39 protein-coding genes, 2 other RNA genes, 8 pseudogenes and 1 riboswitch (1 of these 50 running past the window's edge) are annotated in these 57,671 nt (G+C 63.6%); of the genes and pseudogenes, 28 read left to right on the top strand and 21 right to left on the bottom strand.

The annotated features are described in order from the left end of the window. Both WJW29_RS11055 and WJW29_RS11050 read left to right on the top strand, forming a co-directional pair. On the top strand, window positions 1-397 hold the 3' portion of the coding sequence (locus WJW29_RS11055; protein ID WP_011258573.1) for a YceI family protein. 173 nt of this gene lie to the left of the window's left edge; 397 of the gene's 570 nt are visible here — the last part of the coding sequence; its start codon lies beyond the left edge, outside the window; the stop codon is at window positions 395-397. 441 nt (window positions 398-838) lie between these two features. Then, on the top strand, window positions 839-1,111 hold the full coding sequence (locus WJW29_RS11050; RefSeq protein ID WP_228329744.1) for an excalibur calcium-binding domain-containing protein: 273 nt from the start codon (window positions 839-841) through the stop codon (window positions 1,109-1,111). An 85-nt stretch (window positions 1,112-1,196) separates the two neighbouring features. On the opposite strand, the gene WJW29_RS11045 is transcribed toward WJW29_RS11050, so the two are convergent. Further along, a complete protein-coding gene (locus WJW29_RS11045; protein WP_011408231.1) occupies window positions 1,197-1,430 on the bottom strand; it encodes a glutaredoxin family protein in 234 nt (77 codons plus the stop codon). Between the two features lie 87 nt (window positions 1,431-1,517). On the opposite strand from WJW29_RS11045, the gene WJW29_RS11040 reads away from it, so the two are divergent. Then, a complete protein-coding gene (locus WJW29_RS11040; RefSeq protein ID WP_011258570.1) occupies window positions 1,518-2,900 on the top strand; it encodes an L-serine ammonia-lyase in 1,383 nt (460 codons plus the stop codon). Window positions 2,901-3,573: 673 nt separating this feature from the next. On the opposite strand, the pseudogene WJW29_RS11035 reads toward WJW29_RS11040, so the two are convergent. The 3 genes and pseudogenes from WJW29_RS11035 to WJW29_RS11025 all read right to left on the bottom strand — a co-directional run bounded on the left by WJW29_RS11035 (window position 3,574) and on the right by WJW29_RS11025 (window position 6,911). Beyond that, window positions 3,574-4,669, bottom strand: a pseudogene (locus WJW29_RS11035) (homoserine dehydrogenase). Continuing rightward, window positions 4,666-5,883, bottom strand: coding sequence for an O-succinylhomoserine (thiol)-lyase (locus WJW29_RS11030; protein ID WP_011258568.1), 1,218 nt, complete (start codon window positions 5,881-5,883; stop codon window positions 4,666-4,668). Before WJW29_RS11030 ends, WJW29_RS11035 begins: the two are co-directional and overlap by 4 nt. Then, a complete protein-coding gene (locus tag WJW29_RS11025; protein ID WP_027703328.1) occupies window positions 5,880-6,911 on the bottom strand; it encodes a homoserine O-succinyltransferase in 1,032 nt (343 codons plus the stop codon). The genes WJW29_RS11030 and WJW29_RS11025 overlap by 4 nt, the downstream gene beginning before the upstream one ends. Window positions 6,912-6,981: 70 nt before the next feature. Next, window positions 6,982-7,101, bottom strand: a riboswitch (SAM riboswitch). 128 nt (window positions 7,102-7,229) lie between these two features. Here WJW29_RS11025 and WJW29_RS11020 point away from each other — a divergent pair. From WJW29_RS11020 to WJW29_RS10995, 6 genes and pseudogenes are all read left to right on the top strand, one after another. Next, a complete protein-coding gene (locus WJW29_RS11020; protein WP_049756331.1) occupies window positions 7,230-8,129 on the top strand; it encodes a M23 family metallopeptidase in 900 nt (299 codons plus the stop codon). Window positions 8,130-8,261: 132 nt separating this feature from the next. Further along, entirely contained in the window at window positions 8,262-9,866 is a 1,605-nt protein-coding gene (locus tag WJW29_RS11015; RefSeq protein WP_011258565.1) for a peptide chain release factor 3, read from the top strand. Window positions 9,867-9,941: 75 nt separating this feature from the next. After that, entirely contained in the window at window positions 9,942-10,586 is a 645-nt protein-coding gene (locus WJW29_RS11010) for a hemolysin III family protein (protein ID WP_011258564.1), read from the top strand. 58 nt (window positions 10,587-10,644) lie between these two features. Beyond that, a complete protein-coding gene (locus tag WJW29_RS11005; protein WP_012445281.1) occupies window positions 10,645-10,767 on the top strand; it encodes a hypothetical protein in 123 nt (40 codons plus the stop codon). A 6-nt stretch (window positions 10,768-10,773) separates the two neighbouring features. Then, window positions 10,774-11,597 (top strand): annotated as a pseudogene (locus WJW29_RS11000) (AsmA family protein); the annotation flags it as partial. Then, window positions 11,597-11,938, top strand: a pseudogene (locus WJW29_RS10995) (transposase); the annotation flags it as partial. The pseudogenes WJW29_RS11000 and WJW29_RS10995, both read left to right, overlap by 1 nt. A 131-nt stretch (window positions 11,939-12,069) precedes the next feature. Here WJW29_RS10995 and WJW29_RS10990 read toward each other — a convergent pair. The 3 genes and pseudogenes from WJW29_RS10990 to mtgA all read right to left on the bottom strand — a co-directional run bounded on the left by WJW29_RS10990 (window position 12,070) and on the right by mtgA (window position 14,244). Further along, window positions 12,070-12,498, bottom strand: a pseudogene (locus tag WJW29_RS10990) (CBS domain-containing protein). After that, window positions 12,458-13,504, bottom strand: a complete 1,047-nt coding sequence (locus tag WJW29_RS10985) for a glycosyltransferase family 2 protein (RefSeq protein ID WP_011408225.1) — start codon at window positions 13,502-13,504, stop codon at window positions 12,458-12,460. Before WJW29_RS10985 ends, WJW29_RS10990 begins: the two are co-directional and overlap by 41 nt. Window positions 13,505-13,506: 2 nt before the next feature. Next, window positions 13,507-14,244 (bottom strand): monofunctional biosynthetic peptidoglycan transglycosylase, encoded by a 738-nt coding sequence (mtgA, locus tag WJW29_RS10980; RefSeq protein ID WP_011258559.1) that lies wholly within the window; start codon window positions 14,242-14,244, stop codon window positions 13,507-13,509. Between the two features lie 74 nt (window positions 14,245-14,318). Here mtgA and WJW29_RS10975 point away from each other — a divergent pair, with 74 nt between their 5' ends. The 3 genes from WJW29_RS10975 to WJW29_RS10965 all read left to right on the top strand — a co-directional run bounded on the left by WJW29_RS10975 (window position 14,319) and on the right by WJW29_RS10965 (window position 19,356). After that, the gene (locus WJW29_RS10975; protein WP_012445286.1) at window positions 14,319-15,209 is read left to right on the top strand and encodes an Hsp33 family molecular chaperone HslO; all 891 of its coding nucleotides are present in this window, start codon (window positions 14,319-14,321) and stop codon (window positions 15,207-15,209) included. 153 nt (window positions 15,210-15,362) lie between these two features. Next, the gene (locus WJW29_RS10970; RefSeq protein WP_027703402.1) at window positions 15,363-16,199 is read left to right on the top strand and encodes a hypothetical protein; all 837 of its coding nucleotides are present in this window, start codon (window positions 15,363-15,365) and stop codon (window positions 16,197-16,199) included. 247 nt (window positions 16,200-16,446) lie between these two features. Continuing rightward, a complete protein-coding gene (locus WJW29_RS10965; RefSeq protein WP_011258556.1) occupies window positions 16,447-19,356 on the top strand; it encodes a TonB-dependent receptor in 2,910 nt (969 codons plus the stop codon). A 108-nt stretch (window positions 19,357-19,464) separates the two neighbouring features. Here the strand turns inward: WJW29_RS10965 and WJW29_RS10960 are convergent, their stop codons facing one another. Then, complete coding sequence (locus WJW29_RS10960) at window positions 19,465-20,073, bottom strand: TetR/AcrR family transcriptional regulator (protein WP_011408222.1); 609 nt, start codon at window positions 20,071-20,073, stop codon at window positions 19,465-19,467. A gap of 136 nt (window positions 20,074-20,209) precedes the next feature. On the opposite strand from WJW29_RS10960, the gene WJW29_RS10955 reads away from it, so the two are divergent. Continuing rightward, entirely contained in the window at window positions 20,210-21,103 is an 894-nt protein-coding gene (locus WJW29_RS10955) for an alpha/beta hydrolase (protein WP_011258554.1), read from the top strand. Further along, window positions 21,100-23,574: an acyl-CoA dehydrogenase gene (locus tag WJW29_RS10950; RefSeq protein WP_011408220.1), complete on the top strand. Its 2,475-nt coding sequence runs from the start codon at window positions 21,100-21,102 to the stop codon at window positions 23,572-23,574. Before WJW29_RS10955 ends, WJW29_RS10950 begins: the two co-directional genes overlap by 4 nt. A 394-nt stretch (window positions 23,575-23,968) precedes the next feature. Here WJW29_RS10950 and WJW29_RS10945 read toward each other — a convergent pair whose 3' ends face one another. The 3 genes and pseudogenes from WJW29_RS10945 to WJW29_RS10935 form a co-directional block, all read right to left on the bottom strand. Next, window positions 23,969-24,322 carry a DUF1304 domain-containing protein gene (locus tag WJW29_RS10945; protein WP_011408219.1) on the bottom strand — a complete coding sequence of 118 codons (354 nt, stop codon included), beginning with the start codon at window positions 24,320-24,322 and terminating at the stop codon, window positions 23,969-23,971. A gap of 287 nt (window positions 24,323-24,609) precedes the next feature. Then, a pseudogene (locus tag WJW29_RS10940) lies at window positions 24,610-25,968 on the bottom strand (MFS transporter); the annotation flags it as partial. Window positions 25,969-26,046: 78 nt separating this feature from the next. After that, window positions 26,047-26,220, bottom strand: coding sequence for a hypothetical protein (locus WJW29_RS10935; protein ID WP_153296747.1), 174 nt, complete (start codon window positions 26,218-26,220; stop codon window positions 26,047-26,049). Between the two features lie 112 nt (window positions 26,221-26,332). Between WJW29_RS10935 and WJW29_RS10930 the strand changes: the two genes are divergently transcribed. The 3 genes from WJW29_RS10930 to WJW29_RS10920 all read left to right on the top strand — a co-directional run bounded on the left by WJW29_RS10930 (window position 26,333) and on the right by WJW29_RS10920 (window position 29,663). Then, window positions 26,333-27,676, top strand: coding sequence for a serine hydrolase domain-containing protein (locus tag WJW29_RS10930; protein WP_012445290.1), 1,344 nt, complete (start codon window positions 26,333-26,335; stop codon window positions 27,674-27,676). 938 nt (window positions 27,677-28,614) lie between these two features. After that, window positions 28,615-29,034, top strand: coding sequence for a hypothetical protein (locus WJW29_RS10925; protein WP_027703405.1), 420 nt, complete (start codon window positions 28,615-28,617; stop codon window positions 29,032-29,034). Window positions 29,035-29,387: 353 nt separating this feature from the next. Continuing rightward, complete coding sequence (locus WJW29_RS10920; protein ID WP_082322925.1) at window positions 29,388-29,663, top strand: hypothetical protein; 276 nt, start codon at window positions 29,388-29,390, stop codon at window positions 29,661-29,663. A 381-nt stretch (window positions 29,664-30,044) separates the two neighbouring features. On the opposite strand, the gene gcvH is transcribed toward WJW29_RS10920, so the two are convergent. The 4 genes and pseudogenes from gcvH to WJW29_RS10900 form a co-directional block, all read right to left on the bottom strand. Next, window positions 30,045-30,440, bottom strand: a complete 396-nt coding sequence (gene gcvH, locus WJW29_RS10915; protein ID WP_011258549.1) for a glycine cleavage system protein GcvH — start codon at window positions 30,438-30,440, stop codon at window positions 30,045-30,047. Between the two features lie 136 nt (window positions 30,441-30,576). Then, window positions 30,577-31,686, bottom strand: coding sequence for a glycine cleavage system aminomethyltransferase GcvT (gcvT, locus tag WJW29_RS10910; RefSeq protein ID WP_011258548.1), 1,110 nt, complete (start codon window positions 31,684-31,686; stop codon window positions 30,577-30,579). Window positions 31,687-31,858: 172 nt separating this feature from the next. Continuing rightward, a pseudogene (locus WJW29_RS10905) lies at window positions 31,859-32,292 on the bottom strand (NfeD family protein). Window positions 32,293-32,295: 3 nt separating this feature from the next. Next, window positions 32,296-33,261, bottom strand: coding sequence for an SPFH domain-containing protein (locus WJW29_RS10900; RefSeq protein ID WP_113051309.1), 966 nt, complete (start codon window positions 33,259-33,261; stop codon window positions 32,296-32,298). A gap of 128 nt (window positions 33,262-33,389) precedes the next feature. On the opposite strand from WJW29_RS10900, the gene WJW29_RS10895 reads away from it, so the two are divergent. Then, window positions 33,390-33,466, top strand: a non-coding RNA gene (locus WJW29_RS10895) — sX9 sRNA. 92 nt (window positions 33,467-33,558) lie between these two features. On the opposite strand, the pseudogene WJW29_RS10890 reads toward WJW29_RS10895, so the two are convergent. The 4 genes and pseudogenes from WJW29_RS10890 to nudE all read right to left on the bottom strand — a co-directional run bounded on the left by WJW29_RS10890 (window position 33,559) and on the right by nudE (window position 36,500). Beyond that, window positions 33,559-33,896, bottom strand: a pseudogene (locus WJW29_RS10890) (YnfA family protein). After that, the gene (gene mazG, locus WJW29_RS10885; protein WP_011258543.1) at window positions 33,893-34,912 is read right to left on the bottom strand and encodes a nucleoside triphosphate pyrophosphohydrolase; all 1,020 of its coding nucleotides are present in this window, start codon (window positions 34,910-34,912) and stop codon (window positions 33,893-33,895) included. The pseudogene WJW29_RS10890 and the gene mazG overlap by 4 nt, the downstream one beginning before the upstream one ends. Before the next feature lie 242 nt (window positions 34,913-35,154). Continuing rightward, window positions 35,155-35,955 (bottom strand): 3'(2'),5'-bisphosphate nucleotidase CysQ, encoded by an 801-nt coding sequence (cysQ, locus tag WJW29_RS10880; protein WP_011258542.1) that lies wholly within the window; start codon window positions 35,953-35,955, stop codon window positions 35,155-35,157. Next, window positions 35,952-36,500 carry an ADP compounds hydrolase NudE gene (gene nudE, locus WJW29_RS10875; protein ID WP_012445296.1) on the bottom strand — a complete coding sequence of 183 codons (549 nt, stop codon included), beginning with the start codon at window positions 36,498-36,500 and terminating at the stop codon, window positions 35,952-35,954. Before nudE ends, cysQ begins: the two co-directional genes overlap by 4 nt. Before the next feature lie 41 nt (window positions 36,501-36,541). Here nudE and bioA point away from each other — a divergent pair, with 41 nt between their 5' ends. After that, window positions 36,542-37,960 (top strand): adenosylmethionine--8-amino-7-oxononanoate transaminase, encoded by a 1,419-nt coding sequence (bioA, locus tag WJW29_RS10870; protein ID WP_011258541.1) that lies wholly within the window; start codon window positions 36,542-36,544, stop codon window positions 37,958-37,960. Beyond that, entirely contained in the window at window positions 37,951-38,685 is a 735-nt protein-coding gene (locus WJW29_RS10865) for a 16S rRNA (uracil(1498)-N(3))-methyltransferase (RefSeq protein WP_011258540.1), read from the top strand. Before bioA ends, WJW29_RS10865 begins: the two co-directional genes overlap by 10 nt. A gap of 301 nt (window positions 38,686-38,986) precedes the next feature. Here the strand turns inward: WJW29_RS10865 and WJW29_RS10860 are convergent, their stop codons facing one another. Beyond that, window positions 38,987-40,003, bottom strand: a complete 1,017-nt coding sequence (locus WJW29_RS10860) for a glucokinase family protein (protein WP_033013205.1) — start codon at window positions 40,001-40,003, stop codon at window positions 38,987-38,989. Between the two features lie 701 nt (window positions 40,004-40,704). Between WJW29_RS10860 and WJW29_RS10855 the strand changes: the two genes are divergently transcribed. From WJW29_RS10855 to WJW29_RS10825, 7 genes are all read left to right on the top strand, one after another. Then, window positions 40,705-43,416 carry a TonB-dependent receptor gene (locus tag WJW29_RS10855; protein ID WP_011258538.1) on the top strand — a complete coding sequence of 904 codons (2,712 nt, stop codon included), beginning with the start codon at window positions 40,705-40,707 and terminating at the stop codon, window positions 43,414-43,416. 207 nt (window positions 43,417-43,623) lie between these two features. Next, window positions 43,624-45,309 carry an alpha-L-fucosidase gene (locus tag WJW29_RS10850; RefSeq protein WP_041182072.1) on the top strand — a complete coding sequence of 562 codons (1,686 nt, stop codon included), beginning with the start codon at window positions 43,624-43,626 and terminating at the stop codon, window positions 45,307-45,309. A gap of 3 nt (window positions 45,310-45,312) precedes the next feature. Next, window positions 45,313-46,380, top strand: a complete 1,068-nt coding sequence (locus tag WJW29_RS10845) for a glycosyl hydrolase family 18 protein (protein WP_011258536.1) — start codon at window positions 45,313-45,315, stop codon at window positions 46,378-46,380. A 61-nt stretch (window positions 46,381-46,441) separates the two neighbouring features. Beyond that, a non-coding RNA gene (locus tag WJW29_RS10840) (sX9 sRNA) lies at window positions 46,442-46,515 on the top strand. 262 nt (window positions 46,516-46,777) lie between these two features. Then, window positions 46,778-49,228, top strand: a complete 2,451-nt coding sequence (locus WJW29_RS10835) for a family 20 glycosylhydrolase (protein WP_041182071.1) — start codon at window positions 46,778-46,780, stop codon at window positions 49,226-49,228. 21 nt (window positions 49,229-49,249) lie between these two features. Then, window positions 49,250-51,931 carry a glycoside hydrolase family 2 protein gene (locus tag WJW29_RS10830; RefSeq protein WP_011258534.1) on the top strand — a complete coding sequence of 894 codons (2,682 nt, stop codon included), beginning with the start codon at window positions 49,250-49,252 and terminating at the stop codon, window positions 51,929-51,931. Window positions 51,932-52,137: 206 nt separating this feature from the next. After that, window positions 52,138-54,807 (top strand): glycoside hydrolase family 3 C-terminal domain-containing protein, encoded by a 2,670-nt coding sequence (locus tag WJW29_RS10825; protein ID WP_011258533.1) that lies wholly within the window; start codon window positions 52,138-52,140, stop codon window positions 54,805-54,807. A 144-nt stretch (window positions 54,808-54,951) separates the two neighbouring features. On the opposite strand, the gene WJW29_RS10820 is transcribed toward WJW29_RS10825, so the two are convergent. Next, entirely contained in the window at window positions 54,952-57,066 is a 2,115-nt protein-coding gene (locus tag WJW29_RS10820) for a peptidase domain-containing ABC transporter (protein ID WP_011258532.1), read from the bottom strand. Between the two features lie 108 nt (window positions 57,067-57,174). Here WJW29_RS10820 and WJW29_RS10815 point away from each other — a divergent pair. Continuing rightward, window positions 57,175-57,671 (top strand): annotated as a pseudogene (locus WJW29_RS10815) (ISL3-like element ISXoo13 family transposase); the annotation flags it as partial.

Raw genomic sequence — 57,671 nt, 5'->3', positions numbered from 1 at the left:
CACGCTGAGTTTCGATCCGGCCAACCTGGCCGGCGCCAAGCTCGACGTGCGCATTCCGCTAGCCAGCGCGGTCAGTGGCAACAACGATCGCGATTCCACCTTGCAGGGCCCGGATTTCTTGAACGTCGCCAAGTTCGCCACTGCGCGCTACCGCGCCGCCCAGTTCCGTGCCCTGGGCGGTCACCAATACGCCGCCGATGGCATCCTGGAACTGCGCGGTGTCAGCAAGCCGGTCACGCTGACCTTCACCTGGACACCTGGCGCGCAGCCGGTGCTGGCGGGCAAGGCCGTGGTCAAACGACTGGACTTCGGCGTGGGCGGCGGCGACTGGGCAGACACCAAGACCATTCCCAACGAAACCGCGATCAGCACCAAGGTCGTGTTGAAGGCGAAGTAACGCCATAGGCCGCAACCGGACGCAGCCACTGAGCGGCGGACTACCTCGTCGGGTCCGCCGCTTTTTTGTGCCCGCATGCCGAATGACACCCCGCGACAGCTGGACTCTCGGCTCATTTCAGGGACGCTGCCGATGCGCGCACACGGAACCTTGACCCGCTGGAATACCGATCGCGGGTTCGGCTTCAATTACCCCCGCGCAGCCCGGGGATGATCTGTTCGTGCATCTCTCCGCATTCCCGCGCGGCTTCGAAGCCCCGCGCATCGGCAGGGTGCTCTCTTTTGAGAGCGAGCCCGACACAGACGATACGGCCGCACCTGTGCGGTGCGCATCGTGCGCGCGGGAACACCTGCATCCAGGCATACCAACGCGACGCGAAGCAGTACCGCGCGCGAAGAAGTAGGCAGGGGGCGGATCGGGCTGACCAAGGTCGTGCTCGTGATGGCCGTACTCGGTGCAGGCGCCTTTGCATTTCAACAGCGCGCCACACTGAGCGCAGTACGCAAGCCTGCACCTGCAGCGGAGCCGGTCGTCTCGCCCGCCCGTTCAGCAGCTGCACCTGCCGCCGCCAGCCAGTTCAGTTGTGGTGGGCGCACACGCTGTCCACAACTGAGCTCCTGCGCCAACGCCCAGTACGTGCTGCAGCATCGTCCAGGCACGCAGATGGATGGCGACCACGACGGCGTGCCTTGCAAGGATCAGTGGTGCCGATGAGGTCACCATCCCAGAGTGGCTCGCGGGCATTGCGTGTGTTTCGTTTGCACTGATGCCTGCAGCGCGGATGCAATGAAGCAGGGCTTCAGCTGCCAATGTCATCCAGCCACGCACGCAGGCCGACGCGATCGAACGGCCACTCCAGCTCGCGCCCGCCGGCATCACGCAGCACCGGCACGCGCGCACCGTAAGCGGACTCCAGCGCCGCATCGTCGTCGATAAACACGCTGTCGAAATCGCCCGCGCGCGCCTGCGCCAGCACCTCCATGGCCTGGTCGCACAGATGGCAATCGTCGCGCTGGAACAGGGTCAGGGGCATCCGCTGAGCTCTCATGCTGCGCTGCAGCCGTGCCGCAGTCGCCGTACGACTAGAATAGCCGCCTTGACGCTCACCTCTCCGGCACGCATGGCTGTCAGCACGTTCGACCTGTTCAAGATCGGTATCGGTCCGAGTTCCTCACACACCGTGGGGCCGATGCGCGCCGCCGAGCGCTTCGTGCATCGCTGGCTGCTCGATGCCGGGCGCCTGCAGGACGTGATGCGCCTGCGCGCCGAAGTGTTCGGCTCGCTGGCCCTGACCGGCCGCGGCCATGGCACCGACAAGGCGGTGCTGCTGGGGCTGGAAGGCCACCGCCCGAACCTGATCGACCCGGACATCATCCCGGCCGTGCTGGAGCGCATCCGCACCAGCAAGCGCATCAGCTTGATGGGCCAGCACGAGATCAGCTTCGAGGAAAAGCGCGACTTGCCGATGAACAAGCGGCAGAAGCTGCCTTACCACACCAACGGCATGCGCTTCACCGCTTACGACGCCGATGAAGGCGTGATCGCCACACGCGATTACTACTCGGTGGGCGGCGGTTTCGTGGTCAACCAGGACGATGCTGCCGACGATCGCATCGTGGCCGACGAAACGCCGCTGCCCTACCCGTTCCTCAGCGGCGACGAACTGCTGGCGCAATGCGCGCGCAGCGGATTGAGCATTGCCGTACTGATGTTCGAAAACGAAAAAAGTTGGCGCAGCGAAGACGAGATCCGTGCGGGCCTGCGCGAGGTATGGAAGGCAATGCAGTCCTGCGTGGAGCGCGGCATCCGCCAAGAAGGCACCCTGCCTGGCGGCCTGAATGTCTCGCGGCGCGCACCGGCGCTGTACCGCGAGCTGTCCTCCAAGCCGGAAGCGGCCATGCGCGACCCGTTGACGACGCTGGACTGGGTCAACCTGTACGCACTCGCAGTCAATGAAGAAAACGCCGCCGGCGGCCGTGTCGTCACCGCCCCGACCAATGGTGCGGCCGGCATCATCCCGGCGGTGCTGCATTATTTCGATCGATTCTGTGCGGGCGCCTCCGAGCAACGCATCTTCGACTTCCTGCTGACTGCTGCTGCGATCGGCATCCTGTACAAGGAAAACGCCTCGATTTCCGGCGCCGAGGTCGGCTGCCAGGGTGAGGTGGGCGTGGCCTGTTCGATGGCAGCTGGCGGCCTGGTTGCTGCGCTTGGCGGCAACCCGGGGCAGATCGAAAACGCGGCGGAAATCGGCATGGAACATAATCTGGGTCTGACCTGCGACCCGATTGGCGGCCTGGTGCAAATCCCATGCATCGAACGCAACGCGATGGGCGCAGTGAAAGCCATCAACGCCAGCCGCATGGCCATGCGTGGCGACGGCAAGCACAAGGTCTCGCTGGACAAGGTCATCAAGACCATGCGCGATACCGGCCGCGACATGCAGGACAAGTACAAGGAAACCAGCCGCGGCGGCCTGGCGGTGAATGTCATCGAATGCTGAGCAGCAGCGCCGCGATCTGGTGAGTGCATAGCGCCCCCCCATGCAGCGCACATCCGGTTCCGGCATGCGCGCGACTGGCGACTTCATGAAAGAACGGAGCCGGCAAGGCAGCCTTAGGCAAACGGCGGTCGATCATGGCTTCCAACACCGGCAGTGGTTGATGCAAGCCATCGGTTCCGGAGAGGCCTCAGCATTGCCACGGGTTCATACGCCGCTTGCGTTAAACATGGGCTAAAAAGGCGGCAGCCTGCCTGCAGGCCCTGGAGCGTTAGGCGCGAGTGCGCGCACACAGGTGCATGAGGCCCGCTTGCCGCATGCGCAGGTGTCCAAAGCCCCGCCGGGCCAATCCAGGCAACCGATTGCATAATGCATGGGCCGCAACCTCAAGACAGCAGGGTTGCGGTTCCACGCTGATGTACTCGGCCGCAGTCACGTCAGGCGCCAAGCAACAGCGCACAGATCGAACGAGCATGTCTTCTGCCGCTATCAAACCAGCAGCACGACATCCAGACTGCCGAGCCCAGGGCTTCCAGGACCACCCACTGGCCGTCAGCGTCAGTGGCAATGCGCATTCATCCAGTACCATCGCGCAGCAATACGAGCGTCCATAAGTCGCCTGCCCAAGCGACGAGCGCGGCTGTCTGAAACGCTCAAGCGCTCATCGTTCAGCGCATCACCCGGCCACGATCCGCAACACATCGTCCAGCAGCGCCGCTGCAGTCACTTCGGCACCGGCGCCCGGCCCCTGGATCAATAACGGCTGCGCACGATAGCGGTCGCTGCTGATCGCAACCCGATTGTCGGTACCAGCACCGCCGGCCAAGGGATGATCCGGCGCCAACTCGCGCAAGCCGACGCTCGCCCCATGTGCGTCCACACGTCCAACGAACCGCAGGCAACGCCCTGCCGCGCGCGCCTGTTGCCAACGCGCACCCACCACTGCATCCAGCGCGCGCAAATGCGCATCCAACTCGGCAAGCGGCAGCTTGGCGACAACGGCCGGCACGAGCGATTCCACATGCACCTGCGCAGCTTCCAGCTGCCAACCTGCGGCACGCGCCAGGATCAGCAGCTTGCGCCGTACATCTTCGCCCGACAAATCGATGCGCGGATCCGGCTCGGTATAACCAGCCGCTATTGCTTCGCGCACGCAATCGGAAAACGCACCACTGCCGTCGTAGCGATGAAACAGCCACGCCAACGATCCGGACAACACGCCTTTGATCGAATGAATGTGATCGCCGCCGGCGACCAACGCACGCACGCTGCTCAACACCGGCAACCCAGCGCCCACGGTGGCGCTGTCGCCGTAATGCGCGCCGCTGGCATGACACGCAGCACGCAGCATGCAGCGCCTGCGCACGCGACAACGCGGTGCCCTGGCCCAGTTTGTTGGCGGTGACCACATGCACACCGCGCAGCAACCATTGGACATGCCAATCGGCGACAACATCGCTGGCGGTGGCGTCTACCAACACATCGCCGGCACGTAGCGCAGTGGTTTCAGCCCACGGCTGCAAGACCGTCTGCCCACGCGGCGCGGCATTGGCCTGTTGCAGCGCCTGCTCGGCACTCACGCCGCAATCGTGCGCAATGCGCGAATTGGCCAGCCAATCGAAGCGGGGCAAGCGCAACTGACGCTCCTGCAACGCGGTGTAGCGCGTGACAAAAGCACGGCCCACGGTGCCGGTGCCCAGCAAGGCCAGCCGCGGCGTCGGCGTCACCGCAGCGACTGGCGCGCGGCGCGAAGCAGGCAGCACCGTGCTCACGCGTCGACTTTTTTACGGTTGGTGGTGGTCAAGGTGGCTTCTGCGCGGGACAGGCCGGCACGCAGATCGATCAGCAGATCTTCGGCCGACTCGATCCCGATCGACAGCCGCAGCAGACCATCGGAAATGCCGGCTGCCGCACGCGCTTCGGCAGTCATCGCCGCATGCGTCATCGAAGCCGGATGGGCAATCAGGCTTTCCACCCCGCCCAGCGATTCGGCCAGGGTGAAGTAGCGCAGGCCATCGACGAACGCGCGCACTGCCGCTTCGCCGCCTTCCAGCTCGAAGCTCATCATCGCGCCGAAGCCCTTCTGCTGGCGCGCAGCCAGCGCATGACCCGGGTGCGTCGCCAGACCGGGGAAATACACCTGATTCACCATCGCATGCCCATCCAGCAACTCGGCGATCGCATCGGCATTTTCCTGATGCACGCGCAGGCGTGCGTCCAGCGTGCGCAGCCCACGCAAGGTGAGGAAGGCATCGAACGGCGAGCCGGTCAGGCCCAGCGCATTGGCCCACCACACCAGTTGCTGATGCAGCTCCGCATCGCGCGCTACCACCGCACCGCCCACCACATCGCTATGGCCATTGATGTACTTGGTGGTGGAATGCAGCACCAGATCGGCGCCGAAATCCAACGGCTTCTGCAGCGCGGGCGACAGGAAGGTGTTGTCCACCACCGTCAATGCACCGACCTTCTTCGCAGCTTCGATGACGAAGCGCAGATCGGTGATGCGCAGCAGCGGGTTGGACGGGGTTTCGATCAGCACCAGCTTGGGCGACTGCGCCAAGGCATCGGCCAGCGAACGCGGGTCGGTGAGATCGGCGGTGATCAGCGCAAAGTGGCCTTTCTTGGCCAGCGCATTGAACAGACGCCAGCTGCCGCCGTACGCATCGTGCGGCACCACCAGCGTATCGCCCGGCTGCAGCACCGCGTTGAGCACCAGATTGATCGCGCCCATGCCGGTGGAGGTAATCACACCACCTGCGCCGCCTTCCAGTTCGGCCAGCGCTTCGCCAAGCAGGTCGCGGGTGGGGTTGCCGCTGCGGGTGTAGTCGTACTGGCGCTTGTTGCCGAAACCATCGAACGAAAAATTCGATGACAGCACGATGGGCGGGGTCACCGCGCCGTAGGCGGTATCGCGGTCGATACCGGCACGCACGGCGGCAGTGGCAGCAGTACAGGGGGTGTGGGTGGGGTCACGAAAGCTCATGCGGTTTCTCCGGTGCTGCGAAGGGCGGTAGTGATGATTGCGTCGATACGATCGATTTCTTTGAGGAAGGCGTCGTGGCCATAAGGCGAGCGCAACACGCGCAGGCTGCCGCGCAGGCCCAGGCCTTCGACCAGGCTGACCATGTCGGCCAGCGGCACCAGGCGGTCGCCCTCCACCGCCACCACGACGGTGGGCACGCGCACGCGCGCGGGGTCGATACGGTGCAGGTCGATGGATTCGGACAGACGCAAATAGGCATTCACCGGCGTGCGTGCCACGTACTGCGCGCCGGCGGCGTCCAGATAGTCTTCGGCGGCCACACGCACGCGGCCATTGATCACTTCCGGCGGCGCATCGAAGCGCTCGCTGAATTCTTCCGGCGTGCGGTAGCTGAGCATGGCGAACTGACGGGCCAGCGCCAGACCGTGCTGTTCTGCGCACTGCAGCTGGCCCAGCGCCACCGCGCGGCGCTGCAATGCACGCCAGGCCGCGGCATATGGGTGCGCACGATGCGCACCACTTACCGCAACCAAGGTCCCGACGCGGGCCGCATGACGAATGGCGAACTGCAGGCCAACCAGCGCACCGTAGGAATAGCCGACAAAACCGTGCAAACGTCCGATGCCCAACGCGTCCAGCAACGCAGCGATCGCATCGGCCTGATCGGCGGTATCGATCGGCGCATCCAGGCTGCCATCGGCGCCGAGAAAGTCGAACGCAAGCAGACGCCGCGATGCCGGATCCAGCGCGCGGCCACTGCCCACCAGCCCATCCACCCAGCCCTTCTCAGGGAACAGGTTGCTGGCGGCCAAATGGCGGTGCGCAGAGATGCCGCCGGCCACGAACACCACCGGCGCATTGGCCGCGCCGATCAGTTCATAGCGCAGCCGCAGCTCGCGCATGCCGGCATGGCGCATCGGCAGAGCAATGACGCGTTCGCCGCGCACGGCAGTGATGTCGTCATCGATGACGGTGGGGGTGTCAATGGGATCGTTGATAGACGGCGATGCTGTATTCACGAGGCTCATGGCGGTATCCAGGGTGGATCGGCCATCGAGCTTCGCGGAGCTCGCGTTCGACGCGCACAAGGCACGAGTCGAACCATCTTTCGGCGGACGCGGGGTCCCCGCAGGATTTGGCACCAAACGCGGACGCTTGCGCGCTCCGCTGGCTGCCCCGGCATCAAAGGGCCTGTCCCTCCGCCGGTCTCGATGGTGAGGCTAAGATGCCAGCGGATTTTCGCGATGTCAATCTTTTCATGCGGATGGAAAGATATATTTTCATCCGATACCACTCCCGCCCGTGATGGGCCGCATACTTGCGCCCCTTTTGCTCGAATCGATGGCGTGCCTCACTTCGTGCTCCGCACTCCCCTGTCGGCCTTGATCGTGGCGCTCGTTTTGCTACTAGGCTGCGCACGCCCGGTAGACGCACAGCAGCTTTGGCATTGGCCCGGCGTTGCCGCAACCCAGTCACCTGCCTCGCAATCCGCGCCGACCGCCATCGGCACCGGCGCTGCACTGCAACTGGAATGGCAGGCCCCGGTCTACCTGGCCTGGGTCACCAATCCATTGGCCGGGCCCGCGCAACTGCGCCTGAGCGCACCACCCAGCGAGGATTACCGCGCCGTGCCGCAATTGCCGCTGACGCTTGCGATGGCCCCAAACGAGCGCCGCCTGGTAACCCGGCTGTATCTAGCCAGCAGCCTGCGCCCCCTGGGCGGGCTCGGGCTCACGCTCGACGTGGTGCCGGGCGACCCGCGGGCTACTCCGCAGCCCGTGCCCTATCAGCTGCCGTTCCGCGGCGTACCGGTGCAGGTCGCGCAGGGCTTTGGCGGACACTTCAGCCATGCCGATGCGCCCAACTGGTACGCGGTGGACTTCGCCATGCCGCAGGGCACGCCGGTCCTGGCAGCGCGCGACGGTGTGGTCATGCAGGTACAGCGCGATGTCGTCGACAACAGCCCGAACGACCCCGCAGCCGGCGGCGGCAACCTGGTGCGCGTGCTGCACGCCGACGGCAGCATGGCCCTTTACGCCCACCTGGCGCCCGACGGCGTAGCCGTGCGCCTGGGCCAGGCCGTGCGCACCGGCGAGCGGCTGGGCAGTTCCGGCAATACCGGCTTCAGCCGTGCGCCGCATCTGCATTTCGCGATCCAGCGCAATGCCGACATGCAACTGGTCTCGCTGCCGTTCCGCATGCTCGGCCCACAGGGCGAGCTGCAGTTTCCCTCGCCAGCCCCCTGAGGCAGGCCCAGGCCACGGCCCACCGCCGGAATCGCGGATGCCAGCACTGCCGCAAAGGCGTGCCGCAGCCAAGCGGCTATAATCATCGGCTTCCTTAGTTTCCGCAGGCGTCCGACCGGGCGCGCCCCGCCCATGTCCGATGTCTCCAACGAAGCCGCGCGCCGCCGCACCTTCGCCATCATTTCCCACCCCGACGCCGGCAAGACCACGCTGACCGAAAAGCTGTTGCTGTTCGGCGGCGCGATCCAGATGGCCGGCTCGGTGAAGGGCCGCAAGGCCGCCCGCCATGCCACCTCGGACTGGATGGCGCTGGAAAAGGAGCGCGGCATCTCGGTGACCTCCTCGGTGATGCAGTTCCCGTACGAGGGCAAGATCGTCAACCTGCTCGACACCCCCGGCCACGCCGACTTCGGCGAGGACACCTACCGCGTGCTCACCGCGGTGGACTCGGCGCTGATGGTGATCGACGTGGCCAAGGGCGTGGAAGAACGCACCATCAAGCTGATGGAAGTCTGCCGGCTGCGCGACACCCCCATCATGACCTTCATCAACAAGCTCGATCGCGAGGGCAAGAACCCGATCGATCTGCTGGATGAAGTGGAAACCGTGCTCGGCATCCAATGCGCGCCGGTCACCTGGCCGATCGGCATGGGCCAGCGCCTCAAGGGCGTGGTGCACCTGATTTCCGGCGAAGTGCATCTGTACGAACAGGGGCGCAATTTCACCCGTCAGGATTCCACCATCTTCCCGTCGCTGGATGCGCCCGGCCTGGCCGAAAAGATCGGCGAGCAGATGCTGACCGAGCTGCGCGACGAGCTGGAACTGGTGCAAGGCGCGAGCAACCCGTTCGATCTGGATGCGTATCGCGCCGGTCAACAGACCCCGGTGTTCTTCGGTTCGGGCGTCAACAATTTCGGCGTGCAACCACTGCTGGATTTCTTCATCGAACACGCACCGCCGCCGCAAACGCGCGAGACCACTGGCCGTCGCGTGGCGCCGAGCGAAACCAAACTGAGCGGCTTCGTGTTCAAGATCCAGGCCAACATGGACCCGCAGCATCGCGACCGCGTGGCGTTCATGCGCGTGTGCTCCGGCAAGTTCACAGCCGGCATGAAGACGCTGCATGTGCGCAGCGGCAAGGACGTCAAGCTGGCCAATGCGTTGACCTTCATGGCCTCCGATCGCGAGATCGCCGCCGAAGCCTGGCCGGGCGATGTCATCGGCATCCACAACCATGGCACCATCTCCATCGGCGACACGTTCACCGAAGGCGAATCGCTGTCGTTCACCGGCATTCCCAACTTCGCGCCGGAGCTGTTCCGCCGCGCGCGCCTGCGCGACCCGCTCAAGCTCAAGCAATTGCAGAAGGGCCTGGCGCAGCTGTCCGAAGAAGGTGCCACGCAGTTCTTCCGCCCGTTGATGAGCAACGATCTGATCCTGGGCGCGGTCGGCGTGCTGCAGTTCGACGTCGTCGCGTATCGGCTCAAGGACGAATACGGCGTGGACGCGATCTTCGAGCCGGTGAGCGTCACCACGGCGCGCTGGGTGCACTGCGACAACGTCAAGAAGCTGGACGAATTCCGCGAGAAAAATGCCGGCAATCTGGGCATCGACGCCGCCGGCCAGCTGGTCTACCTGGCACCGACCCGGGTCAACCTGCAGCTGGCCCAGGAACGCGCGCCGGATGTGCGTTTCTCGGCCACCCGCGAACACGTCCATGCCAAGGCGATCGATTGACCTGCGCGTGACCTGCAGCAAGCGTGCGCCACAGCCGGCGATGCGAATTGCTCGCAGTTACGGTACCTTTTTGAAATGAACGCAGACGCCTCCCCCTCGACCGACCTGCGCGACGAAATTGCCAGTGCCGTGACCCACGGCCTGGGCGCCATTGCCGCATTGGCTGGCGGTTCGGTGCTGATCACGCTGGCCGCCATCCATGGCGATGGCTGGCAATTGGCCACCGCCATCGTGTTCAGTGCCACGCTGGTACTGCTTTACGTCGCCTCCACGCTGTTCCATGCCATTGCGCATCCAGGCGCCAAGGCGCGTCTGCAGGTGCTCGATCACTGCGCAATCTATCTATTGATCGCCGGCACCTATACCCCGTTCACGCTGATCAACCTGCGTGGCCCCTGGGGCTGGGGATTGTTTGCGGCCGTCTGGACGATCGCCGCCGCCGGAGTGATCTTCAAGATGTTTTTTACCGGTCGCTTTCGCTTGCTGTCGACGGTGCTGTATTTGGCAATGGGCTGGCTGATCATCGTGGCGATCCAGCCGTTGCTGCGCTCCGTCGATACCTGGTCGCTGTACTGGCTGTTGGCAGGCGGTCTTTTCTACACGCTGGGCACGTATTTCTATCAACGCGACAACCAGCGTTATTTCCACGCGATCTGGCACCTGTTCGTGCTCGCCGGTAGCACTTGCCACTTCGTTGCCGTCATCGCGCAGGTGATGTGATCTGCGATCATCGGCGCGTTCGCGCGTCGTGCACGAACCATCGCCAACCATTGCGCACGTGAACAACGTGACCGCCCCCGCTGCTGCTTCGCCCTCCCGCAGCCCGCATCGTCGACGCTGGTGGATCGGGCTCGGCATCTTCGCGGTGCTGCCAGCGGTCTTCGTGCTGCTGTTCGACTGAAATTGGTTGCGCGGGCCGGTCGAACGTGCGGTCACCGCGAAGACCGGGCGCGAATTTCATCTCGGCCATCTGGATGTCGATCTGGGCCGCATCACCACGGTGCGCGGCGAGCGTTTGAGCCTGGGCAATGCATCGTGGTCCAAGCGCGGCGCGATGGCAGAATTGAATGCGGCCGAGATCGATGTCGAACTCTGGCCATTGCTGCGCGGCAAGCTGCGCTTGCCGGAAATCCGGCTGGAACACCCAACGCTGTTGCTGGAAGCCGGCAACGACAGCCATCCGGGCAACTGGGTCTTCGACCAGTCCCATAGCGACAGCAGCATGCCGCGCCTGGGACGCTTATTGGTGAACAACGGGCGCCTGCAATATATCGACGATGCCAGCCGCTCGGATGTGGATGTCGCGATCAATAGCCTGGCGCCGCCCAGCAGCGACCAGCGCGCCGCACCGATCAGCATCGACGGCAAGGGCCGCTGGAAAGGCTATCCATTCGCGCTCAAGGGCAATACCGCCTCGCCGCTGGAATTGAGTCAAAGCGAACATCCCTTCCGTATCGATCTGCGCGGCAGTGCCGGCGCCACGCGGACGCATGTGCGCGGCACGTTGACCAACCCGTTCCAGCTCCGCGTATTCGACCTGCAGATGGCGCTCAGCGGCCAGGACATGGCAGACCTGTACCTGCTGGCGTCGCAATACCATCCACACCGCCCTACACGCTGGAAGGCCGCTTCCGCCGCGATGGCGATGTCTGTCGCTACGAGAAGTTCAGCGGCACTGCCGGCGATAGCGATCTTTCTGGCACTGCAGAAATCGACCTGCGTACGCGCAGGTGCCGCAGGATCTGGACGTGCATCTGATCTGCGACAACGACGCCACCCACAAGCACGCCAGGATCAAGGCATGGCTGGCCAAACGGCCGCGCTACCACATGCATTACACGCCGACCTACCGTTCCTGGCTCAATCAGGTCGAACGCTGGTTTGGCCTGATCACCCAACGGGCGATCAGGCGCGGCTCCTTCGACTCGGTGGCTGATCTAAAGCGCAAGATCAACGCCTTCGTGGAGCACTACAATCAAAACCCGCGACCGTTCAAATGGACTGCGACCGCTGACTCGATCCTCGCCAAGATCGAACGGCTCTGCAAAGTTATCAACGGAACGCGACACTAGGGGTGCGCGGCGCGATCACGGTGGCACTTGGCAGCATCGCCCCGCCAGCTGCCCTGCTCGCGACCTTCGAACCAGGCCCAGGCAAGGACAGCGATTGCGGTGGCAAGTACGCGCAATAACGCGCTGCAGCATCAACTGGCGATGTAGCGCTGCAGTTGGTCGATATCCTGCTGCTGCGCTTCGATCACCGCCTTGACCAGGTCGCCAATCGAAATCACACCTTGCACGCGGCCGTTTTCGACCACCGGCAGATGCCGAAAGCGCCCGTCGGTCATCAGTTGCATGCAGCGCTCCACCGTGTCCGATGGCGACACCGTCACCACCTCGGCGCTCATGATCTCGGCGACGCTGGTCGTGGAAGACGAGCGATCACGCAGCACCACCTTGCGCGCGTAATGGCGTTCGGAGACGATCCCGACCAAGCGCGGCCCATCCATCACCAACACCGCGCCAACAGCCTTCTAGGCCATCAAGCCAATCGCCTCGATCACCGCGGCATCGGACGCAACCGCAAATACCTCAACCTGCTTGGTCCCCAACAGCTGTCGTACGGTCTGCATGGCCCGCTCCGCGCTTGGTTTGGTCCCCACAGCCTACTCCCACCGCGCCGCGGTGGGTATCGACCAGATACAGCGGGCGCTGCTTGGCCTCGTCGTATAACCGGCCCAGATATTCGCCAATCAGCCCTAAGGCAATCAGCTGCATGCCACCCAGAAACAGGATCACCGACATCATGGTCGGCCACCCTGCCACCGGGTCGCCCACCAGCGCGGCCTTGATGACGACCCAACCACCGAACACAAACGCCAGCAACGCGGTGAGCAAGCCCAGATACGTGGCCGCCCGCAGCGGCACCGTCGAAAAACTGGTGATGCCGTCGAGTGCGAAATTCCACAGCCGCCATACGGTGAACTTACTGTTCCCGGACAAACGCGGCGCGCGCCGATACGGCAGCGCCACCTGACGGAATCCGACCCAGCCAAACAGCCCCTTCATGAAGCGATGGCGCTCGCGCAGCTGTTGCAAGGCCTCCACCACGCGCGGGGACAGCAAGCGAAAATCGCCGGTATCGGCAGGAATCGGGGTGCGCGACAAGCGCCGGATCACACGGTAGAACGCATGCGCGGCGCTGCGCTTGAGCCAACTCTCGCCCTCGCGAAAGACCCGCGTGCCGAAGATGTTGTCGTAGCCGCTACGCCACAGCGCAACGAATTCCGGAATCAATTCCGGCGGGTCCTGGCCATCGGCGTCCAGCAGTACCACCGCACCCGGCAGCACATGATCCAGCCCCGCAGAAATCGCCAACTCCTTGCCGAAATTGCGCGATAGCCGCACCGCACTGACGTTGGCATCGGCCTCGGTCAGCGCATGCAATACGTCCCAGGTGCCGTCGGTGCTGCCGTCGTCGACATACAGCACATGCGTCTGCAACCCGTGCAATTGCGCCAGTACTGCGCACAGGCGCGGATGCAGAAGGGGAATGCTGGTTTCTTCGTTGAAGGCCGCGATGACCACGGTCAGGTGCTCAGGGGAGACCGGTAGTTGGACGGTATCGATCGTGCTCACCCTCATGGTGCCGGCAAGTAGGCAGGGCCGCCCAATTGGCGCGCCTGCCGCTGGATCCACATGGTACGCCGCTGCACGAATGCACCGGGACTGCGCGCGTCGTAATGCCGTGGCGATGGCAACACCGCCGCCAGGCGCGCCGATTCGGTCGGCGACAAACCTGCCGCATCCTTGCCCCAGAACTGCTGGGCAGCCGCCTGCGCGCCGTACACACCGTCGCCGAATTCGGCCACGTTGAGATACATCTCCAGAATGCGCTGCTTGGGCCAGAACAGCTCGATCAAGACCGTGTACCAGGCCTCCAGGCCCTTACGCACCCAACTGCGGCCCTGCCACAGAAATACATTCTTGGCGACCTGCTGGCTGATGGTGCTGGCGCCACGCACGCGGCCGCCGCGGGCATTATGATCGCGCGCCTTTTCGATCGCTTGCAGATCGAAACCGTGGTGCATCGGGAATTGCTGATCCTCCGCAGCTACCACCGAAATCGGCAGGCTCGCGGCGATCTTGTCGTAATCACGCCATCGCTGATGCAGCGAAAAACTCCAGTCGCCCTCGCCCCAGGCTTCCAGATAACGCCCCACCATCATGCTGCTGATCGGTGGATCGACCACCCGCAAGAACAGCACCTGCAGCACGCTCGCCGCGGCAAACAGCAGCGGTGCCGCCAAGACCCAGCGCAGACAGCGCCTGCGCCGCGGTGGCGCAGCTTGCTTGTCATCCCATACATCCGTCCCCACTGTTCGCTAAGACCTTCAATCCCGATGCCTGCTGCATTATCCGGCAACACGCGTCCCTTACGTCCGATGTTTCCATGACCGATCACGATCAGCTTTCCCGTTTCCTGCTGCCCGCCGCCGGCGTGCGCGGCGTCCACGTGCGCCTGACCAAGGCCTGGGACGACATCCAAGGTGCCGCCGAGTACCCGCCTGCCGCTCGTCAACTGCTTGGCGAAGCGGCGGTGGCCGCTGCCCTGTTCACTGGTCATAGCAAGGTCCACGGACGCCTGTCGCTACAACTGCGCGGCAACGACACCTTGCGCACCCTGTTTGCCGAATGCACCGCCGCCGGCACCTTGCGCGGCATCGTGCAGCTGGCTGACGGCGTCGATGCACCGACCGATCTGCGCGAACTGGGCGACGCCGCGCTGCTGGCAATCACCATCGAAAACCCCGGTCTGGACCCGCGTGAGCCGCAGCGCTACCAGAGCCTGGTCGGCATGCAGGCGCCGGACCTGGCCGAAGCCTTCGAAACCTATTTCCAGCAATCCGAACAGCTGCCGACGCGGCTGTTACTGGCCGCCGGCCCGGATCAGGCCGCCGGTCTGTTGTTGCAGAAGCTTCCCGGCGACGAGGGCGATAACGACGGCTGGACTCGAATCGGCGCGTTGTTCGACACCCTGGGCGCACCGGAGCTGCTCTCGGTCGCCGGCCAAGACCTGCTGCACCGCCTGTTCCACGAAGAAGAGCCACAGTTGCTCGGCAGCAAGCCGCTCAGCTTCGGCTGCTCCTGCTCGCGTGAGCGGGTCGCCTCGATGCTGCAATCGCTGGGCGAGGAAGAGGCGCGCGCGGCCGCCGAGACCACTGGCGAAGTCGAGGTGCGCTGCGAATTCTGTGGCCGTGAGTATCACTTTCCGTTGACCGCGCTCGACGTACTTTTCAGCGCAGCGCAGCCCTCGCGGGAAGCGCCGGAAAGGTTGCAATAGATAGGATAACGGTTGCGTTTCGGGGAACACGACCACTTGTTAAATAATTATAAACATCCTAGCATCGTACGTGCCCGCTCTCGGGAACTTAACAACTGCCCCTGGGTCTGACCTCTGGCTATGCGACACCTACTGCGCCTCCCGCTAGCTTTGATGGTTGCCCTCGCGGCGGCCACATGCGTGCAAGCGCAGTCGGCCCAGCAGCAGTTGCGCGAAAGCACGATCCTGCCGGTGTGGAACAAGGGCAGCGGCAAGGTGGAAGCCTTTCTATATCTTGAGCCGACTGGCGAGCAGAAGGCCGGCGCACGTTGGCATTTTGGCCGCAACTCGCTCGATGCCGCGTTTGGCCTGACCTCTGGCGATTCGCTCGGTCTGCTTTGCAACAGCAGCCGCGGCACCAATATCAGCGGGCTAGCCAGCCACTGTCTGCTTGCAGGTATCGGCGATGACGAGGAAGACAGCGTTGCGGCATCGCGGCGCGTCTCCGGCACGCTGGGGTTCAATCGCGGCGGGGGCCGGGTTGGCGTTACCGCCGGCACCGGTCGCGACACCCTGCCCGCCTGGCTGATCGGCGCCGGCAAGGCCCCACTGACACGTGTCGAGCAAAACGACCTCACCGTCTTCGGGCAGAAGAATATCGGTCGCGAAGGCTTCGTCTCGATCGGCGGCACCTACGCCCGCGCACGCCTGGTGCCACTTTCCGATGTGTCGCCGGCTATCGCCGACCAGTGGGACAGCAAGACCTTGAGCGTTGGCGGCGGCTATGGTGCCTTCAGCGCCAACGTCATCGGCCGCGTCGTGGACGTCCCCGGCCAGCCCGAAAAGTGGGAAGGCCTGGGCCTGGGCCTGACCTGGCGCACCCCCTGGAGCGGCCAGCTCACCGTTGGCGCCGAGAACGTCATCTCCCGTGGCAAGAACCCATTCGCGCCGAGCAACGAGAGCAGCAGCGACGGGACGGTGCCGTACGTCAGGTACGAGCAAGACCTATAAATCACTGATTTTATTAAAATTTACTGAACGCCATCGGCCTGCAGCCGGTGGCGTTTTGCGTTGTGGAGCAACAGCTCGGCCGGCACCTTCACAACCCTCTTCTTTTTCGTTAACAGGACTTTAATTTCGCTCGCAACGCATATACCATCGGTTCACCCTGACGTTTTGGATCCGCTTTTTCGGAACCCCCCACAGGCAAACAACCCTTGGCAGTGCAGTACCCAAGATCACTTGGAGAGAGAGCTAAATGAATTTTAAGTCCAACAAACTGCGCGACGCAGTTGTGCTCGCGTTGGTGCTCGGCACCGGTAATGCCGTTCTGTCAGCGACTGCGGTCGCGCAGACCAAGCCAGCCGACGAAGCAGCAACACTAGACGCGATCAACGTCACCGGTAGCCGTATCTCGACGCCGGGCCTGACCACGAGCAGCCCGGTCACGAGCATTGAGCGTGAAGATTTCATGCGCACGCAGCCTGTTGCCGTAGAAGAATTCGTCAAGCAGCTGCCGAGTGTTTCGCCGACCGTCGGTCCTGGTACGAACAACGGCGCCACTGGTGCAGCAGAACTCGACCTGCGCGGCTTGGGTTCGAACCGCACGCTGGTGCTAGTCGATGGCCGCCGTCCGGTTCCGTACGATCTTTCCGGTGTCGTTGACACCAATACGATTCCTGTAGCGCTTATCCAAAGTGTGGATTTGCTGACCGGTGGCGCATCCGTGGTCTACGGTGCTGACGCCATTTCCGGTGTCGCAAACTTCATCCTGCGCCGCGACTTCGAAGGCGTTGAGGTTCAGAGCTCTTACGGTCAATCCAAATATGGCGATGGTGCGCGTCAGCGCATCGAAGCCACGATGGGCGCCAACTCGTCCGACGGCAAAGGCAATGTCGTGTTCAGTGTGGGTCACACCAAAGTTGACCCGGTTTTCCAGGGCGATCGTGCCTGGGGGAAAGTGTCACGCTCTTCTGCTAACGGACGTCCACAGGGCTCGGGCACCACCGTACCTTCGCTGATCGTGGGTCCGCCCGGCGTGTGGGGCACCCCAGGTGATGACGGCACACTGGACGGCAGAGGTCAGATCGACCCGACCACCGGCCAGATTGTCAGCGACGTCCAAACGTATAACTTCAATCCGATCAACCTTTTCCAGACCGGACTGGATCGGTATCAGGCAACCGCGCTGGGCCGCTACGAAATCAACGAGCATGCTGAAGCGTACGGCCAGGTGAATTACACCCGCTCACGCGTGGAAGCATCTCTGGCACCGAGCGGCTTGTTTCAAGAAGCGTTCGACATGCCGATTGGCAACCCCCTGATTCCTGAACCTGCTCGCCAGCAGCTGTGCCAAGCGTATGGCATCGACGCTGCCAACTGCGTTCCGGGCAACGCAACCATGATCGAAGGCCTGACGATTGGCCGTCGCCTGACGGAGCTTGGCCCACGCACCGATCGCTTCGATACCAAGACCTTCCAGGTGACTGCCGGTCTGCGTGGCGCCATTACCGATAACTGGAAGTACGACGCGTTCTGGTCGCACGGTGAATCTGAGCGTCTTGCCGAATCTCGCAACTGGGGCTCGCTGTCCAAGACCCGCCAAGCCTTGATGTCTCTCGATGGCAGCACTTGCGTTGATCCGAGCAATGGCTGCGTACCGCTCAATGTCTGGGGTCCGGAAGGTTCTGTTTCGCCAGAAGCACTCAAGTTTATCAATTTGAGTGCTTTCTCGATCCAGAACGTTGAGCAGGACAATGCCGCGCTCAACGTCAGCGGCGATCTGGGTGGATTCAAGAGCCCTTGGTCGGAATATCCGATTGGTGTCGCTGTGGGCGCCGAGCACCGTCGTGCAACGGCTGGTACACGTTCGGACGGCCCGAGCCAGATCCAGGGTGAAGTCATGGGCACCGGCGCGCCGACCCCGGATAGCCAGGGCGGCTTTACGATCAACGAAGCATTTGGCGAATTTATCGTCCCTCTGATCGATAACGCACCGGGTGTCTACGCGCTCTCGCTGGAAGCCGGCTACCGCTACTCCGATTTCAAGACCAGCTCCAATACCAGCGACGAATACGGCAGCTTCAAGTACGGCATCAACTGGGCGCCTATTGAAAGTCTGCGTTTCCGCGGCATGTTCCAGCGCGCCAACCGTGCACCTGGCATTGGTGAGCTGTTTGCTCCGCAGGTTACCAGCCTGGACAACTTGGAGACCGATCCGTGCGCCGGCGGTGCAATCAGCGCGGCACAAGCGAATGTGCCGGGCACGCTGTCCAACCTGTGCGTGCAGACCGGTGTTCCTGCCGGCTCGGCTGGCCTGGTTGCGCAACCTAATGCTGGTCAAGTCAATGTCCTGACCGGTGGCAATCTGCTGCTGACTCCGGAGCAGGCGGACACGCAGACGATTGGCCTGGTCTGGAACCCCACCTCCAACTTCGCCATGACGCTGGACTACTGGAAGATTGAGATGGAAAAAACCATCTCCTCGCAGAGCGTCGATGACGTTATTTCCGGCTGCTATGACCCTGCGTTCAATCCTGGCCTGACCTTCAATAGCAACTGCGCCCTAATTGGACGGTCGCCGTTGACGGGCACCTTCAACGGCACCACCTCTCGCGGCATTTCGCTGATCTTGAGCAACCAGGGTACGTTGAAGACCGACGGCTTCGATCTCGGCCTGAAGTATGGCTTCGATCTACCGGGCTCGATGGGCCGCCTGAACCTGGCCTACGACGCAACCTTGGTGACCACCCTGGAATCGCAGGCCACTCCTGAATCGGAAAACCGTGATTGTCTGGGTTACTACAGCGTCAGCTGCACGCCCAACTCGAAGTACCGCTCCATCCTGCGCTCCAGCTGGTCCTACAACGATCTGTCGGTGTCATTGGCATGGCGTTACAACAGCAAGATGGAAGTGGAGCCTGAAACCGGCACATGGTTTCAGAGCTACCGCGAAATCCCGTCGTATAGCTACTTTGATTTTGGCGTGAACTACAAGCTGCCCTTCAATGCCGAAGTCAACCTGTCGGTGGCCAACCTGACGAACAAGAAGGCGCCAGTCGTCGGCAATACGATCGGTGACACCACTCAGAACAGCGGCAATACGTTCCCGAACTTCTACGATGCAATCGGTCGTTTTTACACGCTGGGCATGACGTTCTCCTTCTAATCGAAGGAGTCGTTGCCAGTTGCAAGGGCGGGCCGCATGCGGCCCGCCCTTTTTTGTTCATGCCAGCGCGAAAAGCAGGTACTGCGCGTTCGATCTCACCACGTCAGCTCACCCAGGAATCAACGTCTGGATCACATGCTCCACATAGGCCTCGAAGTCTTCGCGGGCCTGCTTGGGCTGTTGCAGTTGCAGGGAAAGCTGCAGAAAGCCGACGTAGGCGGCGTAGGCCAGGCGCGCGCGGTGCTGGGCGTCGGTGCGGGAGAGGCCGGCCTGCCGGAAGGAAGCGATGAGGTAATCGAGGCGGCGTTGCGAGACGCGGTCGATGACCGGGCGTACGGCCGGGTGGTCGAGTGCCTTGAGCAGCTCGCTGTAGATGACGTGCGGTTTGACCTCGTGCGCAACCAGCTGGAACAGCGCGCGCAAGCGGGCGCTGGGGTCGGGGACATCTTCCAGGCTGCCGAACACTTCCTTTTGTTCGAAGATTTCCCAACGCTCAAGGGCGGCCTGCAGCAGGGCATCGCGCGAAGGGAAATGCCAGTAGAAGCTGCCCTTGGTGACGCCCAGCCGGCGCGCCAGCGGCTCCACGGCGACCGCGCCCACGCCTTGTTCGGCGATCAGGTCAAGCGCGGCCTGTGCCCAATCGTCCGCGCTGAGGCGGTTGCCGCGACCAGAGCCGGCGCGGGGTGTGGTACGGCTGGAGTCGGTGGTGTCGTTCATGGCGCGATTTAACCATACGCTTGAGTCAGTTGCAGTATGCATCACGTCATTGACATAAAAGCGCCATGATTCAATGGTTTAACCGTCCATACGATTACGTATTGACAGTCGCCACTGTACATCCATACCATTAAGTATGGTCACCCCGCCCGCTAGCCTCGCCTCCACTGCGTCAGTGTCCAGCGTCAACGCTGGTGATGCAGTACTTGCCGTGTCGACGCAGGGTGCCGGACACGCACCGACGGTGTTGTTCGCACATGGCTTTGGCCAGACCCGGCATGCGCGGGAAAGCACTGCCGCGACATTGGCTCAAAATGGCTACCGGACGCTGTCGTACGACGCGCGCGGGCATGGCGATTCGAGCGTCAATGCACTGGACCTGCCCTACTCGGCAACACAGTTCACCGACGATCTGATCGCGCTGGTCGCCGCATCGATGGGTGGCTTGTTCGGGTTGCTGGCAGAAGCGCGCTGGCCCGGCTTGTTCCGTGCGATCGTGCTGGTGGACATCACGCCGCGCTGGGACACCACGGGTGTGGAGCGCATTCTGCGTTTCATGATCGCGCATCCGGACGGTTTCGCATCGCTGGATGCGGCAGCCGATGCGATTGCCGCCTACCTGCCGCATCGGCCGCGCAAACCGCCGGGCCAACTGCAGGCATTGCTGCGGCAGCGTGCCGATGGGCGTTGGTATTGGCACTGGGATCCACGCCTGGTCGATGAGCTGGCCGGTCAGGATGCGCAGTTGCAGCAGCACGCATTGCTGGATGCGGCAGCACAGGTGCGCTGCCCGATGCTGCTGATCAGCGGCGGACGCAGCGATTTGGTCACGCCAGCCAACATCGCTGAATTTCTCTCCAACGCGCCGCATGCGCAGCACGTGCATCTACCAGATGCCACGCACATGCTGGCGGGCGACGACAACACCACGTTTACCGCCACCGTGTTGCATTATCTGGACGCACTGACGGCGGTTTGCACCATCGCAGCGTCCAACACCACCGAGCATGTCACTGGAGCAAGACCATGAGCATCGTCGCACCGTTCCTCCTCGTCATCCTGGCGGCGGGTATCGCTGCCTATCACCGGATGCGCCTTGCCACGTGGGTTGCGATCAGCGCCTGTGTGCTGGTGGCGTGCTGGCTGCTGGGTGCCAATCTCACCGCCACCATCGTGGCCGCCGCGCTGGTGGTACTGGTGTCCGTACCGGTGCTGCTGCCGTTCCTGCGCAAGCCGCTGCTGACCACGCCACTGATGGAATTCTTCCGCAAGGTGCTGCCGCCGCTGTCGCAGACCGAACGCATCGCCCTGGAAACCGGTTCGGTCGGTTTCGAAGGCGAGCTGTTCACCGGTGACCCGGACTGGCAGAAGCTGCTCAACTATCCCAAGCCGCAGTTGACTGCCGAAGAGCAGGCCTTCCTGGATGGCCCGGTGGAAGAATTGTGCAAGATGATCAACGACTGGGAGATCACCCACGTCCACGCTGATCTGCCACCAGAACTATGGGACTTCATCAAGAAGAACAAGTTCTTCGGCATGATCATTCCCAAGCAGTATGACGGCCTGGGCTTCAGCGCGCTGGCGCACCACAAGGTGATTCAGAAGCTGTCCTCGATCTCCAGTGTGGTCAGCTCCACCGTCGGTGTGCCCAACTCGCTTGGCCCCGGTGAGCTGCTGCTGCATTACGGTACCCCGGAGCAAAAGGACTACTACCTGCCGCGCCTGGCTGTCGGCGCGGAAGTGCCGTGCTTCGGCCTGACCGGCCCGTTTGCCGGTTCCGATGCGACCTCGATCCCGGACTACGGCATCGTGTGCAAGGGCGAGTGGAACGGCGCCAACGTGCTCGGCGTCAAGCTGACGTTCGACAAGCGCTATATCACGCTGGCACCGGTCGCTTCGCTGATCGGTTTGGCGTTCCGCGCCTACGATCCGGAAGGTCTGATCGGCGACAAGAAGGACATCGGCATCACCCTGGCGCTACTGCCGCGCGAAACCCCGGGCGTGGAAATCGGCCGTCGCCACTTCCCGTTGAACTCGCCGTTCCAGAACGGCCCCATCCACGGCGAAGAAGTGTTTATCCCGCTAAGCCAGTTGATCGGTGGTGTGGAGATGGTCGGCAAGGGCTGGAACATGCTCAACGAGTGTCTGGCTGTCGGCCGCTCGATCACCCTGCCCTCCACCGCCAGCGGCGGCAGCAAGGCGGCGGCAGTCGTGACCGGTGCGTATGCGCGCATCCGCAAGCAGTTCGGCTTGTCGGTGGGCCGTTTCGAGGGCGTGGAAGAAGCGCTCGCCCGCATCGGTGGCAAGGCGTATGCGATCAGTGCGTTGTCGCAGGCCACGGCTGCGGCGGTGGATCGCGGCGACGTGCCGTCGGTGCCGTCGGCGATCGCCAAGTACCACTGCACCACGATGGGCCGCGAAGTCGTCAGCGACATGATGGACGTGATCGGCGGCAAGGGCATCATCCTGGGGCCGCGCAACTTTGCCGGCCGCGCCTGGCAGGCCGCGCCGATCAGCGTGACCGTGGAAGGCGCCAACATCATGACCCGCAGCCTGCTGATCTTCGGCCAGGGCGCCATCCTGTGCCATCCGTGGGTGTTGAAGGAAATGCAGGCGGCGCAGGACCCGGATACGCAGCGTGGCCTGGAAGCGTTTGACCAAAGCCTGTTCGGCCACATCCGCTTCGGAATTTCCAACGCGGTGCGCTCGTTCTGGTTCGGCCTGACCGGTGCACGCATCGGTGCGGCGCCGGGCGATGCCTATACCCGTCGTTTCTTCCGCAAGCTGGATCGTTATTCGGCCAACCTGGCGTTGATGGCCGACGTGTCGATGCTGATGCTGGGCGGCAAGTTGAAGTTCAAGGAGTCCTTGTCCGGTCGCCTGGGCGATGTGCTGAGCCATATCTACATGACCAGCGCCATCCTCAAGCGCTATCACGACGAAGGTGCGCCAACGAGCGATCAGCCGTTGCTGGCGTGGGCGTTCCACGACAGCGTGCACAAGATCGAAACCGCATTGTCGGCGGCACTGCGCAACTTCCCGATTCGTCCGGTGGGCTGGTTGATGTGGGTGCTGATCTTCCCGCTGGGCCGTCGTGCCGAAGCGCCCGGCGATCGTCTGGGCCATCGTGTGGCGTCGCTGTTGATGACGCCGAACGAAGCGCGCGACCGTCTGGCCCAGGGGGTGTTCCTGACTCCGTGCGCCAACAATCCGGGGGGCCGTATCGCCAGCTACCTGACCAAGGCCGTGATGGCCGAGCCGGTGGAGCGCAAGTTCCTGAAGGCGCTCAAGACCAAGGGCATCGAAGCACTGGATTTCCCGGCGCAGCTGGACGAAGCCGTGGCCGAAGGCGTGATCAGCATGGAAGAGCGCAATCTGCTGGAAGAGCTGCGCGAGATCATGATGGACACCATTACCGTAGACGACTTCGATCCGCATGAGTTGCGTGCGGCCAGCTTCTACGACAAGCCGCAGGCACAGCAGCCACGCGAAGCCGCATAAGGCTTGCGCCAGGCTCACAGCAGTAAACGACGGCGAGCTTCGGCTCGCCGTCGTTGTTTGTGGACACGGGTGTTGATGCTGGCGCAACAACCGGCAGCATTTACAAACTTCCTGCGCCGCCCGCAGCGCCCAGGCGATGGCATCGCCGAGCGGATAATCGGTTGCCGGCCCGCCGTGACCGCACGCAGGCGATTGAAGCGATTGCGGTCGCGGCAGAAAAAAACGCCCCGGCTACGTGGCCCGTCAGCCCCTTGTCGGACGGGTGCGCATCGCGGTCAAACGCGTGCCTGCGTGACGCACGCTATCCGCCGAGAATCGCTAGCTTGCGATGGGCTACGAGTCACGCTTCGTCGCAAGCCCGCTCCTACGAGCGGGCAGCCCCCTGGCGCAGGTGTCAGTGCGGCAGCCACAGCAGCGCGAGTGCGATCAATGCAGGCAGCGCCTGCACGAAGAAGATGCGGCGGTTGACGCTGTAGGCGCCATAGCAACCTGCCACCACCACACAGCCCAGGAAGAAGCTCAGCACGTCGGCGCGCACGGCCAGCGCACCCCAGAACAGGCCCGCAGCCAGGAACCCGTTGTAGAGGCCCTGGTTGGCTGCCAGCACGCGGGTGGCCTGCGCCTTTTCCAGGCTGTTGCGGAAGGTCTTCAAGCCCAGCGGGTGCGTCCACAGCGCCATTTCCAGCACCAGGATGTAGACGTGCAGCAGTGCAACGCACAGGCCGGCGATAATGGCGAACAGGGACATGGCAGACCGCCTTGGCAAATGGTGCCGCCAGCATAACTGCGATTGCGCGCAGGCTGCTCGGCGCGCCCGCACGATTGTGCCGATGCGTGCGCTCACTGCGATCAGTGGGAGAGGCAGGTCATGTGCGTGGCCGATGCCAAGCGACAATGCGGCATCCCGGAAACGCATCGTCCTTGTATGACATGCATCTGTTCAGGGCTGTTGGCAGACGCCGCTACCGCCGCGCTACGAAGGTAGCGTCCATGCTCCCGACACACGCTTGCCGCGTGCTGCTGTGGCCGCACGCATTCGGAAACGCGCCTGCTCGTGCCCACATCGCGCTCGCCAGGTAACTTGCGTGCTTCGCGCAACAGGCCGAACGCGCCGACCCTCATGCCGGTCGCCACCAGCAGCCCGACGCCGAACACCGCGCTGGAACCGAACGCAGACACCCGCTTGTGGACCCAGACGAAGGTGAGATCGCCGCCGCGAAGACCACCGTGCCGATTGCGGCACCGGCCTTGCAGCGCCACTCGCGATCTACCCGCGTGTACAGCGTCTCCCGCGCGGGCTTGGCAAGTGCGAATTCACTGGAGCGAGTCATCACCTGCACGATCGCAATCATCATCGGCAGGGGTGATGCCGCCAGTACTGCGTAGCCCAGCATGATCGGCACACCCGGGATCAACAACGCTGGCGCGATGCCGAAGCGCGATAGCAGCGCGCGCGTCACCAACAATTGCAGCACCAGCGCCAGGGCGTTGATCGCCAAATCGATGCTGGAGTAGTAGGCCGTGGCCGCCACTGCGTCTGCGTAGAGACGCCGTAACAGCGCTGCCTGCTCGTTGTAGAGCAAGGTGCCGACGCCCACGCCGAACAACACCATGAAGGCCAGCCAGCGCAGCAGCGGCTCACGCACGATAAGTTTGAGGCCACCGAGCACATCGCCGCCCATCGGCACTTCGCCGAAGCTGAGCTGGCGCTCGTGTTCGCGCACAACCGCCCACAGCCGCAAACGCAACACGCAGACCACGCACACGGTCAAAAACCCGGCCGACACCAACATCAGATGCGCAATCCCGATGCGTTCGACCAGTGTGCGGGTCAGGATTGGACCGACAAACGCCCCCAAGGTGCCAGCCGCACCGATATAGCCGTAGTAGCTACGCGCTTGGGCGTTGTTGAAAACATCGGCGATGAAGCTCCAGAACACCGCCACAGCAAACAGGTTGAAGACGGTCACCCACAAGAAGAACGCCATGCCGCGACCCGGCACACCCGTGTCGAACAACACGTAGAACAACAGCAAGGTCGCGATGAAGAAGCCATACACCATTGGCAGGAACACCCGCCGCGGATAGCGGCTGACCAGCGCGCCGTAGACCGGCTGCAGCAGCACAATGATCAGAAAAGCGCAGGTAAACAGCACCTGCAGCGTGAAGTCCTTCAGCGGCATGCCGTGCGCGGCGAAGAACGCAATCATGCCGGTCGGGAAAATTGCTTCCACATCGGCCGAGGCACTCATCGCTTCGCGCACCGGGCGCAACACGTAGTAACCGCTGAGCAGGCAGAAAAATGTAGAGGAACGACCACGCCAATGGCGGCGAGCTTCGCAGTGCCGCGCTCAAACGGCCAGCCGCAGATTGCGGCCTCAAGAAATGCGTCATCGTGTCACGGCAGCCCGCACAAGCGGGCCCGACGGCAAGGGCATGGCAGCGGCAGCACCCGCGAAACAAGCGCGCAAGTTAGCCGATGCGACGCAGCCCCCCAGCGCGCAAGCGCAGCCCGCTGCGGGCCAGATGCCCCCCAGGCACGCCGCTTGCACCGTGAACAGCATCAACGGAAAGCGATGCCTCGACCGCCCGCGACTGCTCGATTTCTGAACTTAAAATCATCAATAGGATCAGTATGATGCCCATTCATCTTCCGGCAGTTTGTGCTATTGCAAAGCGCGGCGCTAGAATCCCCGGAGGCAGCGGAACAGGCGGGACAACCATGACAGAAATGCGCACGCGCCGACGGTTCCGACCGTTGGCCATCGGGCTGTTCGGGGCATTATTGCCTCTGGCTCTCTCTTCCACCGCGCAGACACCCGCGCCTACCGCCGCTGCGCTGCAGCCGGCCAGGGTTGCGCAGTCGTCCACCGCACCGCTGCCCTATCGCACCTCGCTGCCGGCCAACCAAGTGTTGGCACCTGCTGCCGGCTTCGACGTGGCGGCATTCGAATCGATGGCGGACCAGTTGACCTACGGCAACCGCGTGCCCGGCATGGCGATGGCCATCGTGCAGGGCGGCAAGGTGCTCAGCGCGCGCGGCTATGGCGTTACCGACGTCAATCATCCGCAGCCGGTCGATGGCCACACCGTGTTTCGTTTGGCATCGCTGTCCAAGGCCTTCGCCGGCACCATGGCCGGCCTGCTGGTCAACGATGGCGTGCTGCGCTGGGACAGCAAGGTGGTCGACTACGTGCCGGGCTTCCAGCTCAGCGATGGCGCCGCAACGCGCCAGCTCACCGTCGCCGAAGTGCTCAGCCATCGCGTCGGCCTGACTCGTAATGCCTACGACCGCGATATCGAATCCAACGTCGACTACTACTCGCTCAGCCACAAACTCGCGGTCGCACCGCTGCGCTGCGCGCCGGGCGATTGCTACGCATATCAGAACGTGGCCTTCAGCCTGGTGGGCGATGTAGTGTTCGCCGCGTCAGGCAGCTTCTACGAGCAATTGGTGGAACGCCGCATCTTCAAGCCGCTGGGCATGAACGATGCGAGCCTGGGTCTGGCCGGCATCCAGGCCAGTCCGCACTGGGCACGCCCGCACGTGCGCAGCCGCAATGGCTGGGTGTCGCTGACGCCCAAGCCGACCTATTACCGTCTGGCGCCCGCTGCGGGCGTCAACGCCAGCGCCAGCGATATGGCGCAGTGGCTGCTCGCACACACCGGTCATCGCACCGACGTGCTGCCTGCACCGCTGCTGGCGACCCTGCACGCGCCAGTGATCTCCACGCCGGGCGAAATGCGTTCCGGCTGGCGCCACGAGCGTGTGGATGCGGCGAGCTACGCGCTGGGCTGGCGTGTGTTCGACTACGCCGGTCATCAGGTGGTGTTCCATGCCGGTGCGGTGCAGGGCTACCGCGGCTTGGTGGCGCTGCTGCCAGAGCGCGATCTGGGAATTGCGATCCTGTGGAACGGCGAGAGTGGCCTGCCCTCAGGCATGCTGCCGACTATCCTGGACCGCGCACTGGGCTTGCCGGCGAAGCGTTGGTTGGACATCGATGTGGACGGCGACTTCGGCAGCGAGAACATGCTGGCAGAGAAGCCCGACCCGGCTGGCAAGGGCGCGTCTTCCAGCAAGTCGGTGGCATCACCGCGCTGAGTGGACGTACTGCACTGACGTCGTGTCGGTGACTGCAGGCAAAGGCGGCTTCGGCCGCCTTTGTTGTTCCTGATTAGCCCTGACCCTCAGCTGGATTTTTGTTGCAGTCCTGCAAATAGCTTCGTTTTACCGATGTGTTCCATGATGTCTGATCTTGGCGCTGCTGATGCGAGGAGCCGGTGCGAAGTTCTTTCAGCCAGGACCCCATGGCGGCCTGGCATTGGGCCGGTTTAGCGATAAGCGCGGAGGTGCTGCAGCTGAAGGTCGGGGCCAATCAGGTTGTTGTTTCTGCATGTTCGGATGCGCGTTGGTCGGCTTGCGGAAGGCGTGCCTGTTGGCCGCAGGAGAGCAAACCTGTGGATGATCAATACGCTCGGGGTTTTGGCCGTCCTAAATAATCCGCTGCCAGCAGCGCGTCAGCTGAGCCGACCGGCTCGACATGCCAAAGCAGACACGCTATTGGTCAACGCTAGGTCTCTCGGCCTGGACCACCGCACGGTCTCTACCCTCCGACTCGATACAGTGCCGGCACTCCAACAAGTCAGGCCGACCTGCATCGCATAACGCGCCGTGACGCTTTGTGTCGGCCCTTCTTATCGCCTCTTGCCGTCGCGCCAAAGCATTGGTGCAGTTGTCTGAGCTTGCTCGGAAGAGTCAAACCATCTCGCGGCAGCATCCGCGCTGGCGGCCGGCATGCCATGGGCACCACAGCGTCTAGAACTTGGAATGAGCCACGTCGCTTCGATGATGAAACCTACGCCGCCTGCCGGCGAGCGACGCTCCGCGCAACACTGACCACGCCAGTGCCAGGCGCATAAAAAAGCTCCCTCCCCGCTGGGCGTCGGGGAGAGAGCTCGATGTTTACGGCGATCGGGTATTACAAGATTCAGATCAGCGGTGCCGGGGTTGCGGGCAGCGCGACCGGAACGGCCTTCTTCTTGCGAGCGGCCGGCTTCTTCTTGGCGACCTTCTTCGCGACCGGCTTCTTGGCAGCGGTCTTCTTGGTGGCGGACTTCTTGGTCCCCTTCTTCGCTACTGCCTTTTTGGCGGTCTTCTTGACGGCTTTCTTGGCGGTCTTCTTCACTGCCTTCTTGGCGGCAGTCTTCTTGGTCGCCTTCTTTGCAGTCTTCTTCACTGCCTTCTTGGCGGCAGTCTTCTTGGTTGCCTTCTTCGCAGTCTTCTTCACTGCCTTCTTGGCGGCTGCCTTCTTTGCAGTCTTCTTGACAGCAGTCTTCTTCACTGCCTTCTTGGCGGTTGCCTTTTTGGCGACCTTCTTGACGGCCTTCTTGGCGGCAGTCTTCTTCACTGCCTTTTTGGCGGTGGGTTTCTTTTTCGCAGCTTTTGCAGTGGCCATGTAATTGGCTCCTCGTCAGTGAACTATGGAGTTGTAACGCCCAGTTGAACCAAACCCAGCGACGGCATGCCGTCGTCGGGAACCGTTCGCAGGTAATGCGCGACGGAACGGATACAGGAACACCCGCATCGAGCGGCGACACGTGTGCGTAGTCGGAACGACAGCTGCTTTTTTGGAGAGAAGCGGCCCCGACTCCACCGTGGTTGGCGCTTCGGTAGACATCCGGAACAAGCTTGTCGGCGCGATGTCGATTTTGCTCACTCTCTTCAGCAGCAATGTCTGCTGGGCGAAACCTAATCACGCTTTTTTTTACTGTCAACACTCTTTTGCATTTTTTTTTTAGCCAAGCATCGCTGCGTGCCGCATCCAGAGCAGCAAAACAGCGTGCGCACCGGCGTACGCGCCTCACCGAAAAGCATGTTCGCCCAACAGCTTTTTCAAAAAAGCACTTCTTTTCCGCTGTTTTTTTTTAGCAGCGCGCTTTCGCAACCGCTTGAGCGCTTCAACAGCACGGTGGCCACGCCGGTACGGAGGCACTCCTTGCCGCCTGTCCGCCAGCTGAAAATTTTTTTTCCAACCGTCGCACTTCCGACGTCGCATGAGCAGAAATGCGCAAACTTATTGCGTGCTTAGATCGCCATGCATGCGACCGCGCGCACCGACTGCGGCATGCATCGCATGCATCGTCGGACGAACGCGACGGGCAACACCGCGGAAAATTTTTCACCGAGTGCACGCCAGACCCTCACGAACGACTCACGTCAGAAATCCGGCGCGTGTGCAGATGAGCGAGCATTGGATGCGAGTTCGATCGTTGCCGCCGATACGCCTACCGCATCGACGTGCGAGCAGCGGCATCGCCGTCGACAGACCGACCGACGCACTCCTGTCCCAGACCGAACTGCCGACGGCGTGGCATTGTCACACCGAGATCGTGCCTCGCTGGCGCCAGCGCGCCAAAAAAAATGGCCGCTCTGAGAGCGGCCATCGGATGCCGGCGGCAACGAAACCGGATCAGTGCTCGTCGTCTTCGAGCAGCTCCGCATAGTCGTCCGGGTCCAGCAGGTCGTTGAGTTGTTCCTTGTCGTCGATCTCGACGACGAAGATCCAGCCTTCGCCATAGGCGTCTTCGTTGATGGTTTCCGGCTTGTCGCTCAACGCGCTGTTGACCTCGACGACGGTGCCGCTGACCGGGCTGTAGACGTCGGAGGCGGCCTTGACCGATTCCACCACCGCAGCGCCGTTGCCGACCTGCACGGTGTCGCCGACGCCCGGCAGTTCGACGTACACCAGGTCGCCCAGCAAGCCCTGCGCGTGGTCGGAAATGCCGACGGTCACGCGGCCGTTGCTTTCGATGCGGGCCCACTCGTGGGATTTGAGGAACTTGAGGTCGCCAGGGATCTCGCTCATGGGTGTGCTCCGGGAAAGATGAGGGTTGGGGACAGGTGGTTAGTTTAGACCGCGCGACGAGACAGGTGCACGCGCCAGTGTGGTGGCGGGTGATGCGGACGCGGCACCGTGCGCAGGATGCACGGCGTCGCACGCTTCAGTCGCCGAGCACGCCGGGCTGTGCCTGGCCATCGCGAACGAACGGAAATTTCACCGCGCGCAACGGCACCTGCTTGCCACGGATGTCCACGCGTAGCTGATCGATGCTGCCGGCCGGCACGCGCGCGAAGGCGATCGCCTTGCCGAGCGTCGGCGAGAACGTGCCGGACAGAATCTCGCCTTCGCCACTGGCGGTGAACACCGCCTGGCCATGTCGCAGCACGCCCTTGTCGTCCATCACCACACCGATCAACTGACGCGGTGCACCCTGCGCCTTTTGCGACTCGAGCACACGGCGACCGATGAAGTCGCGTCCTTCGTCCAGGGCAATCGTCCAGGCCAGCGCGGCTTCGTAGGGGGTGACCGCATCGTCCATGTCCTGCCCGTAAAGATGCATGCCCGCTTCCAGACGCAAGGTGTCGCGTGCGCCCAGACCTGCTGGCTTGACGCCCTGCGCGAGCAATGCATTCCAGAACGCGACGGCGGCCTCCTGCGGCAACACGATTTCGAAACCGTCTTCGCCGGTGTAGCCGGTGCGCGCAAGAAACAATTCGATGCCATCGCGCGAACGCGTTTGCAGTGCAGCGAAACGGCCGAGCTTGCTCGCCGCTGCGGTGTCGGCCGGGTCCAGCAGGTCGATGACATTGGCGCGTGCGTTGGGGCCTTGCACGGCGATCATCGCGAAGTCGCTGCGCTCTTCCACGCGCACATCGAAGCGTACGGCCTGCTCGCCGATCCACTGCAGATCTTTTTCGCGGGTGGCGGCATTGACCACCAACCGGAAGAAGTCTTCGCTCATGTAATAGACGATGAGGTCGTCGATCACCCCACCCTGCGGATTGAGCATGCAGGTGTACAGCGCCTTGCCGCAGACCTTGAGCTTGTCCACCGAGTTGGCGAGCAGGTCGCGCAGAAACGCGCGTACGCGCGCACCGTGCAGGTCGACCACGGTCATGTGGCTGACGTCGAACATGCCGGCGTCGCGGCGCACTTGGTGGTGCTCGTCCAACTGCGAGCCATAGTGGATCGGCATGTCCCAACCGCCGAAGTCGACCATTTTGGCGCCGAGCGCACGATGGGTGTCGTTGAGGATGGTCTTCTGGGTCATGAGCGCCGGTCCAAGGAAAGACGCTCATTATCCCCGTCCTGCCGCGCCTGGGGAACGGCGTGCGCGCAGCAGCGCGATTACGCTGATTGGAGAACAGTGACGCAGCGCGATGCTACGCCGCGCTGCAACAATGCGGACATTGGCAGCGCAACATGTGCCCTGCCCGCGGACGTCAGCTGACCGGCTGCACCAGCAAGGTCTGCCATCGACACCGACGATGCGCACCGGCGTGCCGGCCGGCAGATCGGGACCGGCGACCACCCAGAACGCATCGTCGACCTTGACGCGCCCGCGACCATCGTCGATGGCCTGATCGAGCAACACGCGACGGCCGATCACCTGCTCGGCACGTCGATTGAGCAACGGGCGATCGCTCTCACGGCCCTTGCCGCGACACCAGGTGCGATACACCTGCACCGAGACGAAGCTGAGCACCACGAACGCCACGATCTGCACCAGCAACGCGATGTCCGGCAACACCAGCACCAACACGCACACCACTGCGGCAGCGATCCCCATCCACAGCAGGAAGGCACCCGGCACCAAGGTCTCGGCCGCAATCAGCAGCAGCGCCAGCACTGCCCAGACCGCCACATCCCAGCGCATCGCTCAGCCTCCTGCGCGCGGCGGTAACGGCGGCACGCGCACGGCAGGTGCGTCGGGCTTGCCAATCGCTTCCTTGGCCAACGCGGCGATGCCGGCGATCGAGCCGATGATGCCACTGGACTCCATCGGCATCAGCACGAACTTCTGGTTGGGCGCGGTGGCCAGCGCCTTGAACGCTTCCACATACTTCTGTGCGACGAAATAATTGATCGCCTGCACACTGCCGTTGGCGATCGCATCGGACACCACCTGGGTGGCGCGCGCCTCCGCTTCGGCCAGACGTTCGCGTGCTTCGGCGTCGCGGAAGGCGGCTTCCTTGCGGCCTTCGGCTTCGAGCACGGCGGCCTGCTTCTCGCCATCGGCGCGCAGGATTTCCGATTGACGCGAGCCCTCGGCTTCGAGGATCTGCGCTCGCTTTTCGCGCTCGGCCTTCATCTGCCGCGCCATCGAATCGATCAGGTCGCGTGGCGGCTGGATGTCGCGAATTTCGATCCGCGTCACCTTGATGCCCCACGGGTTGGTGGCCTGGTCGACCACGCTGAGCAACTGCGCATTGATGGTTTCGCGCTGGCTGAGCGATTCGTCCAGATCCATCGAACCGATCACGGTGCGGATATTGGTCTGCACCAGCGCGATCGAGGCGATTTCCAGATTGGACACTTCATAGGCGGCCTTGGCCGCATCCAGCACCTGGAAGAACACCACCCCATCCACGCGCACCACCGCGTTGTCCTTGGTGATGACGTCCTGGCTGGGGACATCCAGCACCTGTTCCATCATGTTGATCTTGCGGCCCACGCCGTAGACCACCGGCACCAGAAAGTGCAGCCCTGGGCTCATGGTGTGGGTGTAGCGGCCGAAGCGCTCCACCGTCCACTGGTAGCCCTGCGGCACCATGCGCACGGTTTTGAACAAGACAACGACGCCTGCAACCAGCACGACGATGGCGAGAAAAGAAGTCGGAAACATCTGCAGCCCCTTGCGTCTAGTGGATCTATCCCTGCCTGAGTATGCCTCAGCGCTCCCGATGCCTAAGAGCAGCCAACAAAACGACTGCGCTCACCGCCAGGCGGACGCGGCCGGTACTCGGAATCGGCATGTACCACGCGCACACTGCGGTTCTGCGTGCGCTGTCCGCACCCACCTGGCGACTGCTTGCTACGTTTTGTTAGCCGCTCCAATGCCAGCCTCGTGCATGACAGGTGCAGCCGCTGCGGGCGGCAACTGGACAACACCGGCAACGTGCGCGCGTTTGCGCAAGCGCAGTCAGGCGCTACGCGGTGCGAACATGATGATCGCCATGCCGAACAGGCAGCAGACGGCGCCGAGCAGATCCCAGCGCGTCGGCGTCACGCCATCCACCCACCACAACCACAGCCCAGTGCGCTGGCAATATAGACGCCGCCATAGGCCGCATACACGCGACCGCTCGCGTCCGGATGCAAGCTCAACAGCCACACGAAGCTGGCAAGGCGTAGCGCGGTGGGCAACAGCAGCCACACGCTGCCGCCGTTGCGCAGCCAGAGATAAGGAAGGTAGCAACCGACCAGCTCGGCGAGCGCCGTCGCGGCAAACAGCAACAGCGTGGTCGGCGCGAGGTTCATATGGAACGTGGCGTGTCGGAGTCCGAGCTGTCGAGGGCGGAGTGATTGCCATCTGCGCTGTGGGCCACTTGGCCGACAACTGCCCGGTGACAGGCGCCAGGGTGGTGCACGGACGGTGCGCAGGGAAGAGGCGCTTGCGAGGCCGGTGCATCGCTCCCGGAACTGGCGATGGCTGGACCATCGCCAGCCTGCACATCGCGACTGCGCTCATTACGTTTGACCTGTTGCCACAGCGCTTCCTGCTCGCTCAGCGACAACGCATTCAAGGCAGTACCGGTCGCATGCGCCTGCGCTTCCATCGCACGGAAGCGGCGTTCGAACTTCAGATTGGCGTGCCGCAGCGCGGCGCCGACATCGACCTCGGCATGCCGCGCCAGATTGGCGCAAACAAACAACACATCGCCCAGTTCGTCTTCCAGCCGGGCCTGGTTGTCGGCCACCGGGCCGCGTGCGAACTCCACACGCAGTTCTTCGATTTCTTCCTGCAATTTTTCCAGCACCGGCACTGGCCCAGGCCAATCGAAACCGACCCGTGCCGCACGCGATTGCAGTTTGGTGGAGCGCTGCCATTCCGGGAGCCCACGCGCGACGCCGGCGAGTGCGGAGTCGTCCTGGTTGCCGGCAGCGCGACGTTCTTCGCGCTTGATCTGCTCCCAGTTGACGCTCACCGCCTGTGCATCGGGCACCTGTTGCGCAGCGAACACATGCGGGTGGCGGCGCACCAGTTTGTCGCTGAGCGTGGCGACCACGTCGGCGAAGCCGAATGCCCCCTGCTCGGCTGCCATTTGCGCATGGAAGACCACCTGCAGCAACAAATCTCCCAACTCGTCGCGCAGGCCTGCCAAGTCGTTGCGGTCGATCGCATCGGCCACTTCGTAGGCTTCTTCGATGGTGTACGGCGCAATGCTGGCGAAGGTCTGCTGCACATCCCAGGGGCAGCCGTGTTCGCGATCGCGCAGGCGCGCCATCAACTGCAGCAGCTGCTGGATGTCGCCGGTGGGCGGGGTCTGAGACATCGTGTATTCCTGGAACCTTTAAGAATGCGTGCGCTAGCGGCGGCCTATCGCACGCGCTGCACAGCAGATGTCATCGCGTGCTGCAGGGCGACCGGGCATACAACTGCGCGCGGGTACCGAAGTGTACCTTTCAGGTCGTCCGCATCCTGCGCAGCAACGCCGTGGCCACAGCAGTCGACGCAGCCGTGGCAGCGCGGCGTGCCAGCAGCCCGACTTCGCGCGCCGTTCTCCACACGCACGGCTCAGGCCAACCAATTTCGCCAGGGCAGATTAGGGTCGCCCAACGCAATGAAGTCGCCATTGAGCAAGGTGTCGCGGCGGTTATAGCGAAACGGTTTGCCGCTGGTGCAGGCCAGCAATACGCCACCGGCCGCATGCAGCACGCACTGGCCGGCGGCGGTATCCCACTCGGACGTGGGGCCGAAGCGCGGATACACGTCCAGGTTGCCTTCGGCGATGCGGCAGAACTTCAACGACGACCCTTGCGCAACCACGTCGATCTCGCCCATGCGATCCAGCGCGGCGGTAGTACGCGCGTCGCGGTGCGAACGGCTGGCGGCCACCCGTAACGGCTTGGCCGCCGGGGTGCGCGTGTGCAGCATCTCGTCGCGGTCGCCATCGCGGCGGAACGCGTTCTCGCCGCGTGCGGCATACCAGACACGCCCGTCGACCGGCGCCTGCACCACCCCGAGCACCGGCGCGCCCATATGGATGAGTGCGATATTGACGCTGAACTCGCCGTTGCGCTTGACGAACTCGCGGGTGCCATCGAGCGGATCGACCAGCCAGTAACTGGTCCAGTACTGGCGTTCTTCCCAGGCCACGTGCGCGGATTCTTCCGACAACACCGGCACGTCTGGAGTCACCCGGCGCAGACCTTCGACGATGACGCGGTGAGCGGCCAGGTCGGCCTGGGTCAGCGGGCTGGCGTCGTCCTTGAGCTCCACCGCGAAGTCCTGCGCATAGACCTCCATGATGGCGGCGCCGGCATCGCACGCGATGGCAATCACGGTTTCGCGCAGCTCCATCGGAATGCGGATCATGGGTTGCGCTCCAGCCACTCGCGCGCAATGAACAAGGCGGCCAGCGAGCGGCCTTCGGAGAAATCTTCGCGCAGCATCAATTCGTCCAGGCGTGCGATCGGCCACGGCACCACGTCCATCTCTTCCGGCTCGTCGCCGACCAGGCGCTCGGGGTAGAGGTCGCGTGCCAGTACCAACCAGGATTGGTGACTCATATAAGTGGGAGCGAGCGTCATCGCGCGCAGCACCTGGACCTGGCGTGCGCCGTAGCCGGCTTCTTCCTTGAGCTCGCGGTCGGCGGCCTGCTCGGGCGTTTCGCCCGCATCGATGCGGCCCTTGACCAGACCCAGCTCGTAGCGATGCACGCCGGCGGCGTATTCGCGCACCAGCAGCACGGTCTGCGCATCGAGCATCGGCACCACCACCACGGCCCCGTGGCCTTGGCTGAGTTGACGTTCGTAGATGCGGCGCTGCCCGTTGGAAAATTCCAGATCCAGCCGCTGCCGACGGAACGGCCCGTCGCCCAGATCGGTGATTTTGTGGATGGTCGGCAGGCGCAAGCTCATGCGTCGCACGCAGCCGCAAGGCGGGCCGATAGAATAGGCAGATGCATCGACATGTCCATGAACCCGAAATCCTAGCAGACCCTGCAGCCGCACAAACTGCCGAACATTGGCGGCAACGCGATCTTGCGGTGGTGTGGCATCCCTGCACGCAGATGCGTGAGCACCCGCACACGCTGCCGCTGGTGCCGATCGCGCGCGGCGAAGGTGCGTGGCTGGTCGGCCATGACGGCCGACGCTATCTGGACGCAGTGAGCAGTTGGTGGACCAACCTGTTCGGCCATACCGAACCGCGCATCGGCGCGGCCATCGCGCGCCAGGCCGGCGAACTGGAGCAGGTCATGCTGGCAGGCTTCACGCACACCCCAGCCGTGCAACTGGCCGAGCAGCTCCTGGAAATCGCGCCACGCCAGGCAGGACGCGCGCCATTGTCCAAGGTGTTCTATGCCGACAACGGATCGGCCGGCGTGGAAGTGGCGCTGAAGATGGCCTTCCACTCCTTCCACAATCGTGGCGAGCACCGGCGCACGCGCTTCATTGCGCTGGAGAACGGTTATCACGGCGAAACCATCGGCGCACTGTCGGTTGGCGACATCCCGCTGTATCGGCGCGTGTATGCACCGCTATTGCTGGAGTCAATGTTCACACCCTCGCCCGATGCGTATCTGGCCGAGCCCGGGCAGAGCGCCGAAGACTACGCACTGCAGGCCGCCGATGCGCTGCAGGCGTTGTTCGAGCAATCGCCCGGCGAAATCTGCGCACTGATTCTGGAGCCGCGCGTGCAGTGTGCGGGCGGCATGCGCATGCACCACCCGGCGTATCTGCGGCGTGCACGTGCGCTATGCGATGCCCATGGCGCGTTCTTGATCGCCGACGAAATCGCTGTCGGCTTCGGCCGCACCGGCACCCTGTTCGCCTGCGAACAGGCCGGCGTAATGCCCGACCTGTTGTGCCTGTCGAAGGGGCTCACCGGCGGCTTCCTGCCGTTGTCGGCGGTCCTGGCCACACAGCAGTTATACGACGCCTTTCTGGACGATTCGCGCGAGCGTGCGTTCCTGCATTCGCACAGCTACACCGGCAACCCGCTGGCATGTGCGGCGGCGCTGGCAACGTTGAAGATCTTCGCTGACGACGACGTAATTGCGCGCAACCAACCCATCGCCGCGCGCATGAGCGAGCTCGCTGCGCAAATCGGCGAACACCCGGCCGTGGCGGACGTGCGCCAGGCCGGCATGATCGTGGCATTCGAACTGACCCGGGGCGGCGACAAGCGCACGCCGTTTGCGTCTGCCGCACGCGTTGGCCTGAAGGCGTATCGCGCGGCGCTCGACAAGGGGGTGGTGCTGCGCCCGCTCGGCGATGTGCTGTACTGGATGCCGCCGTATTGCGTGGACGAGGCGCAACTTGCGCTGCTGGCCGACACCACCCGCCACGCCATCGCCGAGGCCGTTGCATGCGCCTGACCCGCTCCCACGTCGCGTTACCACTGCACTGCGACCAGGAAGTGGCGCTGCCGGAAGAATCCGCCAATCACCTGCTGCGCGTGCTACGGCTGCGCCAGGGCGATGCCTGCATCCTGTTCAACGGCGACGGCAGCGACTACCACGCGCGCATCACGGTGGCGGGCAAGCGCGACGCACGTGCGCTGGTCGAACGCGTGGAACCGCTCTCCAACGAATCGCCGCTGCGGATCACCTTGATGCAAGGCATCGCACGCGGCGAGAAGATGGATCTGATCCTGCAGAAAGCCACCGAGTTGGGCGTTGCGGCGATCGTGCCGGTGATTGCCGAGCGCACCGAGGTGAAGCTCGACGCCGCGCGCACGGAAAAACGCGTGGCGCACTGGCGCAGCGTGGTGGTCTCGGCTTGCGAGCAATCCGGGCGTGCACGTCTTCCCAGCGTGGCCACGCCGCTGGGTCTGCAGGACGCGGCGCAGGCCAGCGACACGCACGCGCTACGGCTGACCCTGGACCCGCAGGGCGAGCATCGCCTGGGCACGTTGGCATCGAGCATCCCGCAACACATTGTCGTGGCGATCGGGCCGGAAGGCGGCTGGTCGCCACGCGATCGCGCCACCCTCGCCGAGGCCGGTTTCAGCGGCCTGCAGCTAGGGCCGCGCATTCTGCGCACCGAAACGGCGGGGCTGGCGGCGATTGCGGCGCTGCAGTCGCGGTTCGGGGACCTGTAGCGCCACGACATCGTGGCAGCGTCCCCGGGCGCGACGGGGCGTTATCGGCAACGCCTCGTCGCGCCCGGGTGCGCTCTTACGGGAATGCGGGAAGTTGCTCGGCATTGCGTCGTCCGTTGCAGGTCGACGGCTCGGTCCACTGCGTCCCGGCCTGACAGCCGCGCTGGCTCGTAGCAGCGCATCTGGGCGCGACCTGGCGTTTATCGGCAACGCCTCCTCGCGCCTGGATGCGCTCCTACCGCGATGCGGAGTTGATCGATCCGGTGCAGCGGGCGTGCTGCACCTGCCGATATGCCAGCGCTCAGCGGCCGTGCAGCAGAAACCAGCTGGCCGCACCGATGACGCCGAGCTGGCCGTGCTCGACGATGCTCACCGGCACCTGTTCCAGCGCCGGACGCAACGCGCCCTTGTCGAGCAGGCGTGCGACGAAATCGCTTTCAGCGATAAAGCCGGCGATCTGCGGCAGGAAGCCGCCAGCCAGATAGACACCGCTACGCACGCCATACAGCAGCATCAGGTCGCCGACCACGCTGCCCATGAACCCGCAGAACGCCTGCAAGGCATCGTGCGCCAGTGCATCGTTGCCAGCCAATGCGGCAGCGGTGATCTCGGCGGGGTTGGCATGCAGCACAGCGTCGCCGCGCAGTGCGCCCAGCGCGGTGTACAGATTCAACAGGCCCGGGCCGGACAACAGCGTCTCGGTGCACACGTGGGTACGCGTGCGCCGCAGTTCCTGCAGCAGTTCCACTTCCAGATCGCTGGCAGGTGCCAGGGCCGCGTGGCCAGCCTCGGTCGGCAGCACTACCGGGTGGGCACCGTGGGGAATCCACAGCGCCGCACCCAGGCCCGTCCCCGGACCGAGCACCAACGCCGGGCCCGCGGCGCCTTGCGCGGGGCCCGACAACTGCATGACCTGGTTGCCGCTCATGTAATTGGCCGCGTAGGCGACCGCTTCGAAATCGTTGACCAGATACAAGGCCTGCATGCCCAGCTGGCGGCGAATCTGTTCGGGGGCCAGCACCCAGGGCAGATTGGCGGTGATCACGCTGCCGTCGTCCAATGCGTAACCGGCGCTGGCGATCACGCCACGGCGCACCGGCGCGCAGCCCACCTCCGCGAAGAAGGCGGCCATGATCTCGGCAAGACCCGGATACTCGGCGCAACGGTACTTGCGATAGTCCAGCACAGTGACTGGCTTGCCTGCGTCATTGCTTTCGCACACCAGCGCCAGGCGCACGTGCGTCCCGCCCACATCGGCGGCAACGAAGGTTTCGGGGCGCGGAAAGGCCACCGCTTCCATTGGACTGCTTGCGCTCACGCATTCTCCTGATCTGTGGCGACGCCTGGCGTCGTCGCCCGTTGTCCGACGAACGGCAAACGGGGTAGACAACGTTGTCAGCAATCGTCCTGTAACGCAACTGTGGCAATCGCGAATCGACCCGAATCAGGCAACACGCGTCATTCGCCAAAAATCCGCTTGCTTCACGGCGATTCCTGCATAAAATCAGAGCGGCAGGATGCCGTTTCCGCGTTCACGATGGAACACCCCGATAGTAGCAGTCGCGCTGCAAAGAGTATTGCGCAGGCACCGCAGCAAAAACGAAAGCTACTTCATGAAAATGCTGCATTGCAGCGCAATCGCAGCAACACCAGAGATCTATGACGATGTGTTGACAACGCTGTCAGCGCTACGCGAGACTCGATCCAAATCGGGGTTCTGGCAGGAGGGGCCATGGACTGTTCGGTACTGAAGAACGGGCATTCCCTCGTCCGGCATTCCAGATTCGTGAGTTGTGCGTCGCCTGACGTTGCCACTCACAGATGTGCGTTTAGCTCCAGCGCTTCACCACACGGGGGACACCTCCTTTACCACGCGAATCGCATGCACCTGCTTCGGGAGAAGCGCGCCAGCGGACGTATCGCGATCGGTCAGGGCGTGTTGTTTTGCCGGCCACGCCGAGCGCGTTGCGCCCTACTACAGGGCAGCGCGCTCACAGCACTAACCAATGAGGTTTAGCCATGCACAGCCGCACCACGACGTTAGCACTCTGTATCACCGCCGCTCTGTACTGCTCCGGCTCTGCAATGGCTGCCGGACAAGAACAACAAGCCCCAGCCAGCACGCCGTCGGCCACCACCGAGCTGGACACCATCACCGTCACCGGCTACCGCGCATCGCTGGAGAAGAGCCAGTCGGTCAAGCGTGCGGCCAACTCCATCGTCGATGCGATCAGCGCCGAAGACATCGGCAAGTTCCCGGACACCAATGCGGCCGAATCGCTGGCGCATGTTCCGGGTATCAGCGTCGACCGCCAGTTCGGCGAAGGCGAAAAGGTCAGCATCAACGGCACCGACCCGGCACTGAACCGTGTGCTGCTCAACGGCCAGACCATCGCTTCCGGCGACTGGGGCGGCAATCCCAGCGACACCAGCGGCCGCACCTTCAACTACACCCTGCTGTCGCCGGAAATCATCGGCCTGATGGAGGTCTACAAGACCCCAGAAGCGCGTATCGACGAAGGCTCGATCGGCGGCACCGTGATCGTGCATACCCGCAAGCCGCTGGATCTGCCCAAGAACACCATCCGCGGCTCGGTGGGCTACAACTACAACGACCGCTCCAAAGAAGGTAACCCACGTGGTTCGGCCTTGTGGAGCTGGAAGAACGACGACGAAACCTTCGGCGCGTTGATTTCGGCCACCCATGACGAGCAGGACCTGGCGCGCGCCGGTATCGAATACTTCGGCTATACCACTGGCCGAAACGATAAAGGCGAGGGCATTCCGGCGACCGCCACCATCACCGGCGACGGCAGCGATGTGGCCACCGCACGCGTCCCGGCCGGCATCAGCAGCGCGTTCTTCCAGCAAACCCGCGAGCGCAACGGCTTGCAGGGCGCGTTGCAGTGGAAGCCGGACGAGAACAACGAATTCAATCTGACCGGCATCTACATCAAGGGTAAATACAACAACTACAGCCAGGCGCGCTACGTGTGCCCGGCCTGCAACGACGATCTGAAAAAGGTGACCCGCGCCAATGTGGAGAACGGCGTGGTCACCTCGGCCACGGTGTCCGACAACACGCAGGGCGGCGTCAATGACCAGCCATATGCGCAGATGGACACCAACTACCGCGAGAGCACCGTCACCACCAAGAGCCTGAACCTGCGGCACGACTGGTCGGGCGAGAAGTGGGTGTTCACCACCCAGATCGGCGATACCGAGGCCACCGGCGGCAAGAACCCCGAATACCTGATGAAGTATCTGATGCAGGATGGCGGGTACAACTATGCCTTCGACGGCCGCAATACCGCGGTGAACTACGACAACGGCGGCGCGGCCAACTGGGCGCTTCCGGGCAATCCGGCCGGACTGGCTCCTGGCGCTGAGACGATTCCAGGCACGTTGCCGCAGGTCAGCCCCATGCAGGCTGGCGGCCTTGATTATCAGAAGAGCAAGGACCAGGAAAAATACTTCCAGTGGGATGCGGCGCGCGACCTTAGCTGGGGGCCGTTCAACAAACTGCAATTCGGCTACAAATACATCAATCACGACAATGGCGTGGACGCACGCGGCAACCGCATCAACACCACCGACCCGGTTTCGTTGACGCAGTTCAACCCCGGTACGACGCAGAGCAGCCTGTACGACGGTCTGGGCGCCAGCGGCGATCTGACCACGTGGCCGACCGCCAATCTCGGCGCGGTGCGCCGTTATCTGCTGGCGCAGCCGCAAGGTCCCTACAACACCGATTTCGGTGGCTCGTTCGACGTTAAAGAGATTACCCAGAACGTCTACACGCAGTTGAACTTCGAATCCGGCCAGTGGCGCGGTAACGTCGGCGTGCGCCTGCTCGATACGACCGACAAGTCCGAGTATTGGCAAAGTGCCGACAATGGCGCTAGCTACTCTCGCGTTGCCGAGACGCATGATTACCGTAAAGCGCTGCCGAGCTTCAACGTGGCCTACGACGTGACCGACGATGCCGTGCTGCGCTTCTCGGTCGCCAAGGTCATGGCACGTCCGCGTTATGGAGATCTGGCAGGCTCGTTCACCGTCAACAGCGGCAACGGCAACCTGACTGCCAGCGGCGGCAATCCGGACTTGAGGCCTTACGAGTCCACCAACTACGATCTGGCCGCCGAGTGGTACTTCGCCCCGTCGAGCATGTTGTCGGGCGAGGTGTTCTATCGCGACATCAGCTCGTACATCGTGAGCACAACTGTCAGCGAGTTTCGGCAGGCGGATCGCCGAGGGAATGAACAAGGCATATATCAGATCACCACGCCCACCAACGCTTCCGACGCCAAGGTCAAGGGCGCATCGATCAACTACCAGCAGACCTTCGGGCTGGGCTTCGGCTTGCAGGCGAACTACACCTATGCCAAGGCCGACGCCAGCACCGGTTTGAACCTGCCCTACCTGTCGCGCGACACCTACAACGTGATCCCGTACTGGGAACATGGCGACTGGACGGTGCGCGTCAACTACAGCTACCGCTCCAAGTACTTCACCCAGCTCGGGCGGCTGGCATCGGAAGACTTCGCAGACAGCTACAAGCAGCTGGATCTGACCGCCTCGTATCAGATCACCGATTACATGGGTCTCACCTTCGGCGCCACCAACCTGCTGGATTCCACGTATAAGTTGTACAGCGGAACCAGGGACACCCCGACGGCGTTCTACAAGAACGGCCGCGGCTACCAGGCCCAGCTGAACTTCAAGTTCTGATGTAGCGAGAGCGCGCCACCGCCCCTCCACGGTGGCGCGCTTTTTTTTTGACCTGTCCGCTGTCTGCAGCGGCAGGTCGTTGTTGCACCAAGGAGTGGTACTGGCCACGCCCCTTCGCCGCCGAGGGAGCATGGCCAGATCCGCTTTTGCCATCCACGCGCGGCTGCACCATGACCGATGCGTTTCGCTTACAGGAGTGCAGTTCCCATGACGCCCGATAGCCGCCAGTTCGCGGCTCCCTCCCGCCGCCACGTCGGAGCTGCACCCAGGACCCGCATGCTTGCATTCGCTCTAGTGCTCGCGCTGCCGGCGTTGCAGGTCCATGCGGCGCAATCGCCGACCGCCCCGACCGCCACCACGCTCAGCCCTGAAGTCATCGACCAGCAGTGGCTCGATGCCACCGCTGCCTATGCGCCCGAACGCGAGCGCCTGGTGCGCGAAGCCGAAGCCGGCGCACGCAAGGGCCCGTTCCGCCCCGACTGGGCGGCACTGAAGGCATATCAATCGCCGGCGTGGTACGACAACGCCAAGTTCGGCATCTTCATCCACTGGGGCGTGTTCTCGGTGCCGGCATTCGGCAGCGAGTGGTATTCGCGCAACATGTATCTGGAAGGTTCCAAGGAATTCGCCCATCACGTGGCCACCTACGGCCCGCAGGCGAGCTTCGGCTACAAGGATCTGATTCCCAAGTTCACCGCGCCCAAGTTCGACCCGAATGGCTGGGCCAAGCTGTTCCGCGCGTCCGGCGCGCGCTATGTGGTGCCGGTGGCCGAGCACCATGACGGCTTTGCGCTGTACGACTCGAAGTTGTCCGACTGGACGGCGATGAAGATGGGGCCCAAGCGCGACCTGCTGGGCGAATTGTCCAAGGCCATTCGCGCGCAGGGGCTGCATTTCGGGTTGTCCTCGCACCGCGCCGAGCACAACTGGTTCTTCGACGGCGGGCGCACATTCGATTCGGACGTCAACGACCCGCGTTACGCCGCGCTGTATGGTCCGGCGCAGGTGCGTCTGCCCGGCAAGGACGATGCCGATGTGGCCAACGACTGGACGCCGGTCTCGCAGGCCTGGCTGGACGATTGGCTGGCGCGCACGACCGAGTTGATCGATATCTATCAACCGGACCTGATCTATTTCGATTGGTGGATTGCGCACCCCACGTTCCGTCGCAGCCTGCCGACGATGCTGGCGTATTACTACAACCAGGGCGCGGCGCGGACCGAGGCCGATCGCGGCGTGGTGGTGAACTACAAGCTCGGCGCATTTCCCGAAGGTGCAGGCACGCTGGATATCGAGCGTGGCCAGCTCACCGGCATCCATCCCACGCATTGGCAAACCGACACCTCGGTCAGCAACGCCTCGTGGGGTTACATCGAAAACGACACCTACAAGTCGCCCACCTTCATCATCCACATGCTGGCCGATGTGGTGGCCAAGAACGGCAACCTGATGCTCAACATCGGCCCGCGTGCGGATGGCTCGATCCCGGATACCGAGCGCGGCATCCTGCTGGCGATCGGCAAGTGGCTCAAGACCAACGGCAGCGCGATCTACGACAGCAAGCCCTGGCGCGTCTACGGCGAAGGCCCCACCGAAGTGGTGGGCGGCACCTTCCAGGACATCAAGACCAAACCCTACACGGCCGAGGATTTCCGCTTCACCTCGCGCGATGGCGCGCTGTATGCAATCGAACTCGGTTGGCCGCGTCGTGGCGAAGCCGTGATTCGCTCGCTCAACACCGCCGATGGCGTGCGCGCTGTGACCCTGCTGGCCAACGGCAAGCAGATCCCGTTCGAACAACGCGCCGACGGACTGCATCTGCGCCTGCCGGTCAAGCCGGTTGGCGAGAGCGCCTACGTCTTCCGCATCGACCTTTCCTCTCCCACTCCCTGACGGATGCTGTCTTTCATGAGTAAGCGATTGACCTGGATAGTGCTTGCGCTGGCATTTGCCTGCGCCCCGGCCCTGGCCAAAAATCCCACGGCGTTGTTCTATCTGATGAACACGCAGAAATCGACCAACTCGTTCATTGCCAACATCGACAAGATCGATGTGGTGGTGCCCACCTGGTACGGCGTGGACCAGAATGGCCTGGTCAACGGCACTCCCAACATGTATCTGTACGACATCGCCAAGCAGCACAAGCTGCGGGTGATGCCGATCCTGTCGATGACCACCGGTCGCGAAGGATTCCACAAGCTGATGCATGACGAAGCCGCCAAGAAGCGCATGATCGAATCGCTGCTGATTCACGGCAAGCAGCACAAGTACTACGGCTTCCAGTTCGATTTCGAAAACATCGCCTGGACCGACCGCGACGCTTACACGCTGATGGTCAAGCAGACCGCCGACGCGCTGCACAAGGCCGGCTTCAAGATGTCGGTCGCCGTGGTGCCGAATGCACCGGGCTATGCCGAAGGCGGCCAGTTTTCCAAGTGGATGTGGGAATACTGGCGTGGTGCGTACGACCTGAAGGCGCTGGGCCAGGCGGTGGATCTGGTCAGCCTGATGACCTACGACCAGCACACCCGCTGGACCACGCCCGGCCCGGTCGATGGCATGGTGTGGATGAAGAAGCATCTGGATTACGCCATCACCCAGGTGCCGAAAGACAAGCTCTCGCTGGGTATCGCCACCTACGGCTACCGCTGGTACACCGGCAACCCGGTGAAGGAAGACGGCACCGAGGCGTCGAATATTTCGGCAACGTATATCGATGCGGACGAGTCTTTCCCGCTGGCGCTGGAACAGAACGCCACCGTGCAGTGGGATCCGGTCGAGCAGGAATCGTGGTTCTACTTCTATCGCGACGACATGCGCGAGTGGGTGTTCCGCCCGGACGCACGCAGCTTCAAGGCGCGCTACGAGCTGACCAAGCAGTACGGCCTGGAAGGTTTCAGCTGCTGGGTGCTGGGCGCCGAAGACCCGAAGGTGTGGGACGAGTTGCCGACTGCGCAGCGCTAAGCGCAGCCAACAACACGACTGCGCAGTGGCTAGGCGGACGCGGCCGGTGTTCGGAATCGGCATGTGCCACGCGTACATTCCGGTTCTAGGCACGCCGTCCACGCCCCGCTGAAAACTGCGCGCGACGTTTAGGTCGCCGCTCCAACTGAGATGACGCACCACCGCACGCAGTCACGGGCGCGGCTAGCACTGGAATCGGGCTGCATGTATTGCACCGCGGCTCCTGCGCTATCGGCGCCCGTTTTGCAGCGACCGATGACGTTGTCTTGGTCGCTCTACAACGCAGTCGCCAGGCTGCGCCGCGGGACCAAGCGTGGGCCCGTCACTGCGCCTTCCGACACGGCTTTGCTACTGTGCGCGGCTGCCGTGTACCGCCGCCACATCGGGATGTAATTGCATGATGTCGAACTCCGCACCCACCGCACGCCCGACAGCAGGCGCGCCGTTGTCCTCGCGCCTGCTTGCGCTCGTGTTCGCAGCAACGTCGCTGGCCGGTTGCGGTCAACGTGTACCTGGCACTCCACCAGCCGCCGCCACGGAGGGCGCACCTGCCGCTGCAGCGGCAAACACCGCGCGTACACCGTTGCCACTGATTCCTGCAGCCGTCGAGGTCAAACGCGGTAGTGGCAGCTTCGTCGTGGGCACCGGTACGGTGATCTCGATCGTGCCTGGCGATGCCGATGCACGTCGCAGTGCCGAACATCTGGCCGATCTGCTGCTGCGCACACGCGGGCTGCGATTGGAAGTGCGCGCCGAAACCAGCGCATCGCCGGGCAGCATCCGCCTGGAGCGCAGCGCGCAGGCGCCGGTAGCGCACAAGGAAGGCTACAGCCTGGAGGTGGATGCCAAGGGCGTGCGCATCGCCGCGCGCGATGGAGCCGGCTTGTTGTATGGCGCAGTCAGCGCCTGGCAATTGATGACACCGGATACGCACAAGGGCGAGGTCCAACTGCCGTCGGTGGCGATCCGCGACTGGCCGCGTTTCAGCTGGCGCGGCCAGCATCTGGATGTGGCCCGGCATTTTCATGATGTGGACACGGTCAAGCATGTGCTCGATACGATGGCCCTGCACAAGCTCAACGTGCTGCATTGGCATCTCACCGATGACCAGGGCTGGCGCATCGAGATCAAGCGCTATCCCAAGCTCACGGAGGTCGGTGCCTGGCGCACGCCGCCGGGCGCGGGAATGGACGGCATACCGCAACGTTATGGCGGCTTCTACACGCAGGAACAGATCAGCGAGATCGTCGCTTACGCCGCGCGCCTGCACATCACCGTGCTGCCGGAGATCGACATGCCCGGGCATGCACAGGCGGCCGTTGCCGCCTATCCCGAAGAGGTGGGCGTCCCCGGTGTGCGCACCCAGGTGGGCGTGGACTGGGGCGTCAACCCGTACCTGTTCAACACCAGCGAACGCAGCCTGACCTTCATCACCAATGTGCTGGATGAAGTGCTGACCTTGTTCCCCTCGACCTACATCCACATCGGTGGCGATGAGGCGGTCAAGGATCAATGGGAAGCCTCGCCGGCGGTGCGCGCACAGATGCGCAAGCTCGGAGTCAAGGACGCGCATGCGATGCAGGGCTGGTTCAACGAACAGCTGGGGGCCTACCTCACCCAGCACGGCCGGCGCATGATCGGCTGGGATGAAATCCTAGAAGGCGGCGTGCCGGCGAGTGCGTCGGTGATGTCGTGGCGCGGCGTCGAAGGTGCGGTCACTGCGGCCAAGCAAGGCCACGACGTGGTGCTTGCGCCGGGCGACTGGCTGTATCTGGACAATCTGCAAACCACGCGCAACGACGAACCGAACGGTCGCCTGACCGTGTTGCCGCTGTCGAAGGTCTATGCATTCGACCCGGTGCCGGCCGGGCTCAGCGCCGAACAGGCCAGGCATGTGCTGGGCGCACAAGGCGCGTTGTGGTCCGAATACATTTCCTCGCGCTGGCATGTAGATCACGCGCTGTTTCCGCGGCTGTCTGCGGTGGCAGAAGTGACCTGGTCGCCCAAGGCGGCACGCAACTGGAACAGCTTCCTGGCGCGTATGCCGGCACAGCTGCAGCGCTACAAGGCGCTGGGCATCGACTACAGCGACGGCGCATTCGCTGCCGATATCGCGCTGGAAAACGGACCCAACCCAGTGCTCGCCGGCGGCCCGGCCAAGGTGGCGCTGAGCACGCAGACTGGGGCGGGCACGCTGCACTACACCATCGATGGCAGCGATCCCACACCGGCATCGCCACGCTACAACGCACCGTTTACGATTCAATTGCCGACCACGGTCAAGGCCACGGCGTTCGATGCCAACGGCACGCCGCTGGCGGCCACGCGCAGCCGCACCTTTGATCGCGCCGGCTTGTTGCGCGTAGACACGCAAGGCTTGCAACACTGCGTCGAAACCGGCGCACTCGGCTTGCGTCTGCCGCTATTGCCGGAGATGACCGCCGCCGACACGCCGGTGTACAACGTCGATCTGTTCCATGCCTGCCGCATGTATCCGCAGGCGCGGCTGGACGGCATCGGCGCCATCCGCATCGACGCCGCACGCCTGCCCAATAACTTCGGCCTGGCGCATGAGCAATCCAAGGTCGTGCAGTACCCGGCCAACACCCGCGGCGGTGAGCTGGAAGTGCGTCAGGGCTGCGATGGCGAATTGATCGCCAGCGTGCAGCTGCCGCGCAGCGACACCCTGGGTGAGCAATTCACGCTGGAAACCGCACTGCCTGCACGCACCGGCATCCACGATCTCTGCCTGCGCTTTACCGCGCCGATTCGTGGCCCGTTGTATGCCATCGGCGCCGTTCAACTGATTGAAACCACCGCGCAGGCGCCCCCCGCCGCCACGCGCTGAGCCATCCTAGGAGAGTTACGCATGCCCCTGTTCCGTCCTCGTTCTGTTCCCGCCGCCGCCCGTCTCGGGCTTGCCCTGGCCTTCGCCATCTCGCAGGCCTGGGCCGCGCCGCCTTCGGCCGTGACGCTGGACGCCGGCTGGCAGGTGCGGCTGGTGCCGGGCCAGGAGCAGGCCAAGACGTATCCGAAAGCAGCGGCGTGGCTGCCGGCCCAGGTGCCGGGTGCGGTGCAGACCGACCTGATCGCCGCCAAGATCGTGCCCGACCCGTTCTATCGCGATAACGAAGGCAGGATCCAGTGGGCCGGCCTGAGCGATTGGCAGTACCAGACCCACTTCAACGTGGATGCGGCCACGCTCAAGCGCGAACACGTGGAGCTGGTGTTCGACGGCCTGGACACGTGTGCCGAAGTCACCCTCAACGGCAAACAACTGCTCAGCGCCGACAACATGTTCCGGCAGTGGCGCGTGGATGCGAAGTCCTTGCTCAAGCGCGGCGACAACGTGCTGGAGGTCAAGCTCTACTCGCCGATCAAGAAGATCCAGCCGTGGCTGGCCAAGCAGCCGTACGCGCTGCCGGGCGCTTATGACTCGGCCTTCGGCGACGAGCCCGAGGCACGCCACAGCTCCACCTATGTGCGCAAGGCGCCGTACAACTTCGGCTGGGACTGGGGCCCGCGCATGGTCAACGCCGGCATCTGGAAGGATGTGCGCGTGGAAGCGTGGGACGCCGTGCGTGTGGATGGGCTGCATATCGCCCAGCAACGCGTGGATGCCGAGAGCGCGCAATTGCAGGCGCAGCTGGAACTGCAGGCCGGCCGCAGCGGCCCGGTGCAGGTGACGCTGGATGTACTGGGCCCGGATGGGCAGAACGTCGGCCAGTTCACCCAGGACGCGGTGGTCGACCCTGGTCAGAACCGCATCGCTCTGGCCGTGCGCATCGCCAAGCCCAAGCGCTGGTTTCCGGCCGGTTACGGCGCGCAAGACCGCTACACCTTCGTGGCCAGCGTGCGCGACGCCGATGGCGACAGCCAACAGATCAAGCGTGTCACCGGCCTGCGTTCGGTGGAGCTGCGCCGCGAAAAAGACACGTTCGGCAAGAGCATGGAGATCGTGATCAACGGCATCCCGATCTTCGCCAAGGGGGCCAACCTGATTCCGCTGGATGCCTTCCCCGCACGCGTGACGCACGACCGCATGCGCAGCACCTTGCAGGACGCGCGCGATGCCAACATGAACATGTTGCGCATGTGGGGCGGCGGACACTACCAGGACGATTATTTCTACGACGTCGCCGACGCGCTGGGCATCATGATCTGGCAGGACTTCATGTTCGGTGGCGCGGTGCCGCCGTACGACGTGGAATTTCGCGAGAACACCCGGCAGGAGGCGATCGAACAGGTCAAGCGGCTGCGCGATCACCCCAGTATCGTGTTGTGGTGCGGCAACAACGAAGTGCAGACCGGCTGGGAAAACTGGGGCGACCGGGTCAAGTTCAAACAATCGGTGGACCCGGAGGAGCGCTCCCGCATCGAACGCGGCATGACCACCCTGTTCGGCACGGTGTTCCGCGAAGTGGTGGCCACCTACGATAGCGACGTGCCGTATTGGGCCACCTCGCCCGGCACCGATTTCGACGGCGCGGCCGACCAGGCCAACGATGGCGACATGCATTACTGGAAGGTCTGGGGCGGCCCTGCCCTGCCGGTCACCGAATACCTCAACGTCACCCCGCGCTTCATGTCCGAATACGGCCTGCAGTCGTTCCCGGATATGCGCACCGTGCGCGCCTTCGCCGAGCCCGGCGACCTGGATCCGGAATCGCCGGTGATGCGTGTGCATCAGAAGTTCGACAAGGGCAACGGCAACAAGCGGTTGATGCTGTACATCCGCCGCGAATTCGGCGAGCCCAAGGATTTCGAAAGCTTCGTCTACCTGAGCCAGCTGATGCAGGCCGAAGGCATCCACATCGCCGCTTCGCATCTGCGCGCTTCGCGTCCGCAGTCGATGGGTTCGCTGTACTGGCAGCTCAACGATGTGTGGCCGGGTGCGTCGTGGTCCAGCGTGGACTACTACGGCCGCTGGAAGGCGCTGCATTACCACGCGCGCCGTTTCTATGCGCCGGAAATGATCGCCGCGCTGCGGAACGACAAGGGCCAGACCGAAGTGTCGCTGGTGTCCGACCGCACCACACCGCTGGCGGCACGCTGGCGCATGCGGGTGATGCGCATGGACGGCAAGGTACTGAGCAAGCGCGAAGACAACGCTAGCGTCAAACCGCTGAGCAGTCTGCAGGTCGGTAACTTCAGCGACAAGCAATTGCTGGGCAGCGCCGATCCGAAGCACACCTATGCCGTGTTCGAGCTCTTCGACGGCAACACGTTGCTGTCACGTGAAATGGTGTTCTTCGCGCCGGCCAAGCAGCTCGCATTGCCGACCGCGAAGATCGATAGCCAGTGGCGCACCGATGGCGATGGCTACGCGCTCACCCTGACCAGCAACACGCTGGCGCGCGACGTGTGGCTATCGTTCGGCGATGTGGATGCCACCCTGTCGGACAACGCCTTCGACCTGCTGCCGGGTGAGCCGCTGACCGTGCATGTGAGCAGCAAGGTAGCGCTGACGCAGCTGCAATCCGCGCTGAAGGTGCGCGATCTGGCTGCCACGCTGGCTGGCGCGCCGCCGGAGCCGGCCGAAGCGAAGTAAAACCGTCAGGAACAGGTCTCAGCAGATGACGCAGCACGCGTAAGTACGCTGCGTCATCCGCGAAGACCACATAGCGCGGTGAGTGCTTCCTGTAACGGGTCGCACATCACCAGTAAGCGATCCGCAATCATCACTGCCCGCAGCATCACTGCAGGCGACCCAAGAGCAACGCGTGACGGCCATGGCCGCCGCGCAGGAGTGAACCGATGTCGTTGTCCGTCTTTCCGTGCCGTCTTGCCGCCGCACTGAGTGTGGGTCTGGCTCTGCCGCTCATCGCTGCACCGGCAGTGTCCGCAAAAAACACCGATGCAACGCCCGAACAACGTGCCGCCGACCTGGTGGCGCACATGAGCCGCGAAGAAAAAGTGGCGCAGGCCATGAACGATGCGCCTGCAATTCCGCGCTTGGGCATCCCCGCCTATGAGTGGTGGAGCGAGGGCCTGCACGGCATCGCCCGCAACGGTTATGCCACGGTGTTTCCACAAGCCATTGGCCTGGCGGCGAGCTGGAATACCCATCTCATGCAGCAAGTGGGCACGGTGGTCTCTACCGAAGCGCGCGCCAAGTTCAACCAGGCCGGTCGCCCGGGCAACGACCACAAGCGCTACGCCGGTCTCACCATCTGGTCGCCCAACATCAATATCTTCCGCGACCCGCGCTGGGGCCGTGGCATGGAAACGTACGGCGAAGACCCGTTCCTCACCGGACAGATGGCAGTGGGCTTTATCCACGGCCTGCAGGGCGAGGACCTCGACCACCCGCGCACGATCGCCACGCCCAAGCACCTCGCCGTGCACAGCGGGCCCGAGCCGGGCCGGCATGGATTCGATGTCGATGTGTCGCCACGCGATGTGGAAGCGACCTATACGCCGGCCTTCCGCGCTGCCATCGTCGAAGGACAGGCCGGCGCGGTGATGTGTGCGTACAACTCGCTGCACGGCACGCCGGCGTGCGCCGCCGACTGGTTGATCAACGGCCGCGTACGTGGCGACTGGGGCTTCAAGGGGTTTGTGGTGTCCGACTGCGATGCGGTGGACGACATGACCCAGTTCCATTATTTCCGCCCGGATAATGCCGGCTCCTCGGCCGCAGCGCTCAAGGCCGGGCATGATCTCAATTGTGGGCATGCCTATCGCGAACTCGGCACGGCGATCGCGCGCGGCGAAGTGGACGAAGCCTTGCTCGACCAATCGCTGGTGCGCCTGTTTGCCGCCCGCTATCGCCTGGGCGAGCTGGAGGCCCCGCGCAAGGATCCTTACGCACGGCTGGGCGCGAAGGATGTCGACAACGCGCAGCATCGTGCGCTGGCCTTGCAGGCGGCGGCCGAGTCGATCGTGTTGCTGAAGAACAATGCAAACACGCTGCCTCTCAACGCCGGCACGCGGCTGGCGGTGATCGGCCCGAACGCCGACGCCCTGGCCGCGCTGGAAGCCAATTACCAGGGCACATCCTCCGCGCCGGTAACGCCGCTGCTGGGCCTGCGCCAACGCTTCGGTGCGCAACAGGTGAGTTATGCGCAAGGTGCGCCGTTGGCCGCTGGCGTGCCGGGCATGATTCCGGAGACTGCACTGCGCAGCGATGGCAAGCCGGGGCTGCGTGGCGAATATTTCGACAACCTCGACATGAGCGGTGCTGCGCGCGTGGTGCGTCAGGACCGCGCGGTGAGCTTCAACTGGGATCAGGTTGCCCCGGCGAAGGGTGTCCCTGCCGACCGTTATGCGGTGCGCTGGAGCGGCGAATTGCTGCCGCCCAGCGCTGGCGATTACACCCTGGCGGTGCGCGTGGCGCGTTGCTTCGATTGCACCGGGCACGACCCGGTGCGCCTATATATCGACGACAAGCTGGTGGTTGCCGGCAACGCCGAAGACAAGCACGTGCCGGCCGGCATGCACAACGCCGACGGCCGCAGCGTGGAAACTGTGCTGCATTTTAACGATACCCGCCCGCGCAAGATTCGCCTAGAAATGGAGCACCGCGGCCAGGACCAGGGCGTGCGCCTGGAATGGCTGGCCCCTGCCGCGGCGCAACTGGCCGAGGCCGAGCAGGCCGTGGCGCAGGCAGACGCCGTGGTGGCCTTCGTCGGCCTGTCGCCGGATGTGGAAGGCGAAGAGTTGCGGATCGATGTGCCCGGCTTCGACGGTGGCGACCGCAACGACATCGCCCTGCCCGCCCCGCAGCAAGCGCTGCTCGAACGGGCAAAAGCCTCGGGCAAACCGCTGGTGGTGGTGCTGATGAGCGGCAGCGCGGTGGCCTTGAACTGGGCCAAGACGCACGCCGATGCGATCGTGGCCGCGTGGTATCCCGGCCAGTCCGGCGGCACCGCGATCGCGCGCATGCTGGCCGGCGATGACAACCCCGGCGGTCGGCTGCCGGTGACGTTCTATCGCTCCACCAAGGACCTGCCGGCGTACGTCAGTTACGACATGAAGGGCCGCACCTACCGCTACTTCAAGGGTGAGCCGCTGTTTCCGTTCGGCTATGGCCTGAGCTACACCCGCTTTGCCTATGACGCGCCGCAGCTGTCCAGCACCGCGGTGCAGGCCGGCAGCACGTTGCAGGTGACCACCACCGTGCGCAACACCGGCGCACGTGCCGGCGACGAAGTGGCGCAGGTGTATCTGCAATATCCGGACCGCCCGCAGTCGCCGTTGCGCAGTCTGGTCGGTTTTCAGCGCGTGCATCTTGCAGCGGGCGAGCAACGCACGCTGACCTTCAATCTGGATGCACGCGCGTTGAGCGATGTGGATCGCAGCGGGCAGCGCGCGGTGGAAGCCGGCAACTACACGTTGTTTGTCGGCGGTGGGCAGCCGGATACTGGCGCCGCTGGCAATGCTGCGTCGTTTTCGATCCAGGGACGCTCGCCGTTGCCGAAGTAATGCCCGTGATTGCGTGACGCACAACAGGCGCCGGCTGTCTCAGTCGGCGCCTGTTGCATGATGGGGCGGGTCTGATGGTGAACCACGCAGATGCGCACGGCGTACAGCGGCTCGAACATCGCGCGCCAGCGAGTGTGGCTGCCCTCACGCACTCAAGACGTGATCTTCAGGATGTGGTATTTCGGGCGATTGCTGCAACTTCACTTCTTGCACGATCCGTCCATGCTCCATCACCAGGATGCGGTCGGCGCTGGCAATGGTTTCAGGGCGGTGCGCCACGATCACCTTGGTCAGTTGCAAGTGCTTCACCGCCTCGTTGACCAGGCGCTCGCGGGTGACATCCAGATGGCTGGTGGCCTCGTCGAGGAACAGCAGCTTCGGCTGCCGATACAGCGCACGCGCGAGAATAATCCGCTGCTTCTGGCCGCCCGAAAGCGAACTCCCCATATCGCCGATCAGGCTGTGATAGCCCATTGGCATCGCGGCGATATCCTCATGCACCGCCGCCAACTGCGCCGCCGCCTTGATCCGTTCCAGGTCGAAATCCGTATCGAAGAAACCGATGTTGTCGGCGATACTGCCTGCAAACAATTGATCGTCCTGCATCACCACGCCGATCATCGCGCGCACAGTGCGCGGGCCGAGTTTGTGCAGATCGTGCCCGCCGATCCGGATCGTGCCCTCGCTGGGCGTGAGTAAACCCAGCAAGAGTTTCACCAGCGTTGTCTTGCCGCAACCAGACCCACCAATGATGGCCACCGATTCCCCCGGTGCAATCGTAAAAGAGCAGTCCTTGACCACCCACGGCTCGCCGTCGGCGTAGCGAAACGATAGCCCTTCCACCTCGATGCTTGGCTCGGCGGGTGGCAGCGCGTGCGGTTGTGCGTGCTGCTTTTCCGGCGGAGTCAACACGATATCAGCCAGCCGCTCGCCGTGCAGGCGCAGCATGCGGAACTCGATCCATTTGTCGATCAACCCGCTCACGCGCATCGCGAACTGGTCCTTGTAGGCCAGGTAAGCGACCAGCATGCCGACCGAGAACACATTGTCCAGCGCCAACCTGGCGCCGATCCAGATCACCGCGATGCGCTCCAGGCCGAACACCAACTGGCTGGCCGTATTGAAGCCCAGGGACATCCGCGCCAGCTTCACGTCCTGATTGACGGTGTCGTTGAGTAAGTTCTCGTAAGTGGAACGGCGCACCGATTCTTCACCGGCCACTTTCAAGCTTTGCATGCCACGCAGCGATTCCAACAGATGCGTCTGTTGCTTGGCCGCGGCCACTAACTGTTGTTCGGTGCGGTCGCGCATGGGCCTATAGGCAATGGCACGGATGCCAAGATAGAGCGCGACCGCCAGCAGCGTCACCAAGGCAAGCTTCCAGCTATAGACCAGCATCAGCACCAGCGTCACCATCGCCATCACGCCATCGATCATGGCCTCGACGAAGCTGGTGGTGAGCGTGTGTTGAATGGTCTGCACCGAGGACATGCGCGAGGTGACATCGCCCAGGTGCCGCTTTTCGAAAAAGTCCAGCGGCAGCTTGAGCAGGTGCGCGAACACGTTGCCCATCCACTGCAATCCGAGCCGGGAGGAGAGCGACACCACCGACCAACCACGCAACAGGCCAATGCCGACTTGCAACAGCAGCGCCAATCCGAACCCCAGCCCCAGCACCACGAGTAAGTCGCGGTCCGCCGACACCAGCACCTGGTCCACCACCCATTGCGTGTAGAACGGCGCCAGGATGACGAAGACCTGCAACGCCAGCGACAACAACGCGATCTGCGACAGCGCACTCCACAGCCCACGGATGGGGCCGGTGAGTTGGCGTGCGGAAATGGAAGGCGCTGCCTTGTGCTGCTTGAACTCGGCAGTGGGCGTCAGCTCCAGTGCCACGCCGGTAAAGTGCTGGGACACTTCGCCGAGCGATAACCTGCGCTCGCCGATGGCCGGGTCGAGGATCGTCGCTTTCGATTTTCCAACCTTGGCGAGCACAACGAAGTGGTTGAGATCCCAGTGCAGGATGCAAGGCAGGGAGAGTTGATCCAGTTGTTCCATTTCCAGCCGTAGCGGGCGGGTGGAGAAGCCCAGCGTCTGGGCAATCTCGATCAACTGGTTGAGCCGGATACCCTTGAGCGACAAGTGGAAACGCCTGCGTAACTCGGGCAGATCCAATTGCATGCCATGCGCCGACGCCACCATCGCCAATGACGCCAGCCCGCATTCGCTTGCTTCTGCTTGCACAATCGCCTTCATCGTTCAGCTTGCTCCAGTGGCTGAAGATGCCACTATTGGTTTTTTAGGCTCTCTGAAAATTTGAGTGGGTAGGATTTCGTCTGGTTTACCACTGACGCGGGGATTGGGATGACGGCCAAGGTGTTTGAAGCGGCGCTGGGAATCGGCGCGCCGTGGTCGGTAGGCGCGGTCGAGTTCGACGAAGCGACCAAGGTGTTGACGGTGCCGGTGGACTTCAAACCGGGCACGAGGTTCAAGGTATCGGGCCAAGAAGAGCTTCATCCGGTTCATGACACCGTGGTCAAGACCTACCGGCACCTGAACTTTTTCCAGCACGAGTGCTACCTGAAGGTTCGCACGCCGCGTGTGAAGCTTGGGGGCGGATCGGTTCGCCTGGTCGAGCCAGACTTCGCTGGGCGGTTGTCGGGCTTCACGCTGTTGTTCGAGGCGCTGGTGCTGATGTTGTCGCAGCAGATGCCGTTCGCGGCCGTTGCGCGCATCGTGGGCGAGTCGGCGTACCGGTGCATGCAGGTGTGCAACCGCTACGTCGAGATGGCCCTGGAGCAGGCCGACTTCAGCGACGTCACGTCGCTGGCCATCGACGAGACGTCGCGCGCTCGCGGCCA

The sequence above is a fragment of the Xanthomonas sp. JL1 genome (assembly GCF_038405005.1).
The sequence above is the reverse complement of the archived record's forward strand: the minus strand, read 5'-3'. Positions and strand labels throughout refer to the sequence as shown.

What these genes read in the sequence shown, in the direction of transcription:
- WJW29_RS11050 (WP_228329744.1), top strand. Translation starts at nt 839, where the DNA reads ATGGCCGTACTCGGTGCAGGCGCCTTTGCATTTCAACAGCGCGCCACA.
- WJW29_RS11030 (WP_011258568.1), bottom strand. Translation starts at nt 5,883, where the DNA reads ATGAGCTTTCGTGACCCCACCCACACCCCCTGTACTGCTGCCACTGCC.
- WJW29_RS10855 (WP_011258538.1), top strand. Translation starts at nt 40,705, where the DNA reads ATGCACAGCCGCACCACGACGTTAGCACTCTGTATCACCGCCGCTCTG.
- WJW29_RS10950 (WP_011408220.1), top strand. Translation starts at nt 21,100, where the DNA reads ATGAGCATCGTCGCACCGTTCCTCCTCGTCATCCTGGCGGCGGGTATC.
- WJW29_RS11045 (WP_011408231.1), bottom strand. Translation starts at nt 1,430, where the DNA reads ATGCCCCTGACCCTGTTCCAGCGCGACGATTGCCATCTGTGCGACCAG.
- WJW29_RS10975 (WP_012445286.1), top strand. Translation starts at nt 14,319, where the DNA reads ATGACCGATCACGATCAGCTTTCCCGTTTCCTGCTGCCCGCCGCCGGC.
- nudE (WP_012445296.1), bottom strand. Translation starts at nt 36,500, where the DNA reads ATGAGCTTGCGCCTGCCGACCATCCACAAAATCACCGATCTGGGCGAC.
- WJW29_RS10845 (WP_011258536.1), top strand. Translation starts at nt 45,313, where the DNA reads ATGCTGTCTTTCATGAGTAAGCGATTGACCTGGATAGTGCTTGCGCTG.
- WJW29_RS10820 (WP_011258532.1), bottom strand. Translation starts at nt 57,066, where the DNA reads ATGAAGGCGATTGTGCAAGCAGAAGCAAGCGAATGCGGGCTGGCGTCA.
- WJW29_RS10970 (WP_027703402.1), top strand. Translation starts at nt 15,363, where the DNA reads ATGGTTGCCCTCGCGGCGGCCACATGCGTGCAAGCGCAGTCGGCCCAG.
- WJW29_RS10835 (WP_041182071.1), top strand. Translation starts at nt 46,778, where the DNA reads ATGATGTCGAACTCCGCACCCACCGCACGCCCGACAGCAGGCGCGCCG.
- mazG (WP_011258543.1), bottom strand. Translation starts at nt 34,912, where the DNA reads ATGTCTCAGACCCCGCCCACCGGCGACATCCAGCAGCTGCTGCAGTTG.
- WJW29_RS10825 (WP_011258533.1), top strand. Translation starts at nt 52,138, where the DNA reads ATGTCGTTGTCCGTCTTTCCGTGCCGTCTTGCCGCCGCACTGAGTGTG.
- WJW29_RS11015 (WP_011258565.1), top strand. Translation starts at nt 8,262, where the DNA reads ATGTCCGATGTCTCCAACGAAGCCGCGCGCCGCCGCACCTTCGCCATC.
- bioA (WP_011258541.1), top strand. Translation starts at nt 36,542, where the DNA reads ATGCATCGACATGTCCATGAACCCGAAATCCTAGCAGACCCTGCAGCC.
- WJW29_RS11010 (WP_011258564.1), top strand. Translation starts at nt 9,942, where the DNA reads ATGAACGCAGACGCCTCCCCCTCGACCGACCTGCGCGACGAAATTGCC.
- WJW29_RS10965 (WP_011258556.1), top strand. Translation starts at nt 16,447, where the DNA reads ATGAATTTTAAGTCCAACAAACTGCGCGACGCAGTTGTGCTCGCGTTG.
- WJW29_RS10955 (WP_011258554.1), top strand. Translation starts at nt 20,210, where the DNA reads ATGGTCACCCCGCCCGCTAGCCTCGCCTCCACTGCGTCAGTGTCCAGC.
- WJW29_RS10945 (WP_011408219.1), bottom strand. Translation starts at nt 24,322, where the DNA reads ATGTCCCTGTTCGCCATTATCGCCGGCCTGTGCGTTGCACTGCTGCAC.
- WJW29_RS11025 (WP_027703328.1), bottom strand. Translation starts at nt 6,911, where the DNA reads ATGAGCCTCGTGAATACAGCATCGCCGTCTATCAACGATCCCATTGAC.
- WJW29_RS10960 (WP_011408222.1), bottom strand. Translation starts at nt 20,073, where the DNA reads ATGAACGACACCACCGACTCCAGCCGTACCACACCCCGCGCCGGCTCT.
- gcvH (WP_011258549.1), bottom strand. Translation starts at nt 30,440, where the DNA reads ATGAGCGAGATCCCTGGCGACCTCAAGTTCCTCAAATCCCACGAGTGG.
- WJW29_RS11040 (WP_011258570.1), top strand. Translation starts at nt 1,518, where the DNA reads ATGGCTGTCAGCACGTTCGACCTGTTCAAGATCGGTATCGGTCCGAGT.
- WJW29_RS10935 (WP_153296747.1), bottom strand. Translation starts at nt 26,220, where the DNA reads ATGGGCATCATACTGATCCTATTGATGATTTTAAGTTCAGAAATCGAG.
- WJW29_RS10900 (WP_113051309.1), bottom strand. Translation starts at nt 33,261, where the DNA reads ATGTTTCCGACTTCTTTTCTCGCCATCGTCGTGCTGGTTGCAGGCGTC.
- WJW29_RS10865 (WP_011258540.1), top strand. Translation starts at nt 37,951, where the DNA reads ATGCGCCTGACCCGCTCCCACGTCGCGTTACCACTGCACTGCGACCAG.
- WJW29_RS10850 (WP_041182072.1), top strand. Translation starts at nt 43,624, where the DNA reads ATGACGCCCGATAGCCGCCAGTTCGCGGCTCCCTCCCGCCGCCACGTC.
- cysQ (WP_011258542.1), bottom strand. Translation starts at nt 35,955, where the DNA reads ATGATCCGCATTCCGATGGAGCTGCGCGAAACCGTGATTGCCATCGCG.
- WJW29_RS10830 (WP_011258534.1), top strand. Translation starts at nt 49,250, where the DNA reads ATGCCCCTGTTCCGTCCTCGTTCTGTTCCCGCCGCCGCCCGTCTCGGG.
- gcvT (WP_011258548.1), bottom strand. Translation starts at nt 31,686, where the DNA reads ATGACCCAGAAGACCATCCTCAACGACACCCATCGTGCGCTCGGCGCC.